The following is a 42,656-nucleotide window of genomic DNA, read 5'->3' on the forward strand; positions in this document are numbered from 1 at the left end:
TAACGCGGCTGGGCATCGGCCTGGCGGCCCTGGCCTTCGCCAGCCTGCTCCTGCTGCCCTGGCTACCAGGCGTGACCGGTCTGGTGCTGCTGGCGCTGGCGACGGTGGTCTTCGACCTGGGCGTCCAGGCCACCCTGATCGCCCACCAGGCCCAGGTCTACGGCCTGGAACCCGAGGCGCGCAGCCGACTCAACGCGGTGCTCTTCACCGGCATGTTCATCGGCATGGCCAGCGGTGCGGCCCTGGGCAGTCTGCTGCTGGCCCGGCTGGGCTGGAATGGCGTCGCCGGCCTGGCGCTGGCCACCGCCCTGCTGGCCCTGGCGGTACGGCTCTGGCCTGGCCGTCCGCGCCCGGTTCGGTGATCGCGGACCAGGATCTGACGCCACCCAGCCCGAGACATCGTCAACCAGGATAGGACGACCATTCTCCTCCCAGCCCGTTAATCAAACCGCAGCGCCACAGTAGGATGACTTCCATGGCGTCGGTACAGACCGCGCCCCCTTCAGACAAGGAGCCTCATCATGCTGGCCATTCGTAAAGCTTCCGATCGCGGCGCCGCCAACCACGGCTGGCTCAAGTCCTTCCACACCTTTTCCTTCGCCAGCTACCGCAATCCGGCGGAACAGGGCTTTTCCGACCTGCTGGTGATCAACGACGACACCGTGACCGGGGGCCAGGGCTTCGGCGAGCACCCGCATCGCGACATGGAGATCTTCTCCTATGTGCTCGAAGGCGCCCTGGAGCACCAGGACAGCCTGGGCACCGGCTCGGTGATCCGCCCCGGTGACGTCCAGCTGATGAGCGCCGGCAGCGGCGTCAGCCACAGCGAGTACAACCACTCCGCAAGCGAGCGGGTGCACTTTCTGCAGATCTGGATCGTGCCCAACGTGCGCCGCGCCGAACCGCGCTACCAGCAGCAGCACTTCAGCGCCGAGGCCAAGCGTGGTCGCCTGGCCCTGATCATCTCGCCGGACGGCGCCGAGGGTTCGCTGGAAGTGCGCCAGGACGCCCGCGTCTACGCCGGGCTGTTCGACGGCAGCGAGAGCGCCCGCCTGCAACTGGCCCCCGAGCGCCATGCCTATGTGCACGTCGCCCGCGGCAGCCTGGAGCTGAACGGCGTCCTGCTGCAGGCCGGTGACGGCGCAAGGCTGCGCGGCGAGCGCGAGCTGCAACTGGCCCACGGCACCGACGCCGAGGTGCTGGTGTTCGATCTGCGGCCCAACGAACTGCCGCAAATGCCCTGACCCTGTCTGCGCCTAGGTAGTAGCAGGCGCCAAGCCCGGAGGCCGCTCAGTCGGCCTCCCCTTGCCGAGAACGCGCCATGAGCACCCAAGCCCTGACCTCCCTGGTGGCCGGTAACGCCACCCTCTGGCTGACGCTGAACGTCTTTGGCGAACAGCTGGGCCTGCCGGTACCGGCCTATCCCTCGCTGGTGGTGATGGGCGCGGCGGCCGATGAGGCCGAGTTGCTCCTGGCGTTGCTGGCTACCGTGGCGGTCACCGGGGTGGCCGATCTGCTCTGGTACTGGGCCGGTCGGCGGCATGGTGCCTGGCTGCTGCGCCATCTGCCGGGGCATGTCCCGGCCGCCACCCGCCTGCCCGGCCTGCTGCTGGTGGCCAAGTTCATTCCCGGCGCCGCGGCCCTCGCCACCCTCAGCGCCGGGGCCAGTGCCATGCCCCTGCGGCGCTTCCTGGCCTACGACCTGGGCGGCGCCACCCTGTGGATCGGCTCCGGTCTGGCCCTGGGTCGGCTGTTCGAGGCGCACATCCTGGCCCTGCTCGACGGACTCCAGGCCTATGGCCCGGCGCCCCTGCTGCTCGCCGGACTGCTCGGTCTCGCCCTGCTGGGCTGGCACCTGCTGGCCCGCCGGCACGCTCGGCCAAGTCCGTCGCGACAGTATTGCGCCTAGACGGTTGCCGTCTTAACGCTAATTAACGATAGCCAACTCGCACGTCAGACAACTGCACGGAATCATTCTCATCCAGGCGGTCGCGCCACGCGGCTGGTTTGATAGGGAGAGCGCCATGTCCATGACCGTCGATAGCACCCTGGCTCTATCCAGTACCCGACTGGTCGGTTTGGCAGCCTGGCAGGAACGGCTGGCCAAGGAAGTCCTGCTGCAGCATCTGGAGCGCGGCATCAGCGTCAGCCAGGTCGCCTCCGTCTGCGGCCTGTCGCGCAGTCACTTCACCCGCCAGTTCAAGCTCAGCGCCGGACTCGCCCCCCTGGAATGGTTGCGTCAGCAACGCATCGACCGTGCCCGGCACCTGCTCGCCGAGCACCGACTACCCCTGGCGGCGATCGCCCTGGAGTGCGCCTTCTTCGATCAGGCGCATCTGAGCCGGGTGTTCACCCGCGCCGTCGGGGTCCCGCCGCTGGCCTGGCAACAGCAGGCCCTGGAGCGGCGGTTGCTGACGGAACTGGCGCAGGTGCAGCCGCAGCATGGCCAGCAGGCGGTAGCCTAGGGCCGCCCCGCTGCCTTCGACCAGGATCAGCGACTTGTCCACCAGTTGCCCCAGCAGGGGGATGAACAAGGCCTCCTCCAGCCCGCGCTGCGCCGCCAGGCGCAGGGCCTGCTGACGACTGAAGCGCTCGCCGGCCTCGGCCAGGGTCGCCAGCACGGCGAATTCCGACTCGCTCAGGCTGTGCAGACTCCAGTCGAGCATGGCGCCAAGGCTGCGCTGGCGTTGCGCCGCCGTGCGCCGTCCGGCCACGCTCAGGTAATAGCCGCCGTCGAGTTGCGCCAGTACCCCCGCCAGGCCCAGCGCCGCCACCTGCTCGGCCAGGATCTCCAGCGCCAGGGGCACGCCTTCGCTGCGGCGGCAGATCTCGCCCACCAGCTGCACGTCGGCCGGCCGCAGCTGCAGCCCCGGCAGGCGCGCCCGGGCACGTCGGACGAACAGGCGAAAGGCCGGCTCGCGCATGGCGTCGCGCAGTTGCCGCGCGGGTGGTTGCGCGACCGGCAGCGGCGCCAGGCGCAACACGGCCTCGCCTTCCACCCGCAGGGCTTCGCGACTGGTGACCAGCACCCTGAGTTGCGGACAGCCCTGCAGCAGGTTTTCCACCAGCCAGGCCGCGGGTTCGACCAGGCGCTCGGCGTTGTCCAGCACCAGCAGCAGGCGCCGCGTGGCCAGCGCCTCCTGCAGCGCCGGCAGGCCACTACCGCTGGCCAGGCCCAGGTCACTGGCGAGACGGTCCACCAGCGCCATCATGTGGCCCAGCGCCGCAAGATCGAGACTCTGGATCCCGTCAGCGAAGTCTTCCAGCGTGGGCAGCAGGTGCTGGACCAGCAGCGACTTGCCGACACCGCCGGTGCCCACCACCGACACCAGGCGACGTTGCGCGAGCAGACGGCGCAATTCGACCAGGCTGGTGTCGCGCCCCTCCAGGGGCGTCAGGGGCAGCGGCGTCTCGGCCAGCGGCGTGAGGTCCGCTTCGTTCAGGCGCTCCACCGCCAGGGCGAAGCCGTAGCCGCGCTGCCGGGCGCTGAGAATGGGATCCCGATCGCTGTAGGGCCGCAGCACCCGGCGCAGGGCCGAGATGTGCACCCGCAGATTGATGTCCTCGACGACGGCGCCGGGCCAGACCCGGGCCATCAGGGTCTGCTTGCCGACCAGCTCGCCGGGGTGCTCCAGCAGCACCCGCAGGATATCCAGTGCGCGCCCACTCAGGGGCAGCGGCCGCTCGCCATCCAGCAGCAGGCGCCGGCGCGCATCCAGGACCAGGCCGCAGAAGCGGAAGGCACTGGCGTCTTCCAGGGACTTGGGCTCTTGCATGACCATGTCGCGCTCCCTCGCTGCGGGTCCTGCGGGCACCTGGCTCCGCAGCCCCTCGCCGGTAGGCGCCTCTCCTTGCTGATAGGTATGACCATTCTGGCCGCTGCCCAGGCAAGGCGTATGACGATCTACGGCCAGAAGCTGCCATCGATGGGCGTGATACCGCCATCCGCAGCTGCGTTCAGCTGAACTGGTAGCGGTACTGCGCCGGGGTCAGCCCCAGATGGCTCTGGAAGGCGGCGCGCATGCAGCGATCGCTGGCGAAGCCGCTGCGAAAGGCCACGGTCTTCAGCGGCAGCTCGGAGGTCTCCAGCAATTCGCGCGCATGATCGATGCGCGCCCTGAGCACGAACTCCAGGGGCGTCATGCCGGTGTCGCGCTTGAACACCCGGGCGAAGTTGCGGGTGCCCATGGTGGCGAGTTCGGCGAGCCGGCTGATCGAATAGGCCTGGTCGATGTTCGCTACGACATGCTGCTGCACCCGGGTGATGGCGGTGGTCGCCTCCGGCTCGTCGAACAGCGGACTGAACTGGGCCTGCTTGCCCTGCCGCTGGGTCACCACCACCAGCACCTTGGCCACCTCCCGGGCGATGGCCTTGCCGTGGTCTTCGGCCACCAGCGCCAGCGCCAGGTCGATGCCGGCGGTGACTCCGGCCGAGGTGAGCAGCGGGCCGTCGCTCAGGTAGATCTCATCGGCGGTCACCTGGGCGCGGGGAAAACGGCGCGCCAGGCGTTCGCGATAATTCCAGTGGGTGGTCACCCGCCGGCCATCGAGCAGACCGGCGCTGCCGAGCAGAAAGGTGCCGGTGCAGACCGCCCCGTAGCGCGGGCACTGCGCGGGCACCTGCCGTAGCCAGGCCGCGACGTCGGGATGGGGCTCCAGATAGGCACCCGGCCCGCCGGGCACCAGCAGCAGGTCGTAGGCTCCCGGCGGCTGCTGGGTGGTGAGCTCCGTGCGTATCGTCATGCCATTCGAACAACGCAGGGTCCGCCGCCGCCCCGCGGCGATGGTCACGATGCGATAGTGGTCGGCCGCCGGCAGATAGCGATTGGCGATGGAGAACACCTCCACCGGCCCGGCGAAATCCAGCATCAGCACCTCGGGGACCAGCAAGAAAGCCACTGTCCTCGTCATGGCGATACATCCTTATCCGTGTTGCAGTTTGTCCTTGGACGCTGGCGCGTCCTGGTGAAGTTGAGGTGAGGATAAGAACTTACGCCATGAGGGCAAGGGACTTTTTCCGTGTAGATCACGGATTCACGCTAGAAACTTTGGGGTATTCGGCCCTGCTGAACAGTGGTGGCCAGGGGATCATCCAGGCACCGTCGGGTTGGATGATCCCTTGGCCAAACCTGCCGAATCGCTCTAGCTTGGGCGTGTGGGCCTGAGCATCAGCAGCGTGACCAGCCCGATCAGCGCGGTCACCAGACTCGCGCCTTGCAGCAGGGTAGCGAAGCTATGCAGGTAAGCACCTTGGAGCACGGCGGACGTGGCCAGAGGTAGATTCTCGAGATCGCCCAGCGCCACTTGCTGAGCCAACGCCAGCCTCGCCGGGGCGGACCAGTCGGCCAGCCCCTGGGCGAGCTGCCCTTCTATCAAGGTGCTCAAGATCGCCAAGGCCATCGCCAGGGCGACCCCCTCCCCCGCGACCCGAGTGGTATTGAAGATACCGGCGGCCATGCCGGCCCGCTCCTTGGGGACGACACTGAGCGCCAGGCCATCCATCAGCCCCCAGGGCAACCCTGTCCCCAGGCCGATCAAGGTCAGGCACAGCAGCAGCGCCGGCAGTTCGCCACCCACGGGGAGGCGGCTGAGCGCCAGCAGACCCATCGCCGCGAGTAGGAAGCCGAAGCCACAGAGGTAACCGGCAGGCAGCCAACGCGTCAGCCAGGCCGCCAGTAGCGGGACCACCAGCAACGGCAGGGTCAGGGCCAGCAGAATCAGACCCGCCTGGGTCGCCCCCAGGCCTTCTACCCCGATCAGACGCAGGGGCAACAGGACGATGAAGACGATGTAGCAGACGCAGGTCCCGATGGGCAGCAGCTGCACCCCGAGAAAGCGCGGCAGGCGGAACAGCCGCAACTCCAGCATCGGGCGTCGACTCCTCAGCTGCCCGCGCACGAACAGCAGCAAGCCAAGCGCGGTGAGCAAGAGCAGCGACGTCACCTCGAGCGACGTCCATCCCTGGTGCGGCCCCAGAATGATGGCTGAGGTGAAGGCGATCAGCGTACCGGAGAAGTACAGTACCCCCGGAACATCGAGCCGACTCGCCTGCGGATCGCGACTCTCCCGCAGCCACTTCCAGGCGACCAGCGCGGCACTGCCGGCCAGCAAGGCGATACCCAGGAAAATGGCCCGCCAGCCCCACTCGTCCAGCAAGATCCCGGAGAGCAACGGACCAAAGGCCAACCCCAGTCCGAAGGTCGTGCCGAGCAGGCTGAAGACCCGCGTGCGCGCCGCCCCCTCGAATTCCTGTGCCAGGGCCGCGCTGCCTCCCGCCAGGGCCGCGGCGGCTGCCACGCCCTGAGCGGCTCGCAAGCCATCGAACCAGAGGATCGAAGGGGCCACCGCAAGCAGCAGGGAGACCAGGGTGAAGCTCGCCACACCGGCGAGAAAGAGTCGCTTGCGGCCATAGCGATCGGCCAGGGTTCCCGCAGCCATGAGCAGGCTGCCGAAGCTGAGCATGAAGGCATTGGTGATCCAGGCCATAGCCACGGCATCGGCGTGCAACGCCGCGCCTATGGCAGGCGTTGCCACCGCACCGCCCGTGAAACTCAGCGGCAATACCAGGGCGGCCAGGCAGATGGCGAAGACGATCGGATAACGAGCGGGCGCCATGGGCATGGCCACAGCTGGAGACCTGTACATGAAGAGAGTCCTGCGAATTCGGCAGTGGGCCAGACTGCCGGGGTGAGCGCGCGACGGGCTTTGATCCACCATAACCAGGAAGCAATCGGGGATAAACAGGGCTAACATCCACTGATAACGGAGCAAAAGGACTCAATCGGAATGGACAGCCTGACCAGCTTGGTCGCCTTCGTGAAGACCGCGGATGCCTTGAGCTTCGTCAATGCCGGCCAGGCCATGGGCATCTCGGCGTCCGCCGTCGGCAAGAACGTGGCCAAGCTCGAAGCCTCGCTGCAGGTGCGACTGTTTCATCGCAGCACGCGCAAGGTCAGTCTCACCCCGGAAGGTGCCCTGTTCTACGAGCGCTGCAAGCGGGTTCTGGATGAGCTGGAGGAGGCCCGGGCGCTGCTCTCCCAGACGGCGCGAACGCCCCAAGGCCGACTCAAGGTCAGCCTGCCAACCATCGGCTATCGTTTTCTGCTTCCTCACCTCGCTCCCTTTCGAGAGCACTATCCGCAGATCGAACTGGAGCTGGACTTCAACGATGAGCTGGTGGATGTGATCGACGCAGGTTTCGATGTGGTCATCCGCAGCGGTGGCCTGGCGGATAACAAATTGATGGCCCGGCGCCTAGGCCCCTTCCGCTTCCTGCTGTGCGCCGCACCCGGCTATCTACAAAGGCGTGGTCATCCCACTTTCCCGGCAGACCTGGAGCGGCATGACTGTCTGCGCTACCGCTTCGTGACTACCGGCAAGATCATGGATTGGAGCCTGTCAGCCGACCCGTTGCTTACCCGTTTGCACCTGCCGGCCACCCTGGTCCTCAACAACATGGAAGCCATCCTCATGGCGGCGCAGAACGGCCATGGCATTGCCTTCATGCCGGACTTCCTGGTGCGAGAAGCCCTCGCGGCGGGCCGGCTGGAGACGCTGCTGGATGCCTATACCCAGGACGAAGGCCAGTTCTGGGCGCTCTGGCCTTCCAGCCGCCATCTTTCCCCCAAGGTCCGGGTGTTCGTCGACTTCATCGAACAGCGGCTGTTCAAGGCCGCTGTCAGAGCCAACCCTACCCCCGCCGCAACCTGATCAGGGTGATCTCGCTCGGCGCGCCGAAACGCAGCGGCGGGCCCCAGTAGCCAGTGCCGCGGCTGATGTAGACGGTCAGTCGACCCAGGCGGTGGATGCCGGCCACCCAGGGTTGCTGCAGGCGCACGAAGTGCATCCAGGGCCAGAACTGGCCGCCGTGGGTGTGGCCGGAGAGCTGCAGGTCGGCGCCGGCGGCTTCGGCCTTGGGCGCCGAGCGCGGCTGATGGGCCAGCAGCAGGCGGAACAGGCCTTCCGGGGTGCCGGCGAAGGCGGCGGCGGCGTCGCTGCGGTGGCTGGGCACATAGAGCGGCGCCGAGTAGTCGGTGATGCCGGCCAGCACGAAGGGCGTGCCCTGGTGCTGCAGCACCCGATGCTCGTCGAGCAGCACGGTCAGGCCCTGGTCGCGCCAGGTGCGCACCCAGGCTTCGGCGCCGGAATAGTATTCGTGGTTGCCGGTGATGGCGTAGGTGCCCAAGCGCGCCTTGAGCCCTTGCAGCGGCAGGAATTCGTGCTGCAGTTCAGCCACGCTGCCGTCCACCAGGTCACCGGTGATGGCCACCAGATCGGCGTCCAGGCCGTTGACCCGGTTGACGATGCGTTGCAGATAGCCGGCCTTGATGGTCGGGCCGATGTGCAGGTCGCTCAGTTGCACGATGCGCAGTCCGTCCAGGCCGGAGGGCAGGCTGGGCAAGGCCACTTCCACTTCCTTGACCTTGGCCGTGCGGCGGGCGTTGTAGACGCTGCGCAGGGCCACCAGCAGCACCAGTCCCAGCACCGCCCAGGCACTGCCGACGCGCCAGGCGGCGTCCAGCGGCTGACCGATGAGGCTGGCCAGGGCCACCACCAGACCGCGCAGCAGGCTGAACACCGCCAGGCTGGAGAACACGCCCATGGCGATCAGCGCCGCCCAGGCCAGCAGGCGCGACTGCATGTCCCGCGAACGAAAGCCCAGGGGGACCAGGACGAAAGACAGCAGCAGCAGGGCCCAGAAGGGTAGCTGGGCGGCCGGCGTCAGCCCGAGGTCACCGATGACGCTGAGGCCGATGAACAGGTGCAGGGCGAAGAGAACCAGATACATCATGGCGCGGGAGCGGAACATGGAGGGCCCTGAGGCGAGGAAGAGGTCTTACCTTAGCACCCCGCCGGTCGCCCCTCGGAGCCCCGGTGTGTTTCCGGCTACAACGATTCAGCCGGCATTCAGCGCTACTCCGCCTCGCCGGCCTGGGCCGCCTGATCCGCCCGCCGCCCCAGGTAGAAGCCGAGCCAGGCCCAGAGCGCCGCGCAGCCGGCACCCACCAGCGCCGGCAGCCAGGCGCCGTGGCCGAGCAGATCCAGCAGACTCTTGGCCCAGCCGCTGGCAGCGTCACCGGCGCGATAGACCACGGTGTCGATGAAGTTCTTGGCCTTGTACTGGGTCTCGGCGTCCAACGGCGCGAAGAGCATCTCGCGGCCCGGGCGGATGAAGGCGTATTCGCCGATCCGCCTGACGATCATCAGCCCCGCCAGCATGGCGAAGGTGGGCAGCAGCGCGAGGCCCAGGAAGCCGATGCACATCAGCAGCGGCACCCCGGCCAGCAGCACCCGCACCCCGAGGCGCTGGGCCAGGCGACCGGTGATCAGCACCTGGCTGGCCAGGGCACCGGCCTGGACCACGAAGTCCAGCAGGCCGAACACCTGCACCTGGCGAGCGCGATCGGGAAACAGCTCGGCCACCAGTCGCGCCTGCTCGAAGTAGAGAAAGGTGCTGACCGTGGCCAGCAGGATGACGAAGGCGCTCACCGCCAGCAGATAGGGCGAGGCCAGCACCCGGGTCAGGCCGCTGAAGGGATTGCCGGCCACCGGGCGACGTGGGCTTTCGGTCGGCGGCGCACCCGGGCGTCCGGCACCGCGGGTCTCGCGCCAGCCCATCAGATAGGCCTTGAGCCTGAGCGCCAGGAGCAGCAGCGCGGCGGCCAGCAGCGCGAGGCCCGCTTCACCGATCAGGGGCGCCAGGGCGGCGGCCAGCACCGGCCCGAGCAGCCCGCCGACACTGGCCCCGGCGGCGATGAAGGCGAATAGCCGCCGCGCCTGGGCGCCGTCGAAGACATCGGCCATCAGACTCCAGGCCACCGAGACCACGAAGAGGTTGTAGACCGAGATCCAGACATAGAAGGTGCGTGCCAGCCAGACGCTGTCGCCCAGGCTGGCGAAGCAGGCGGCGAAGGCTAGGAGGTTGAGGGCGAAGAAGCCGTAGACCCAGTCGACGAAGCAAATCCGCGCCACCCGCGAATTGAGCCAGGCGAACAGCGGCACGGCGAGCAGCATCACCACAAAGGTGGCGGTGAACAGCCACTGCAGATTCTCCACGCCGCCGGCGATGCCCATGGCCTCGCGGATCGGCCGCAGCATGAAGTAGCCGGCGAACAGGCAGAGAAACAGCGCAAAGCCCGCCAGGGCTGCGGACGATTCACCGGCGCGGGCGTCGAGGACGCGACCGAGCCAGTCCTTCATCTAGGCGAACAGCCCGGCGATGGCCTCGCGCTGGCGCGCATCGGGCAGCCGCCCGCGTCCGGCCTGGAGGTTGTCGACCATGTAGCGCGGATTGCTGGTGGCGGGGATCACCGCGGTCACCGCCGGGTCGGCGAGGATGAACTTGAGCAGCAGCTGCGCCCAGTTGGTCGCGCCCAGTTCGGCCGCCAGCGGCGGCAGTGGCTTGCCACGGGTGCCGGCGAGCAGGTTGCCGCGCTGGAAGGGTCTATTGATCAGCACGGCGATGCCCTGGTCGCGGCAATAGGGCAGCAGGCGTTTTTCGGCTTCGCGCTCGCCCACGGAATAGTTGAACTGCACGAAGTCGACCTTTTCCTTTTTCAAGGTAGCGAGCAGATCGTCCAGTGCCGCTTCGCGATAGTGGGTGACGCCGACATAGCGCACCTTGCCGGCCTGCTGCTGTTCGCGCAGCAGGGCCAGTTGGTTGGCGGTGTCCTGCAGGTTGTGCACCTGGACCAGATCCAGGCGCTCGGTCTGCAGGGCCCTGAAGCTGGCGGCCAGTTGCGCCGCGCCGCGTTCGCGGCCGGTAGAGGAAATCTTGGTGGCGAGAAAGACCTCGTCGCGGGCCTGGGCCCGCCTGACCAGCTCCCCGGCCACCCGTTCGGAATTGCCATAGCTGGGCGCGGTGTCGATCAGGGTGCCGCCGCCGTCGAGCAACTCCTTGAGCACCTCCTGCAGCGGCGCCAGGGTGGCGTCGTTCAGGTCGACGTCGAGATTGCCCGAGGTGCCGAGGCCGATGACGGGCAGCGCCTCGCCGGAGCGCGGAATCTTGCGGGTCAGCAACGGCTCGGCGGCCTGGGCGCTCTGCCACAACCAGGGCGCGGCGGTCACGGCCGCAGCCAGGGCGGTGGTGGTCTGCAGGAAATGGCGACGGGTCGGCATGGCGGGCCTCGCGACGATCGGATTCGGAAAGGTGACCCTTGAGTTAAGCGGTTCTTCCGGCCGATCGCCCGCCCGGCTCATTGCGGCATGTTGCGGCGCTCTTGCAGGTTGGGCTGAGCGCAGCGAAGCCCAACACCGCCCAAGGTTGGACATCCCTGTTGGACTTCGACGATGAAGCCGTCCCAGACCAACCTACGTGGCTAGCTCCCGTAGCGTGGACAACGGCGTAGCCTTGTCCACTAATGGCATTAGCGCACACCTGTGGAAAACGCTGCGCGGTTTTCCACGCTACGGGTTGGCGGCATCCTGGCCCGCAAGGATGTCGTGATCCGCTGGTGGCAGGCTGCCGTCGCCGCCCAGGTAGCGGTCGTAGAAATCCCGCACCGTGACGTTCTTGTGCTTGGCTTCGAACATGATGTCGAAGCGGTCAAGGAACTGGCAGGCGTAGCGATTGCACCAGTCGTTCCACATCATGTCGCTGTGGGCATAGAGCAGCCGCTTGCTGATCTGCTGCAGCAGGAACTTGATGTCGATGCGCTCGCTGGGCGAGACGCCCATTTCCATCAGCGCCTCCGGCGGCTGGGAGTAGTGCATGGCCGGACGCACCCCGCGCCAGCTGTCGATGATGCGCGCCACCCGCGGCTCCCAGGGATCGATGTAGGCCTCCTCGTGGATCCAGCAGTGGTGGATGTCCAGCACCACCGGGGCGAGGTCGGCCAGTTGCAGGCAGTCGTCGACGCCATAGGTCTTTTCATCGTTCTCGAAGGTGATGCAGTTGCGCGCCTCGCTGGAAAGACGCGGCCAGACCGCGCGGATGCCCGGCACGCCCAGGCGACCGGCGATGTGCACGTTGCACTTGAAGTCCTGGAATGTCTGGCCGTAGCCCATCAGGCGGATCATGTCGGCGTGGTATTCGAATTCCTTCAGGCTGTTTTCCACCACCTCCGGGCGATCCGAGCCCAGCACGCAGAATTGCCCGGGGTGCAGCGACAGCCGCACATCGCGGCGGCGCGCCAGCTCGCCCAGTCGGCCGAAGCGATCCTCCAGCAACGCCTGCAATTCCTGGGAGCGATAGAAGTAGGCGAATTCGGCGTGGCTGTAGAAGGGCAGCAGGTCGCTGCTCAGGCGCAGCATGCGCAGATTGTCCGGCAGGTCGGCGACGTGCTCGACGAATCTCAGCTGGGCATCGAGGTTGTGGGTGACCACGTCCAGCAACTTGGTCTCGGCGGCGGCGCGCTCGACGCTGCCCAGCCAGCGCAGGGTGGTGGTGCGGGTGTTGAAGGCCCGCTCGACCTGCTCCAGTTCCTTGAGCGACAGGCTGCGCTCGGGGTGACGGTACATGCAGGCAAAGCCGATTCGATACATGGGACGCTCGGGTCAGGGACTCTAGGGATTAGTCCGCGCGGCGCCGCTTGGGTGCGGGTGGGGTGATGGGTGGAGGGGGCCTTGGCGTTTGGCGCTCGGGCTTGCCCTCACCCCGACCCTCTCCCGGAGGGAGAGGGGGTGGTATGGCAAGGGGGGTGACGTTCTCGATGTATCAGCTTGAGCGGCGGCAGCCAGTGGAAAACGCTGCGCGGTTTTCCACGCTACGGGAATCGATACTATCGCGGCCATGGCGGTCCGCCGATGCGGCCGCTCTTAGAGGGGATGAGGCTCTTGTAGGAGCGGCCCATGGCCGCGATGAAGATGCGCCCAAGCCTCCTAGCCCGGACCCAACCACACCGTTAGAGCAGGCAGCGGTAGGGTGGAAAACGGCGCAGCCTTTTCCACGCGTGCTCGGGCTGCCCTACCCCGGCCCGAACCACTGCGTCAGCGCATGCAGCACCAGCCCCACCAGGCCGCCCACCAGGGTGCCGTTGATGCGGATGAATTGCAGGTCCTTGCCGACGCTCTGCTCCAGTTGCTGGACCAGTTCGTCGGTGTCCCAGGCGGCTACCCGCTCGGCGATGTAATCGCCGATGCGCTGGCGGTTGCGGTCGATGAAGGGCGGCGCCACCGCCATCAGCTGTTCGTTGATCCAGCGTCTCATGGCCTCGTCGCGACTCAGGGTCTCGCCCAGTTCGGCCAGCAGCCGGCCCAGGCGCCGGCGGATGCGCGAATCCGGCGCGGCGAGATCCGCCTGCAGCCAGTTCACCAATTCGTCCCACAGCTCCTGCAGATAACCCGCCAGCGCCGGGTGCTCCAGCAGCCGGTCGCGCAACTGCTCACCGCGCAGGCGAAAGGCCGGGTCCTCCTTGAGGCGCTCGATGAAGCCGACCAGATAGCCATCGAAATGCCGCCGCAACTCGTGCTCGCGGTCATGGCTGATCTCGCCGATCAGCCGCGACACCGCCTGCACCACCTTGATCGCCGACCAGCGCCCGACCCGCTCGTCCAGCCCCAGGTATTTGAGGGTGCGCAGTTCGCCGCCAATGGTGCGGGCGATCAGCGCCTGGGTGTCTTCGTCCTGCAGCAGGCGATCAATCTCCTGCAGCACCTCGTCGAGCACCGCCTGGTGGCGGCCGTCGGCGGTCAGCATGTCGAGCAGTTCGCCGGACAGCGCCGCCACGTCCAGGCGCTGCAGCCGCTCCACCGCCACCCGCCGGATGAAGGCCTGCACCCGCACCTCGCGCAGGGCCTCCAGGGAATAGCGGGCCACGCCGGTGGCCTGGCTGGCCACCGCGGCGGCGTTGTCCGGCTGACGCAACCAGCCGGCCAGGCGCCCGGCGGCGTCCAGTTCCTCCAGTTTGGCCAGCACCTGGGGCGTGGCGAGGAAGTGCAGGCAGATGAAGTCCGACAGCTTGCGCCCGACCCCGGCCTTGTTGCGCGGGATGATGGCGGTGTGGGGAATCGGCAGGCCCAGCGGATGGCGGAACAGCGCGGTCACCGCGAACCAGTCGGCGATGGCGCCGACCATGGCCGCCTCGGCGAAGGCGGCGGCGTAGCCCCAGGCCGGATGGCGGGCTTCGAGGGCGGTGGCCAAGCAGTACAGCGCCGCCGCCAGGAACAGCAGCAGCAGCGCGATGAGCTTCATGCGCCGGACCGGGGTGAGGCCGTCGCCGGAGAGTGTGGTCATGGAAAGGGGACAATCCTCGCGCGGGATGATCCCGGCATCCTACCCCAGACTAGAGTCTGACCCAGCGCTCCTCCTGCGCCGATTGCCGCGCGGCCTGGGCCAGGCGCTCCACCTCCCAGGCCTCCTGGAAGTCGACGCCGGTGTGATCGGGGTTGCCGCCCAGGGCCTCCAGCAGCGAGCGGACCTCCAGGGTCTTGAGTTCGTTGTAGCCAAGCTGGTGGCCGGGGGCTGGACAGAAGGCGGCGTAGTCCGGCAGGTGCGGACCGGCCAGCAGGGTACGGAAACCAGCCAGGCCCGGACGGTCGCCGACCTGGTAGAGGCGCAGTTCGTTGAGGCGCTCCTGGTCGAAGCTGAGGGTGCCGCGGGTGCCGCAGACCTCGAAGGCCAGGCGATTCTTGCGCCCGTGCTTGAGCCAGCTGGTGGTCAGGGTGCCGCGGGCGCCATTGGCGAAGCGCAGCAGCAGATGGGCCTGGTCGTCGATCTCCACCGTGCGGGTGCCGCCCTGGTGGGGCCGCTGGCCATGGGCGGTGTGCAGATCGGCGCACAGCGCCGCCACCGGGCCGAGCAGAAAGCGCGCCAGCGACAGGATATGGCTGCCCAGGTCGGCCAGGGCGCCGCCTGCCTGGCGGGTCTCGCAACGCCAGGTGAAGGGTCCCTGGGGATCGCCCATGAAGTCTTCGCTGAATTCGCCGCTGAAGCTGACGATCTCGCCCAGCTCGCCGCTCTGGATCAATTCGCGCGCCTGCTTGAGCATGGGATTCTGCAGGTAGTTGTAGCCGACCCGGTTGACCACCCCGGCCTGGCGCGCGGCGTCGCGCATCCGCGTGGCCTCCTCCAGGCTCACCGCCAGGGGCTTTTCGCAATAGACCGCCTTGCCGGCCGCCAGGGCCGCCAGGGCCATGGGCGCGTGCAGCAGGTTGGGGGTGGTGATGGCCACCAGCTCGACCTGGGGATCGGCGATCAGGCGCTCCCAGTCGCAGCTGCGGACGAAACCCCAGGCGTCGGCGCAGCGGGCGGCGCGTTCCGGATCGGCGTCGGCCAGGGCCACCAGCCGCGGACGGACCGGCAAACTGAAGCTGCTCGCCGCATGATGGAAGGCCTGGGCGTGGGCATGACCCATGAAGCCGGTGCCGATCAGACCGATGCCGATGTCGCGCATGTCGTTCTCCGTCAGAGGTATGGAAAGACCCGGCCGGCCAAGCCAGTAGCCGGCCGGGTAAAAGGAAGGGTGGGTGCAGGCTCGCCCTCACCCCGGCCCTCTCCCGGAGGGAGAGGGGGAAAAGCGGTCGGGTGCAGGCGCGGTCCTCTCCCAGGGAGAGGGGGAAGAGCGGTCGGGTGCAGGCGCGGTCCTCTCCCAGGGAAAGGGGAAAGCGCCAGCCCTAGCGCTTGGCCTTGCGCTTGTTGCGGTACTGGTCGATAACCACGGCGACCACGATGATCAGCCCCTTGATGATGTCCTGGACGTAGGCGTCCACCCCGAGAAAGGTGAAGCCGCTGGCCATGGTGCCGAGGATCAGGGCGCCGATCACGGTGCCGGTGATGCGCCCTACCCCACCCGCCAGGCTGGTGCCGCCGATCACCGCCGCGGCGATGGCGTCCAGTTCGTAGGACATGCCCATGCCGGCCTGGCCGGTGGCGGCGCGGGCCGAAGCCACGACCCCGGCCAGGCCCGCCAGCAGGCCGGCGATGCTGTAGACGATGATCAGGTGCTTCTTGACGTTGATGCCGGAGATGCGCGCGGCCTGCATGTTGCCGCCGATGGCATAGGTGTACTTGCCGTACTTGGTGTAGCGCAGGGCGATGTGGAAGATCACCGCCACCACCAGGAAGATGATCACCGGCATGGCCCCGGCGCCGATGGCGGTGTAGTTGTCGGACAGCATGCTGATCGGCTGGCCTTCGGTGTAGTAGCGCGCCAGGCCGCGGGCCGAGACCATCATGCCGAGGGTGGCGATGAAGGGCGGGATGCCGGTGACGGCGATGATGCTGCCGTTGATGGCACCGGCCAGCAGCCCGACCCCTAGGCCGGCCATGACCGGCACCCAGACCGGCAGGTCGGTCAGCGAGGGAAACACCGCGCGGCCGAAGTCCGAGGTTTGGGCCAGACTCGCCGCCACCATGGCCGACAGCGCTAGCACCGAGCCGGAGGAAAGGTCGATGCCGGTGGTGATGATCACCTGGGTCACGGCGATGGCCAGCAGGCCGATGATCGAGACCTGCAGGATCATCAGCACCAGGCGCTGGGAATTCATCAGGAAACTCTGGTCGCGCAGCACCCAGCCGAAGGCCTCGAAGGCCAGGCCGATGCCCAGTAGCACCAGCAGGATGCCCAGTTCGGTGGGGATGCGGCGCCGTGGGCGCGCGGTGGGTAGCTCGGCGGTTTTCTTGTCCAGGAGGGCACTCATCTTGTTCTACCTCGTTATAGGCCGGAGGCGGCGGGCAGGCACCCGCCGCGCGTGACGCGCGCTAGTGCAGTACGGGATTGCCCGAGGCCAGGTGCATGACCCGCTCCTGGGTGGCTTCGCCGCGATCGAGAAAGCCGGTGACGGTGCCTTCGTGCATCACCATCACCCGGTCGCTCATGCCCAGGACCTCGGGCAGTTCGGAAGAAATCATGATTACCGCCAGGCCCTCGGCGGCCAGCTTGGCGATCAACCGGTAGATCTCGGCCTTGGCACCGACGTCGATGCCGCGGGTGGGCTCGTCGAGGATGAGGATGCGCGGGCGGGTCATCAGCCAGCGGGCGATCAGCGCCTTCTGCTGGTTGCCGCCGGAGAGGTTGGCGATGCACTGGTCCAGCGAGGGGGTCTTCACCCGCAGCTGCTGGCGCATCTCCTCGCAGAGCTGATCGAGGCGCTGCTGCTGCACGAAGCCGCCGCTGGCGAAGCCGTTCAGCACTGCCACCTCCATGTTTTCCCCCACCGACAGGCAGGGAAAGATGCCGGTGTCCTTGCGGTCCTCGGTAAGCAGCGCCAGGCCTTTCTGGATGGCGAGGCAGGGATCGTTCATGCGCACCGGCTGGCCATCGATGCGGATCTCGCCGGCGGTGGCCGGGGTCACCCCGAACAGCGTCTCGGCGACGTTGGTGCGCCCCGAGCCCATCAGCCCGGCGATGCCCAGCACCTCGCCGGCGCGCAGGTCGAAGGAGACGCCGGAAAACACCCCGTCCAGCCCCAGGTCGCGCACCGACAGCAGCACCTCGTCACGCGGCGCGGTGCGTTCCGGGAACAGCTGGGTCAGTTCGCGCCCCACCATCATGGCGATCAGGCCGTCGCCGTTCATGCTGTCGGCGCGCTGCAGGCCGATGTACTGGCCATCGCGGAACACCGCGACCTCGTCGGCGATCTGGAACACCTCGTCCATCTTGTGGGTGATGTAGACGATGCCCTTACCCTGGGCCTTGAGGTCGGCAATGATGGAAAACAGGTGCGCCACCTCGGTCTCGGTGATGGCCGAGGTGGGTTCGTCCATGATCAGCACGTCGCTGTCGTAGGACACCGCCTTGGCGATTTCCACCATCTGCCGCCCGGCGATGGACAGGCTGCCCACGCTGTCTTCCGGATCCAGGGCGATGCGCAGCCGGTCCAGCAGAGCCTGGGTCTGGCGACGCATCTTGCCGTGGTCCACCAGGTGCAGGGCATTGAGCGGTTCGCGACCCAGCCAGATGTTCTCGGCGATGGTCATGAAGGGCATCAGGTTGAGTTCCTGGTGGATCATGGCGATCCCCGACTGCAGCGCCTGCAGCGGCGTCTCGAAGCGCACCGGCACGCCGCGCAGCCGCACCTCGCCGGCATCGGGCTGGTAGATGCCGGCGATGATCTTCATCAGCGTCGACTTGCCCGCACCGTTCTCGCCCATCAGCGCCAGCACGGTGCCGGGACGCACCCGCAGCTGCACGTGGGACAACGCCTTGACGCCGGGAAACTCCTTGGTGACGTCGACGATTTCCAGCAGGTATTCGCTGGGTGCGGCCGTGGCCGCAGGGGCGGGAGCTGTGGCAGGGGTGGCGGAACTGAGCATGATCACGATCTCCTCGCGGGCGCCGACCGGGCGGCGCGGGCCGCTGGTCAGTGAGGGGTGCGGGGCGCAGGGCTGGCCGTGACGGCATTCGTCAGGTGCTGACAGGTGCCCGGCGGACAGGAGATCGGAGACCCATGCAGGGACAGGAAGCGGGATGGCATGACGGCACCTTTTATTCTTGTTGAAGGGCGCGCTCGCCGAGGCAAGCGTGCCGCTGTACGTCTTGGCTTGCTCTCGACTCTATTGGAAAATAAATTCCAGTCAATATATTTTTGGAATTTTTAGGTGATAACGATCACCGGTTTCCTGCCCAACTGGCGCCGGGTGGAAAGGCCCCGAATAGACGAAACGGGCAGTCCGCTGCCGGACTGCCCGTTTGGTGTGGAAAACCGTGCTGTCGCGGCGCCGTGCCCTCATTCCAGGGCAGCCGCGGCGCCTCAGGTCATTTGGTCATGGCCTGGAATTCGGCGACGTTTTCTGGGGTGATCAGGCGGAAGGGAATCAACACATTCTGCTCGCCCGGGGTCTTGTTGATCATCTTGAGCGCCGCATCGAGGGCCCCTTCGGCCTGGCCCTTGGCGTCCTGGAACACCGAGACCGTCACCAGGCCCCGCTTGATGGCGGCCAAGCCATCCGGCGTACCGTCGACCCCGGTGACCAGCACGTCCTTCTTGCCGGCCTGACGCAGGGCCATGGCCGCGCCGATGGCCATCTCGTCGTTGTTGGCGAAGATGGCGTTGAGCTCCTTGCCGGCCAGCAGCCAGTTGCTGGTCAGGTCCATGGACTTGTCGCGCTGCCAGGCCGCGGTCTGCTCCTCGACGATCTTGATGTCCGGGTACTTGGCCAGGACTTCCTTCACCCCGGCGGTGCGGTTGTGGGTGGAGTTGTTGGCCAGGTCGCCCAGCAGGATGGCCACCTGGCCCTTGCCGCCGAGCTTGTCCGCCACGTACTGAGCCTGCAGGCGGCCGGCTTCCTTGTCGTCGGAGGTCACCGCCACCACGCCCGCCGGCAACTTGGGATCGTCGGGGCGGCGGTTGATGTAGACGATGGGCACGCCGGCCTTGGTGGCGGCCTCGGTCAGGGTCCGGGTGGCGGCGGTGTCCACCGGATTGACGATGACCGCATCGACCTTCTGGCTGATGAAGCTCTGCACCTGGCTGAGCTGCTTGACCACGTCGTTGCGGGCGTCCTCGAATTGCAGCTGCACGCCGTCGGTCTTGGCCTTCTTGGTCATGTATTCGCGCACATAGGTGAGGTAGTTGTCGTCGAACGACGACATGGTCACCCCGACCTTGAGGTCCGCCAGGGCCGCGCTGCTGCCCAGCAGCAGCGACAGCGCCAGGGTGGCAAAGCGAGTTTTTTTCTGCATGGTTCAGGCTCCATTCGTGGGGTGACGATCAGCAAGGGGATCAGGCAGACGCAACGGCCAGGCGCACCTCGGGCGCCACGCGGTCTTGAACCGGGCGGAGCCTGGGCGGACGCCGGACAGCGTGGGGATCAGTGGGGGCGGTAGAACACCGCGGCGCCGGGCGAGGCGCAGAGCACGGCGCCGCTGCGCTCGTGGCAGAACAGCCGGCCCAGCAAGGCGAGCAGCCGGGAGGGACGCTGCACCTTGAGGCGGTGCACGGTGGCGAGGACGAGACGGAAGGAATGCGTGGAGTGGTTCATGTGACGGCACCTATTATTGTTGTCGGGGCGCACGGCCCTGGTGACTCGTGTGTGCAACTGCTCTCGACTCTATTGGAAATTTAATTCCACAACAAGAGCAAAATAGAAATTTCATTCGACATTCGCGGACGACCGCCGTGCGCGTCCCTGGGCACCTGTCAGCGACCGCTCCGCCGTCTCTGCGCGGCCCTCTACCGCCAGGCTTTCGCCCGTTCGGGCACTCTGCCGCGCCGCCTCCAGGATCGCCAGGCAGGCCAGGGTTTCCCGCGGCGTGACCGGCAAGGGCGCGCCCTGGGTCAGGGCGGCCAGCCAGCCTTCGTAGAACAGGTCCCAGCGGCCCCGTTCGCTCGGCACCCGCGAGCGCTCCTCGCCCACGCTCAACCAGCCCCAGCGCTGATGTTCCTCGGCGCCCCAGCTGCCCTTTTCGCTGCGCGGGGTACGCCCCTGGCGCAGGGCCGCGGCCTGGCCGTCCAGGCCATCGACGCTATAGACGCCTCGCTCGCCGACCACCCGCAACCGCTGCGGACAGCGCTGCAGGCCGCTGCCCGAAAGGTGCGAGACCACCCCCGAGCGATGACGCAGGGACAGAAAGAATTCCCGCTCCCGCGCGGGATCGCCACGGGGGAACTGCGCCTCGGCATAGACCCGTTCGACCGGCCCGAACAGCAGCAGCGCCTGGTCCACCAGATGGCTGCCCAGTTCGAGGAGCAGGCCCGCCTCGGTGCCCAGGCCCGCCGCGGTCAGGTCCGTCAGTTGCAGGCGCGACTCGAAGAGGCGTACCCGTCCCAGGCGCTTCTCGCGCAGCAGGCGGGCCAGGGTAAGCAGATCCGAATCCCAGCGGCGCGGTTGATGGATGCAGAGCGGGACGCCACGCCGTTCGGCCAGCGCCAGCAGCTCCTCGGCTTCTGCCAGGGTCCTCGCCAGCGGCGACGCGCAGACCACCGGCAGGCCCCGCAGCAACGCCTCCCGCACCTGCGCCTCCCGTTCGCCGAGGGGCGTGGCGATCACCAGGCTGTCCACCCCGGCAGCGATCAGACCGGCCATGTCGGCATGGCAGGTGACGCCGGGATACGCCCTGCTCAGCTCGGCGCCTGGCGCCGGCGAGCCGGTCACCAGCCCCACCAGCTGGGCACCCGGGGTACTGGCGATCAGCGGCGCCTGCAGCAGGCGCCCGGGGCCGTCGTAGCCGACCAGTCCGATTCTCACGTGCGGAGCCTCCCCTGCAGGCAGCTCATCCCTGCGGGTGACCTAATCGTAGAAGGCCGGCCGGCTGGGCAGGGTCACCGGCTCGATGGCGCCGCTGTCCTGCGCCTTGATGCAGGCGTCGGCGGTGACCGCGGCGATATAGCCGTCCCAGGACGATGGCCCAGTCAGCTGGCCAGCGGCGAGGTCGTCGATGAAGGCCTGCAGCTCCACGTCGTAGGCGGCGATGAATCTGTCCTTCCAGTCCATCAGGATCTCGTTGGACAGCCGCGCCTCGCTGCGCAACTGCACCGAGGTCGGCTCCGGCAGGCGGGCGATGCCGCGCTCGCCGACGATCTCGCACTGGATGTCGTAGCCGTACTGGCAATTGACGAACACCTCGACGTCGATGCGCACGCCCTTGGCCGTTTCCAGCAGCACCACCTGGGGATCGCGCAGGTGCTCGCGCGCCGCCGGCGCCTTGCGCGGAAAGACCACCTGGGCGGAGACGTAGTGATCGTCCAGCAGCCAGGCCAGCACATTGATCTCGTGGATCAGGGTGTCGGTGATGGCCATGTCGGTGCTGTAGTGCTCGCTCACCGTGGGATTGCGGTGAGCGGCGTGGATCATCAGCGGCGCGCCGATGCGATCGGCGTCGACCACTGCCTTGAGCTGGCGATAACCGGCGTCGTAGGGCCGCATGAAACCCACCTGCACCAGCCGCTTGCCGTGGGCCTGCTCGGCCTCGACGATGCGCCGGCAGCCCTCGGCGGTGGTCGCCAGGGGCTTTTCGCAGAACACCGGCTTGCCGGCGGCGATGGCGGCCAGCACGTATTCCTCGTGGGTCGGGCCCCAGGAAGCTACCAGCACCGCCTGGACGTCCGCCGCGGCGATCAGCGCATGGCCGTCCGGGTAGACCTCGGCGGCGATGCCCAGCTCCTGGACCACCCGGGCGGCCTGTTCGGCGTTGATGTCGGTCACCGCCACCACGCGACTGCCCAGCAGGGTGTGGCTCAGGCGGCGGATGTGTTCGCGGCCGATGGCGCCGGTCCCGATGACACCGATGTTCAAGGTCATGACTTCATTCTCCGATTTGGACTTGTTGTGGAGTGAGCGGCGCTCAGTACTGGCGGGCCTGGGCGGCTTTTTCCCTGAGCACACGGGCGACGGCGGCGATCTTTTCGCTGGTGGCGACCTCGGCGCCGCCTACTCGCCACCAGGACAGGTAGCCGTGCAGCATGGTCTTGGGCAGCACCTTGATGTCGATCAGGGTGGAAACCGTCTGCCGCCGGGCATCGGCCAGGGCCGCTTCCAGCTCCTCCAGGGTGCGCACGCTGTAGGTCTTGCAGCCGTAGGCGGCGGCGCTCATGGCGAAGTCCACCGGCACGAAGTCGCCGTCGAGCCGGCCGGTCTCCGGATTGCGGTAGCGGAATTCGGTGCCGAAGCTGCCCATGCCATGGCCGACCTGCAGGTTGTTGATGCAACCGAAGGTCATGTTGTCGAGCAGCACCACGTTGATCTTGCGCCGCTCCTGGATGGAGGTGGCCAGCTCCGAGTGCAGCATCTGGTAGGAACCATCACCCACCAGCGCATAGACCTCGCGCTCGGGCTCGGCCAGCTTCACCCCCAGGGCGGCGTTGATCTCGTAGCCCATGCAGGAATAGCCGTATTCCAGGTGATAGGTGTTGACGCCCTTGCTCTGCCAGGCGCGCTGCAGGTCACCCGGCAGGCTGCCGGCGGCGGCGACGATGATGGCGTCGTCGTCCAGCCGCTCGTTGAGCCGGCCGAGCACCTGGCTCTGGGTCAGGGAGGAGCCGGTCAGGCGAACGAATTCTTCCAGCACCGCCCGTGGCAGGTCGTCGTCGATCTCCGGGACGAAGTCGGCGCCGGTGTAGCCCACTGCATAGACCCGCTCCACCTCCTGGCGATAGCGCTCACGCGCCTCGCCCACCTGGGCGCCCCAGCCGGCACGATAGTCGGTGGCGCCCAGCGCCTCGGTCAGCGCCAGGAGCGCTTCGCGGGCATCGGCCACCACGGCCAGGCCGTCGAGCTTGCCGGCGTCGAAGGCGGCCACGTTGAGGTTGAGAAATTCCACCTCGGGATGCTGGTAGAGCCATTTCGAGGAGGTGGTGAAATCGGTGTAGCGGGTGCCCACGCCGATGATGAGGTCGGCCTCCTTGGCCAGCAGGTTGGCGGCCAGGCAGCCGGTCTCGCCGATGCCGCCGACATTGAGTTCGTGGCTGGAGACGACCGCGCTCTTGCCGGCCTGGGTCTCGGCGAAGGGAATCTCGAAGCGCTCGGCGAAGCGCTGCAGGGCCTCGGCGGCGGCGGAATACTTCACCCCGCCGCCGCAGATCAGCAGCGGCTTGCGCTTGCGCTTGAGCAGCTGCACCGCGTCTTCGATGGCGGCGGCCACCGGCGGCCGGCGATCCAGGCGGTGCACCCGCTTGGCGAAGAAGTAGTCGGGATAGTCGTAGGCCTCGCCCTGGACATCCTGGGGCAGCGCCAGGGTCACGGCGCCGGTCTCGGCCGGATCGGTCAGCACGCGCATGGCGTTGATCGCCGCGCTCATCAGCTGCTCGGGGCGGTTGATGCGATCCCAGTATTTGCTCACCGCGCGAAAGGCATCGTTGGTGCTGATCGACAGGTCGTGGAATTGCTCGATCTGCTGCAGCACCGGATCGGGCTGGCGACTGGCATAGACGTCGCCGGGCAACAGCAGCAGCGGAATGCGGTTGGCGGTGGCGGTGGCCGCGGCGGTCAGCATGTTGGCCGCGCCCGGGCCCACCGAGGAGGTGCAGGCATAGATCTGCCGGCGCAGCTTCTGCTTGGCGAAACCGGTGGCGGCATGGGCCATGCCCTGCTCGTTGCGGCCTTGGTGCACCACCAGGTCACCGGCCTCCTGCTCCAGCGCCTGGCCCAGACCGAGCACGTTGCCGTGGCCGAAGATGGTGAAGACGCCGGCGACGAACTTGGTCTCGACGCCATCGACACTGAGGTACTGGTTGTCGAGAAATTTCACCAGGGCCTGGGCCATGGTCAGACGTTGGGTGCTCATGGCTTCTCCCCGGTCACTTGGCGGTGGGCATGCTGAATTCGGCGCCCTTGGCGATGCTGTCGGGCCAGCGCTGCATCACGCTCTTGTAGCGGGTGTAGAAGCGCAGGCCTTCTTCGCCATAGGCGTGGTGATCGCCGAACAGCGACCTCTTCCAGCCACCGAAGGAATGCCAGGCCATGGGCACCGGGATGGGCACGTTGATGCCGACCATGCCCACCTTGATGGTGCGGGCGAAGGCGCGGGCGATGCCGCCGTCTCTGGTGAAGCAGGAGACGCCGTTGCCGAATTCGTGGGCGTTGATCAGCGCCACCGCACTGGCGAAATCCGGAACCCGCACGATGCCCAGCACCGGGCCGAAGATCTCTTCCTTGTAGATGGTCATCTCCGGGGTCACGCCGTCGAACAGGGTGGCGCCAACGAAGAAGCCATTCTCGGCGCCGGGCACCTTGAAGTTACGGCCATCGACCAGCAGCCTGGCGCCCTCCTCCACCCCCTTGGTGATGTAGCCCTCGACCTTGGCCTTGTGCTGACCGGTCACCAGCGGGCCCATGTCGGCATCGGCTTCCACGCCGTTGCGTACCCGCAGGGCGTCGATGCGCGGCAGCAGTTTTTCGATCAGGGCATCGCCCACCTCGCCCACCGCCACGGCGATGGAGATGGCCATGCAGCGCTCGCCGGCCGAACCGAAACCGGCACCGATCAGGGCGTCGGCGGCCTGGTCCAGGTCGGCGTCTGGCATCACGATCATGTGGTTCTTGGCGCCGCCGAGGGCCTGGACGCGCTTGCCACGACGGGTACCTTCCTGGTGGATGTATTCGGCGATGGGCGTGGAGCCGACGAAGGAGATGGCCTCCACGTCCGGGTGCTGCAGGAGGGCGTCCACCGCCACCTTGTCACCCTGGACCACGTTGAACACGCCATCCGGCAGCCCCGCCTGCTTGAGCAGCTCGGCGAGCAACAGGCTGGCGGAAGGATCGCGTTCGGAAGGCTTGAGGATGAAGGTGTTGCCGGTGGCCAGCGCCATGGGAATCATCCACAGCGGCACCATCACCGGGAAATTGAAGGGGGTAATGCCGGCGCACACGCCCAGCGGCTGGCGCAGGTTCCAGTTGTCGATGCCGCCGCCGATGTTGTCGCTGTAGCTGGTCTTGGCCAGGTGCGGCGCGGCGCAGGCGAATTCCACCACCTCGATGCCGCGGGTCACCTCGCCCATGGCGTCGGACAGCACCTTGCCGTGCTCGCGGGTGATCAGTGCCGCCAGTTCCCTGTGGTGCTGGTCGAGCAGCTCCTTGAAGCGGAACAGGATGCGCGCCCGCCGCAGCGCCGATTGCTCGGACCACTCGGGAAAGGCCGCCTTGGCGGCGGCGACGGCCTGGTCCACGGTCTGCACCGTGGCCTGGGCGACCCGCGCCTTGACCACGCCCTCGGCCGGGTTGAAGACGTCGCTGAAACGCTCGGCCTGGGTCGAGACCGCGCCGTTGATGTAGTGCCCGATGACGGGGGTGTCGCTCATGTTCTGGCTCCTGGTGGCCTGGGGGTCGCCGCTGCGGCGCGTGCGAAAGGGATTAGCGCGTCAGCAGCCACTCGTGCTGCGGATCGTTGTGGAATTTCCAGACCCGCTTGGGGCCGGCCATCACGTTGAGGTAATAGGACTCGTAGCCATAGGGCACGCTGACCGGGTGATAGCCGCGCGGCACCAGCACCACGTCGTGGTCCTCCACCGCCATGGCCTGGTCCAGATCGCGCTCGTCGGTGTAGACGCGCTGGAAGACGAAGCCCTGTCCCGGATCGATGCGGTGGTAGTAGGACTCCTCCAGCAGACTCTCCGCCGGCAGGTTGTCGCGGTCATGGCGATGGGGCGGATAGCTGGAGGAATGCCCGGACGGGGTGCGCACCTCCACCACCAGCAGCGAATGGGCCGCCGCCGTGTCCGGCAGGATGTCGCAGACATAACGGGTATTGGCGCCCTTGCCGCGGGTGGATCGCTGCATGCTCGCCGGCTCGATCAGCCGCGGCGGCAGCCGGTCTGCCACCACCGGATTGCCCGGCGAGGTGCAGACGGCGATTTCGGCGATGCTGTCGGCGGTCACCCGCGCCTCGCTACCGGGCGGCAGGTAGGCAGCATAGGGCGAGACGTCCTCGAAGACGCTCTGGCGCCCGGCCAGCCCGCGCCAGGCGAAGTCGCCCAGTTGCGGATGCCCGCCTTCGATACTGGCGCCGCCGCTGAGCAGCACGATGCAGACCTCCAGGTCACCCGCCAGCACCGGCAGGGACTCGCCCGCTTGCAGGCGATGGGCGGCGAAGCCGACATAATCCAGGGCACCGGCCGGGACACTGACGATGTCGCGGGCGCTCCGGTCGGCTTTGACGAGCAGATTCATCACAGGTCTCCTCAGGCAGTGGCCTGCGCCACCAGCTGGCGCAGATGGTCGTAGCCCTTCTTGGCGTATTCGTAGGCCGGCGCCACGGCCGGGTCCTGCTCGGCTTCCACCACCAGCCAGCCCTGGTAGCCGGCGGCCACTAGCACCTTGAGCAGCGCCGAGAAGTCGATGTCGCCATCCCCCGGCACGGTGAAGGTGCCGTTGAGGATGCAATCCGGAAAGCTCCACTGGTTGTTGCGCGCCAGCTGCACCACGGCCTTGCGCACGTCCTTGAAGTGCACATGGCAGACCCGGTCGATATGTTGCTGCAGCACGCTCAGGGGATCGCCACCGCCCATGTAGCAGTGACCGGCATCGAACAGCAGGCCGACGTCCGGGGAGGTCAACGCCATCAGCCGGGCGATGTCCTCGGGCGCTTCCACATAGGCGCCCATGTGGTGGTGATAGGCCAGGCGCAAGCCCTGGCTCAGGGTGAAGGCGGCCAGCCGATCGAGCTTCTCGGCATAGGCCTGCCACGCGGCGTCGCTGTGGAAGCGCGGCCGCTCGATCAGGGGAATCCGCTGGCCCTGGATGGAGCCGGCCACCTCGCCATAGACGAGCACCCTGGCGCCGTTCTCGGCCAGCAGCCGGCAATGGGGACGGATCGCCTCGATCTCGGCCTCGACGTCACGGTGTGCCAGACCGCTGGAATACCAGCCGGATACCAGCTCCAGGTCATGCTCGCCGAGCACCTCGCCCAGCGCCTTCGGCTCGCTGGGAAACTTGCCGCCCAGCTCGAAGCCCTGGAAGCCGATTTCCTTGCCCTCGCACAGGATGGTTTCCAGCGGGGTGTCGCCGCCCAGGGCCGGCAGGTCGTCGTTGGCCCAGGAGATGGGGTTGATGCCGATCTTGAGTTGTTGTTGTGCGGTCATGTCAGCCTTGCTCGTCAGGAGGCGATCAGGCGCGGGCGTCGCGCCAGGCCTGGATCAGGAATTCGAAGTTGCTGCGGATCTGCGCGATCAGCGCGCGGTCGTCGATCTCGCCGGCCAGCCAGGCCCGACTCGGCTGGGCGAAGATGGTCCGGCCCACGGCGAAACCCTGGCAGCGCTGGCTGGCACTGGCCTGCCGAAAGCCTTCGGCCAGCTCCTCGGCCGGGGCGTTGAGGCCCAGCAGCACCACGCCCTGGCAATGGGGATCGCGCTCGGCGATCAACTGGTCGAGTTGCCTCCAGACGGCGGCCGGCTGCGCCTCGATCTTCCACCACTCGGGATAGATGCCCAGGTTGTACAGCCGCTTGATGGCGCGATAGAGAACGTCCGGCCGGCTGGACGCATGGTTCTTCGGCGGGATGACCTCCAGCAGGAGCTCATGACCGCTGGCCTGGGCCGCCTGGTACAGCCCCTTCAGCTGGGCCTCCTGCTCCAGGCGCAGCAGCGGCTCGTCATCGGGGTGGAATTGCACCAGGCACTTGATGATCTGCTCGTTCGGCCAGCTCAGCAGGGTGCTGCCCACCGAGCGACCATGCTCGAAGGCCAGGGGTCGCGAATTCTGCAGCTCCACCGGCCGGGCGATCCACCAGCCACGGCCGCTGGCGGCATTCAGGGCGTCCTGGCCGAAGCGCTCGTCGGCCAGCAGCCCGACGTCCGCCGCCACGCCTTGATCCGCCAGCGCCTGCTCGACCTCGGCGATGGCCTGGACGAACAGTTGCTTGAGCGCCGGAATCCGCGCCGGATCGGCGCCGACCTGCTGGGCGCTTTCCACCAGCTGGTAGCGGTGATCGAAGGCGAAGATGAACAGCTGTTGCCAGGCGCGGCGACGGACGCTGACCCGGTGCAGGCGGGTGAGCACGGGATCGAGGTCGGGCCGGGTGATGGGCACCGGGCTGTGGTGGAGGTAGTCCAGTTCGGCCAGGGTCGGCATGGCCGGGGCGCAGCCATGGCGCGACACCACCAGCCCGCCGCAGGCATTGGCCAGCCGGCAGCATTCGGCATCGTCGCCACCGGTCAGCCAGCCGCGCAGGAAGCCGGACATGAAGGCATCGCCCGCGCCCAGCACATTGAGTACCTCGACGCGGATGCCGCGATGGATCTCGCCTTCCTCGAGACGCGCCGGAATGGCACCGTGGAGCACCGTGCAGCCCTGGGCGCCGAGCTTGACCACCAGAGTCGCCGCGGTCACCTCGCGCACCCGGCGCAGGGCGGTGAGCAGGTCTTCGCTGCCCCCGGCGATCTGGAATTCCTCCTCGGTGCCCACCACCAGGTCGAAGCGCGGCAGGATGCGCTGCACATGGGCGCTGACCTCGGCACTGGCGATGAAACGGGTCTCGCCATCGGCCTTGCCGGTCAGCCCCCAGAGCACCGGGCGGTAATCGATGTCCAGCACCCGCTTCACGCCATTGCGCTCGGCATAGTCCAGGGCCCGGCTGCTGGCCTGGAACACCCCCTCGGTGGAGAAGTGGGTACCGGTGATCAACAGCGCCTTGGCGCTGGCGATGAAGGCCTCGTCGATGTCGTCCGCGCCCAGCGCCATGTCGGCGCAATTCTCGCGATAGAACACCAGGGGAAAGGTCTCGCGGTCCTTGATGCCCAACAGCACCAGGGCGGTGAGGCGCTCGCGATCCACCTGGATGCCGCGGATGTCGCAGCCTTCCTGCGCCAGCGTCCGGGTCAGGAAGCGGCCCATATGGTCGTCGCCGACCCGGGTCAGCATCGCCGACTTCAACCCCAGGCGCGCGGTGCCGAAGGCGATGTTGGCGGAGGATCCCCCCAGGTACTTGGCGAAGCTGCTGACGTCTTCCAGCGGCGCCCCGATCTGCTGCGCATAGAGGTCGACGCCCAGTCGCCCCAGGCAGATGACATCCAACTGGCGCCCGCTGGCGAAGAAATGATCACCCATGGGTGGCTCCTGCTTATTGTTATCGGCCAACCGCGCGGACCCGAGGGGCCGAACGTGTGAGTGAGCTCAGGCTAGAACGACGCCGCGGACAAATCAACAAATTTTCCACATGGGATTTTATGGAATTTAATTTCCATAACTGGCGTACACTGCTCCTGCCGCCCCACTTCGACGCCGCCCGGCGAATGGGTTAAGTTGCCGGCACAAGAATCCCTACCGTGAGATAGCCCATGTCCTCCGACTCCCCGGCCGACGACCCCCTCAGCAGCGTGCCGCTGGCCGATCCGCCCGGCAACGTCGAGCAGTTGCTGGCCTGCATCGCCCGTGACTACGAGGCCCTGCCGCGCCAGCTGAAACGGGTGGCCGCCTATGTCAGCCAGCAGAGCGACAGGGTCATGGTGGATCGCATCAGCGACATCGCCGGGCAGTGCGAGGTGCACCCCTCGGCCATCGTGCGCTTCTCCCAGCGCTTCGGCTTCAAGGGCTTCAGCGAGATGCAGGCGCTGTTTCGCGAGGCCTACACCCACAAGACCACGCCGGTACAGAACTACCAGCAGCGCATCCGCAGCATGATCGCGAACAAGAGCCAGCGCGCCAGCAGCGGCGATCTGGCCCGCGAATGCATCAACGCCACCCGCTCGGGTCTGGATCGACTGGCCGAGGAACTGGACGACGCCGCCTTCGACAAGGCCGTCGACCTGCTGGTGAACGCCGAGAACATCTATGTGGTGGGGGTGCGCCGCTCCTTCGCCGTGGCCGACTACCTGGTCTACAACCTGCAGCACACCAACAAGCGCATCCACCTCATCACCGGCCTGGGCGGCGGCTATCGCGAGCAGATGCGCAGCATCGCCCAGGGCGACCTGCTGATCGCCATCAGCTTCAGCCCCTATGGCAAGGAAAGTCAGCAGTGCGTGCGCATCGCCCAGCACCACAAGGCCAAGACGCTGATGATCACCGACAGCAACCTCTCGCCCCTGGCCAAGCGCGCCGATTCGCTGCTGCTGGTCAACGAGGGCAGCGCCTTCGCCTTCCGCTCCCTGAGCGCCACCCTCTGCCTGTGCCAGGCGCTGTTCCTGGCCCTGGGCTATCGCCTGGAGCTGAAGATGGACGAGATCCAGCTGCCGCTGGACGAGGACGACTAGCCGGGAGCGGCCGCACGCAGCAGCCGGCCAGGCCCCGACAGCGCCGCGCAAACGCTTGATCGACAAACAGAAATTTCTTGAGCAGAAGGCTTGACAGCCACCGGCGCCTTGCCAATAATGCGCGCCTCGGATGGCTACGTAGCTCAGCTGGTTAGAGCATAGCATTCATAATGCTGGGGTCCGGGGTTCAAGTCCCTGCGTAGCCACCACCTATTTTCAAGGGTCAGCGTAAGCTGGCCCTTTTTTATTGCCCACGAAAAAGTCCACCGTGGCACCGCTTCTAGTCCCCTCTCCCCTTGGGAGAGGGTCAGGGTGAGGGAACGCCCTGCCTCCACGGATAATTCCCCCAAGCCACATCTGGCACCGCTCTTCGTCCCCTCTCCCCCCGGGAGAGGGCTAGGGTGAGGGCCCCCTTCACGCCAACCTCAGCCCCGCCCATGAAAAAGCCCGGCCTAGGCCGGGCTCGATCACCGCGCAAGCAGCTTACAGCGCGACCTTCTGCTTGCTCTCCACCTCTTCCACAGCCGCTGCGTCCTGGGTGTCGATGGACTGCACCAGCGCCTTGGAGCTGAAGGCCCGCAGGTCGCGCAGGAAGTTGTCGCGCCAGGAGGCCAGGTCGGCCTGGCGGATCACCCGCATCATGTCCTCATAGCGCGACTTGCGCTCTTCCAGCGGCATGCGCAGCGCCCGGTCCAGCGCCTCGGCCATGCCGACATGGTCATAGGGATTCACGATCAGCGCGGAGTTGAGTTCGCGCGCCGCTCCGGCGAAGCGCGACAGCACCAGCACGCCCGGATTTTCCGGGTCCTGGGCCGCCACGTACTCCTTGGCCACCAGGTTCATGCCATCGCGCAGCGGCGTCACCAGACCCACGTCGGAGGAGCGGAACAGCCCCATCACCGTGCGCCGGTCATAGCTCTTGTTCAGGTAGCGGATCGGCGTCCAGTCCAGCTCGGAGAAATGCCCGTTGATATGGCCGGCATGGCTCTCCAGCTGACGGCGGATGTTCTGATAGGAGACCACGTCCGCCCGCGACGAGGGCGCGATCTGCACGAACTGCACCGCCCGGTGATGCTCGGGGAAATGCACCAGCAGCTTCTCGAACGCCTGGAAGCGCTCCACCAGCCCCTTCGAGTAGTCGAGTCGGTCGACGCTGACAATGGTCTTGTAGGGCACGCCCTCGATGCTGCGCGAGATGAACTGGCGCCGCGTGCGATAGGACTCGGCCTGCTTCTGGATGACGTCCGGCATCACGCCGATGGGATAGACGCCCACCCGGAAGTTATGCCCGTAGGCGGTCAGGCTGCCGTCCTTCTCCAGCACGCCGCGTACCTCGCGGGTGATGTAGTCCTGGAAGGCCAGCTGGTCGGTGTCGGTCTGGAAGCCGATCAGGTCATAGAAGCACAGGGTCTTGAGCAATTCGTTGTGCGGCGGGATCGCGGTGAGGATCTCCGGCGCCGGAAAGGGAATGTGCAGGAAAAAGCCGATGCGGTTGCGGATGCCCAGCATGCGGCAGGCTTCGGCGAAGGGAATCAGGTGATAGTCGTGCACCCAGATGATGTCATCGGGCTTGAGCAGGGGCTTCAGGCGTTCGGCCATGGCCATGTTGACGCGCCGATAGCCGTCGTACTCTTCACGGTTGTAGCGCGCCAGATCGATCCGGTAGTGGAAGATCGGCCAGAGGGTGGCGTTGGAGAAACCGCGGTAGTAGTGGTCGTAGTCGCGCTTGGTCAGGCCAAAGGTCACATAGTCGATGTTGTCCTTGGTCTGGGTCTTGGCCGGCCCGTTTTCCTTGACCGTCTCGCCGTTCCAGCCGAACCAGATGCCGCCCGACTTGCGCAGGGCGTCCAGTACGCCCACTGCCAGACCACCCGCGGTCGCCTTGCCTTCTTCGATCGGGGCCACCCGATTCGATACCACCACTAAACGGCTCATCCTAATCTCCTTGCTTATAATGTGGCGCGAGGTCACGGCTCAGCTGCTGCAGCCAGAGGGCTACCGCTTCCACCGAAGGCAGGCGGGTCTTGGCGACCGTCTCCCCCTCTCCTACCTTGACGGTCAGACCGCCTCGCGCATTGACGACAGTGAACCCCTCTTCATCGGTACGATCGTCGCCGAGAAACACCGGCAGGCAGCCGGCAAAGGGTTCCAGTTCGAGAAAACGAGCGATGGCCTCGCCCTTGCTCGCCGCAGCGGGCTTGAGTTCGAAAACGCACTTGCCCGGTTGCAACTTGAATTCGGGATGGTCGGCGGCGATGCCTTCGGCCAGTTCGCGCACCAGGGCTTCCTTGTCCGGCGCCTGGCGATAGTGCAGGGCGAAGGCCACGCTCTTGCGCTCCAGCAGCAGGTCCGGATGGTCGGCCAGGGCCGCTTCCAGGCGGGCGCCGACCTGCGCCAGCACCGCGGCGTCCAGGGTCACCCGATGGATCTCGCCTTGGGGATCGCGCCATTCGGCACCATGTACGCCAGCCGCCGGCAGTTGCAGCGGCCTGGTGAATCCGTCGATCTCCGCCAGCGGTCGCCCGGAGACCACGGCGACGCCATGGTGGCGCGCCAGCTGCTCGAGCGCAGCGAGAGTTTCGGCGGGAATGAAAACCTGTTCCGGACGTGGCTGCAGTTCTGCCAGGGTGCCATCCAGATCGAAGAAGAAGGCCAGCGGCTGGCCCGATGAGGTGAGGCTGTCGAGGTCGATCATGGAAGGTACGACTGCCGGGTCACCGTATGGTTCGTTCACACCTTCCGGCAGTGCCGAGGAATTCCCCTTGCCGGCTCGTAGTCGGATTTAGGGAGATGCTCTAGCAGCCCTGCCTTTGGAGACAACCATGAACAAGCCCGATATCACCAAGACCCCCGAAGAGATCGACGACATCCAGGACCGCATGGGCGACATGCGCGAACTCGACTTCAGCGATCGCAAGGACGAGCGTCAGGGCCGTGCCGGCGACGAGATGGATGAACGCGACTACGAAGGCCAGTTTCCCGAAGAGCGCGTGCGCCAGGCCGGCATGACCGGTGGCGAGACCCTGGATCATCAACCGACCATGGACGACGCCAGTCCGGAGACCTTGCTGGACGAGACGGGTGCCCGCTCGCCAACCGACTACGGCGATGCCTGGCCCAACGACAAGGAGCTGAGCGTGGTCGAGGACAGCGACATCGGCGGCGGCTCCGGCCAGGATGAAGCCGAACTCGGTCGCAGTCATCCCCTGGACGGCCAGGCCTGGGACGGCGAAGCCGACGAACCCAACGAAGCCGAGACCCAGAGAGACGCCCGCTACGCCGATCTGGATGCGAACGAAGAAGACCTCGCCGGGGACACCGGTCTGGACCTGGACGAAAAGCGCGCCGATCACTGAGGCCGCTGAAGGCCTAGTCGAGCAGCGTACAGGCCATCACCAGCGCATCTTCCCGGCCGCCGACCGCGGGATAATAGTCCCGCCGGCGGCCGATCTCGTTGAAGCCATAGCGTTCATACAACCGGTAGGCCGCCTGGTTGCTGGCGCGCACCTCCAGAAAGCACTCGTTGGCCTTGGCCTTGCGTGCTTCCTGCAGCAGGTGTTCCAGCAGCCGCAGACCGAGACCACGCCCCTGGCTTTCCGGCTTGATGGTGATGTTGAGCAGATGGGCCTCATCGAGGATGACGTTGATCACCCCGTGCCCCACCTGCTGCTCGCCGGCCGTCATAACCCAGCAGTCGTAGGATTTCAGCGCATCGCTGAAGATGCCGCGGGTCCAGGGATGGCTGAAGGCCTGATATTCGATCTTCAATACCGTGTTCAGATCGGCTTCGGTCATCCGCCGAAAGCTCACCGCATCGTTCATTGCTGTTCCATCCAGCGGCGCCGCAACGGGCGCATGGCTTGCCAGAGCGCGGCCTTGGCGGCCGGCTCTTCCATCAAGATATCCAGTCCCGGCACCAGCCAGGCCGGTCCCAGGGCGGTGTCCTGCTCCACCCCCGTGAGCTGCGCATCCTCGATGCCACTGCAGCGCCGCGCGGCGCCGCCGATCAGCCAGAGGCCCAGGCCTTCGCCCAGGCGCTCCTGGTGCCCCGAGACGAAGCTCTGCACGAATTCGGCCGCCGCCGCCGGGCCCTGGTCGAGTTGGCCGCTGTTGAGCAGCGGCCAGCGAATGGGTTCTTCACTGACGATCCGCGGCGTATCCGGCAGGCCGGCAGCGCGCAGCAGATCCCGCAGCAGCAGATAGGCGGGATCGCGCGAACCCAGGGTGTCGCCGGTGGGCAACTCCAGCAGCAGCAGGCAACGCCCGGCCTGGAGCAGCTGCAGGGCAAAGCGCGGCGCCGGCTCCCGCGGTGGCAGCGGCGCCCGCTCCGGTTCCGGCTCGGCCATCGGAGTAGCAACGGGCTTCAGCGCCGCGGGTCGCGGGATCTCGATACGCGGCCGATGCGCCGCCGGTGCCTCGACTGCCGCAGCGACCGGCACGGCCTTGGCCACCGGCTCCGGGCGGACCACCCGGGCGGCGACGGGCGCCTCTTCCGGCTCCTCGACCCACAGGGCTTCCGGCCGCGAAGGCGCGGCGAAGGGCAACACCGTGCGCGGCACCCAGACATCCAGCTGCAACGCCTGCAGATAGGCGCGACGACGCGCCTCGGCGGCAAGCGAGGGGCTGATGGAGGGGGCGGGGTCGGACATGGGCGGATCCTTCGGACACGCGGCAGGATTATGCGGGGCGGCATTGTCGCGCGGATCGCCGCGGATCGAAAGGCCGCCCTGCCCATCGGTCCCACCGCGGTCACATCGAAGGCTCTGGCGTCTGGAGTACAATGGCGCTTTTGTCTGGTGCGGTCCCCGCCATGATCGACCCCAAACGCGTCCTGCGTACCCTCGCCGAACACTGGCACCTCATCGACCCGCTGTGCGCCCACTTCGACAGCGGCACCCTGGGCCTGGCCGAGTTGCGTGCCCGCCTGGCCGAACAGCTGCCCGAGCGCACGCCGGCCGACCTCACCGCCCTGCTCGACACCTGGATCCGTCTGGACATCCTGGTGCCGGTGGCCAAGAGCCCCAATCGCTTCGAACTCAATGGCCAGATCCACGATTTCCTCGGCTATCTCAGGCGCGAACACCGGCTGGGCCTGTGCCTGGAGATCGAGGCCTACCTGCGCCACCTGGAGCGCCTCGCCGGCCACATCCGCGAAGCCTTCGACAACCGCGACGGCCCCGACCTCGTTCGCCAGCTGCGCCTGCTGGACATGCGCGTGCGCGACGTCCTCAAGAAGCTGGCCAACGATGGCCACGCCCTGGAAGGCGTCGCCGAGCGCGCCAAGACCAGTGATCGCCAGATCCCCCTACGGCAGCGCTATGCCGAGGTGCTGGCCACCTGGGACGAATACGTCGAGCCGATGATCCAGTTGGTCGCTGCCGACGGCGCCTTCGAGCGCGGCGTGCATCGCGTCGAACAGGTACTGCTGCACCTGCTGGGCGAACAGCAGCGCCTCGGCCAGCTGGTCGACGACGACCTGCTGCTGCGCACCCAGGCGCGCATCCTGGAGATGCACAACGCTGCCCAGCTGGCGCTCAGACGTGCCCGCGAATTGCTGCTGCCGCTGCGCGAGGAAGCGCGTCGGCACAATGCCGTGACCCGCGGCGCCGCCCTGGCCCTGGCCACCATCCGCCGCAAGGGCCTCGACGCCGTGCCCCAGGCCGCCCTGCCCCTGTTCAGCCGGCCGCAGAGCGTCTTTCTCGGCACCACCGCCCAGGTGGAAAGCTATGTCTACGCCCTGGCGCGCTTCGAGCCCAAACCGGCGCGCTTTCCCAGCCAGAGCAGTCGCCCGCGGGACAGCGAACGCCCGGCCGCGCCCCGTACCGCCCGCGAGATGCTCGATCTCTGCCAGGACGCCCTGCCGCTGCCGGATCTCATGGCCTGGCTGCTGGAACAGGAGCCGGCCGGCGACACCGACGAGTTGCTCTACTGGTTCTCGCGCCTGTCCCGCGATGCGCGCTTCCAGCGCCAGCGCCTGGACCGCCGCCACTACGACACCCTCGAACACCGCGTCAGCCTGTGCTCCTACGCCCTGACAGCCCGATCTCTCGCGAGCGACGCCCATGCAACTTGATCTCAACGAAATGACCCAGCTCGCGCCCATCTTTCGCGAGCTGTTCAAGGGCTATCACCTGTCCCGCAGCGAGCCCGAGAGCTACGCCCAGCTCAGCCAGCAGCAGGACCAGTACCGCGCCCTGTTCCGCGCCCTCGGCTTCGAACTGGTCTGCGATCCGCGCGGCTTCTACTACTTCGTGCCCGAGCAGATGGGCGCCCAGGTCAACAAGACCGCCCAGCGCCTGGCGCTGTTCACCTTCATCCTGGTCGAGCACCTGGCCGACCAGGGCCGCGACCCCCTGGCCGTGCTCGACGGCGGCACCCTGGGCCGGCACGAATTGCCGGCGCTGCTGGACAAGTACCGCGACCTCTTCCTGCAGGCCGAGGTCACCACCCAAGAGGAGCTGGAGGAAAAGATCCTGCGCCGCCTGACCCAGCTCGGCTTCGCCCTGGACAGCAACGGTACCTACCGCTTCCTGCCGCCCATGCACCGCTTCCTCGATGTCTGCCTGACCGTGCAGCAGGATCGCGACCTGGCCGCAGGCCTGCATGCCAGCGACCTGCCGCTGCCGGCACCGACCCTCGCCAGCGACGAAGACGGCAGCGAGCAGGAAGACGCCGACGAGGATGACGAAGAGGCCGCCCTGGCCCGCGCCATCGCCGCAGAACGGGAGTTCGACCTATGATCCGCTACGGCATCAGCCGCTTCGCCCTGCTCAACACCGCCGGCTACAGCCTCGGCCTCTTCCCGCTGGAACAGCCGCTGTCGGTCTACGGCGCCAACAACCTGGGCAAGAGCGCCTCGATCAACGCCCTGCAATTCCCCATCCTGGCGCGGCTCTCCGACATGAGCTTTGGCAAGTACAGCAACGAGCAGTCGCGCAAGTTCTACTTCGCCACCGACACCAGCTACATCCTCATCGAACTGCGCCTGGCCCACGGCCCCCACGTCATCGGCGTGGCCGGTCGCGGCCCGGGGGGCGGCTTCGGCCACCAGTTCTTCGCCTATGCCGGCGAACTGGACCTGGCCCACTACCAGCGCGACGGCGCCTGCCTGCGCCAGCGCGAACTCTTCGCCAGTCTGGAGCGCGCCGGCCTCAAGGCCTATGAAGTCAAACCCGAGGAATTGCGTCGCCTGCTGGTTGGCGGCCATACCAGCGTCCCGCTGGACCTGACCCTGATCCCGCTGCGATCCACCAGCGAACAGAGCCTCAAGACCTTCCGCGCCCTGTTCATCAACCTGCTGCACATGCGCGAGATCACCGCGGCCAAGCTCAAGCAGCTGTTTCTCGATGCCTTCGAGCACAGCCTGAGATCCGGCAGCGTCGACTACATCGCCGCCTGCGAGGAAGCCTTCCGCGACGTGCGTCGCATGGAGCAGGACTACCAGTCGCTGGTCGCCGCCGGCCCGCTGGTCGAAGCCCTGGCCAATGGCGTCGAGCAACGCGACCGCCTGAGGGGCAAGCTGCATCGCCTCTCGCCGCTGCTCGACAGTCTGCTCGGCACCTGGCAGCACTACGCCCTGGACCGCCGTGACGAACTCCTGGCCCAGACCGAACACTACCGCCAGGAACAGGACGGTCTGCAGCAGAGCCAGCGCGACGGCACTAGCGAACTGATGCGCCGCGAGCGCGAGATCAGCGGCCTGCAGCGCTGGCTCGCCGAGCTGGCCCAGCTCAAGCACCGCTTTGCCCTGGTGGACTCCACCGCGCCCCTGGAAGCCCAGTTGCTGGCCGCCAAGGACGCCCACGACGAACTGGCCGGCGCCCTGTCCCAGGCCCGCCAGTTCAGCAGCGAAGACCTCGACCAGCGCGTCCGCGAACTGGAGCAGCGCCTCAAGGCTATTCGCCAGCAACTTGACCACGCCGACAACAACAGCTACGCCCGCCTGCGCGAGGAATTTAGCCAGGCCGACGTCGACCGCCTGATGCGGCTGTTCAATGGCCAGCTGTTCAGCCTGCCACTCGGCCCCAAGGGCGTCGAACTGAGCGAAGACGGCAACTGGGTAAAGACCTTCGAAAGCATCCTGGCGCGCTTCCAGGGCGATCGCCTCGAATTGCCGGGCCTGTCCCTCGACCTGTCGGGCATTGAGCCACCCACCCTGCAGGCCCTCGCCGATCGCGCCGCCCTGCGTGACCAGAAGGACCGCCTGGAGCGCGAACTCAAGCAGCTCAAGGCGCAGCAGGGTGTCAGTCTCGACCGCCAGGCCAGCAAGGCCCAGGCCGAAGCCCTCTACCAACAGGTCCTGGATGCCCAGAAGGCCCTGGAAGACTTCCGTCGCTGCCAGACCCTCGGTGCCGAGGAAAACGAGAAGCTCGAACAGCTGGCCCAGCTGGAAGCCGCCCAGGACGAACTGAGACGCGCCGGCGACGCCTTCACCGAGCGCGTCCAGCAACTCTCCGCCAAGCTGCAGCTGATCGGTCGCCAGCTGGCCGACCTGGAAGCCAAGGACCGCACCCTGGCCGACGCCCTGCGCCGCCGCCAGCTGCTGCCCACCGACCTGCCCCAGGGCACGCCCTTCATGGAGGCGGTCGACGATTCTCTGGAAAACCTGCTGCCGCTGCTCAACGACTACCAGGACACCTGGCAGGCCCTGCAGCGCGCCGACACCCAGATCGAGGCGCTCTATGCCCAGGTCCGCCTCAAGGGCGTCGCCAAGTTCGACAACGAGGAAGATCCCGAGCGCCGCCTGCAGCTGCTGGTCAACGCCTACGCCCATCGCCAGGACGAAGCCCTGACCCTGGCCAAGGCCCGCCGCGCCGCCGTCACCGACATCGCCCGGACCCTGAGAAACATCCGTAGCGACTACGACAACCTCGAACACCAGCTGCAGCTGTTCAATCGCGAGATCAATCGCAAGCAGGTCTCCAATCTGGAGAGCTTCCGCATCGTCCTGGCGCCGAACAAGGAGGCGCTCAAGCACATCGACCAGATCATCCACAGCGCCGGTCAGTATGAGGAAGGCGAAACCCTGTCGGTCTTCGATCTCACCCAGGACAGCAGCCAGGACCAGAAGAACGAGGACGCCAAGGAATACCTGGCACGCCTGGTGGCCGCCAACGGCAACCAACTCGGCCTCAAGGACCTCTTCGAGCTGGCCTTCGAGATCACCAAGCAGGGCGGCCAGCCGATCCTGCACACCGACATCGACGGCGCCGCCTCCAACGGCACCACCATGACCATCAAGGCGCTCACCAACATGTACCTGTTGCTGCACCTGATGGACCGGGAGCAGGCCGCCAAGATCCGCCTGCCCTACTACCTAGACGAAGCCGCCGACATCGACGAACGCAACCAGCAGGCGCTGATCGAGACCAGCCAGCAACTGGGCTTCGTGCCCATCCTGGCAAGCGTCAAACCCCAGGTCAGCGCCCAGGTCGCCATCGACCTCGAAGGCGGCAGCGGCCCCGGCGGCATCTACATCGACGAAGCCGACTGGAAATACATCGCCAAACGCGACCTGGCCCTGCCCGAACCTGCGTGAGCCCCTGCCAGAACGCAAAAAGCCCGGCATCTGCCGGGCTTTTTCTTGCTCTTGTAACGCTGCGATAGGTTGGGTTGAGCGCAGCGACGCCCAACATCCAGCTGATCGCGGCCATGGGCCGCTCCTACAGCATGCGGCCGCTCCTACAGCATGCCTCCTTGTAGGAGCGGCCGCATCGGCGGACCGCCATGGCCACAATAGCCGGGCGCAGCCGGGCTGTTGTGGCTCTTGTGCTCTTTGCAGAATGCCAGCAGCGCCCGTCTAGCAGGCCCTACTCCAAACTCTTTACCACTCCGCTCCTGGTCCCCTCTCCCCCCGGGAGAGGGCTAGGGTGAGGGCAACCTCAGCTACGTAGCGTCAGGTGTCCGCTGGCCGATCATCTGCTCCCAGCGCCTAGGCGCCCTGAGGCCCGACCAAACTTTTCCCGCCCCAAAGACAACACCCCCGCCAGTGTGAACTGAGCGGGGGTGCTGGGTGTTAGGCGCTTGACGATGACCTACTCTCACATGGGGAAGCCCCACACTACCATCGGCGATGCATCGTTTCACTTCTGAGTTCGGGAAGGGATCAGGTGGTTCCAATGCTCTATGTTCGTCAAGCAATTCGGTTGGCTGGCCAGGTGATGGAGCTGCCTGGCTGGCCCAATTGGGTCTGTGATCGAAGTAGACGTGTCGTCTTGGGGTCTTGCGAACCCACGCGCCCGTTTTCGGCGTCGTCTTCCTCACGCTCTGACACGCGGTCAGATTGTTTGGGTGTTATATGGTCAAGCCTCACGGGCAATTAGTATCGGTTAGCTCAACGCCTCACAGCGCTTACACACCCGACCTATCAACGTCGTAGTCTTCGACGGCCCTTCAGGAAGCTCAAGGCTCCAGTGAGATCTCATCTTGAGGCAAGTTTCCCGCTTAGATGCTTTCAGCGGTTATCTCTTCCGAACATAGCTACCCGGCAATGCCACTGGCGTGACAACCGGAACACCAGAGGTTCGTCCACTCCGGTCCTCTCGTACTAGGAGCAGCCCCTCTCAAATCTCAAACGTCCACGGCAGATAGGGACCGAACTGTCTCACGACGTTCTAAACCCAGCTCGCGTACCACTTTAAATGGCGAACAGCCATACCCTTGGGACCGGCTTCAGCCCCAGGATGTGATGAGCCGACATCGAGGTGCCAAACACCGCCGTCGATATGAACTCTTGGGCGGTATCAGCCTGTTATCCCCGGAGTACCTTTTATCCGTTGAGCGATGGCCCTTCCATACAGAACCACCGGATCACTAAGACCTACTTTCGTACCTGCTCGACGTGTCTGTCTCGCAGTCAAGCGCGCTTTTGCCTTTATACTCTGCGACCGATTTCCGACCGGTCTGAGCGCACCTTCGTACTCCTCCGTTACTCTTTAGGAGGAGACCGCCCCAGTCAAACTGCCCACCATACACTGTCCTCGATCCGGATAACGGACCAGAGTTAGAACCTCAAGGTTGCCAGGGTGGTATTTCAAGGATGGCTCCACGCAGACTGGCGTCCACGCTTCAAAGCCTCCCACCTATCCTACACAAGCAAGCTCAAAGTCCAGTGCAAAGCTACAGTAAAGGTTCACGGGGTCTTTCCGTCTAGCCGCGGATACACTGCATCTTCACAGCGATTTCAATTTCACTGAGTCTCGGGTGGAGACAGCGCCGCCATCGTTACGCCATTCGTGCAGGTCGGAACTTACCCGACAAGGAATTTCGCTACCTTAGGACCGTTATAGTTACGGCCGCCGTTTACCGGGGCTTCGATCAAGAGCTTCGCTTGCGCTAACCCCATCAATTAACCTTCCGGCACCGGGCAGGCGTCACACCCTATACGTCCACTTTCGTGTTTGCAGAGTGCTGTGTTTTTAATAAACAGTCGCAGCGGCCTGGTATCTTCGACCGGCATGAGCTTACGGGGTAAACCCTTCACCCTCACCGGCGCACCTTCTCCCGAAGTTACGGTGCCATTTTGCCTAGTTCCTTCACCCGAGTTCTCTCAAGCGCCTTGGTATTCTCTACCCGACCACCTGTGTCGGTTTGGGGTACGGTTCCTAGTTACCTGAAGCTTAGAGGCTTTTCCTGGAAGCATGGCATCAACCACTTCTCCTTCTAAAAGAAGGATCGTCATCAGCTCTCGGCCTAGACCGTCCGGATTTACCTAAACGATCAGCCTACCACCTTAAACTTGGACAACCAACGCCAAGCTGGCCTAGCCTTCTCCGTCCCCCCATCGCAGTAACTAGAAGTACGGGAATATTAACCCGTTTCCCATCGACTACGCCTTTCAGCCTCGCCTTAGGGACCGACTCACCCTGCGTCGATTAACGTTGCGCAGGAACCCTTGGTCTTTCGGCGTGCGAGTTTTTCACTCGCATTGTCGTTACTCATGTCAGCATTCGCACTTCTGATACCTCCAGCAAGCTTCTCAACTCACCTTCACAGGCTTACAGAACGCTCCTCTACCGCATCACCAGAGGTGATACCCGTAGCTTCGGTGCCTGGTTTGAGCCCCGTTACATCTTCCGCGCAGGCCGACTCGACTAGTGAGCTATTACGCTTTCTTTAAAGGGTGGCTGCTTCTAAGCCAACCTCCTAGCTGTCTA

33 protein-coding genes, 1 tRNA gene, 2 rRNA genes and 1 pseudogene (2 of these 37 only partly in view) are annotated in these 42,656 nt (G+C 66.5%); 11 read left to right on the forward strand and 26 right to left on the reverse strand.

Annotated features, from left to right (window positions below):
* From ACZ5R1_RS20220 to ACZ5R1_RS20235, 4 genes are all read left to right on the forward strand, one after another.
* Positions 1-362 carry the final stretch of an MFS transporter gene (locus ACZ5R1_RS20220; protein WP_464712650.1) on the forward strand. The gene continues 874 nt to the left of window position 1, outside the view, so only the last 362 of its 1,236 coding nucleotides appear in the window; its start codon lies off the left edge, out of view; its stop codon occupies positions 360-362.
* Positions 363-521: 159 nt separating this feature from the next.
* Positions 522-1,244, forward strand: a complete 723-nt coding sequence (locus ACZ5R1_RS20225) for a pirin family protein (RefSeq protein WP_027602851.1) — start codon at positions 522-524, stop codon at positions 1,242-1,244.
* A gap of 77 nt (positions 1,245-1,321) precedes the next feature.
* Positions 1,322-1,909: a DedA family protein gene (locus ACZ5R1_RS20230; RefSeq protein WP_007161531.1), complete on the forward strand. Its 588-nt coding sequence runs from the start codon at positions 1,322-1,324 to the stop codon at positions 1,907-1,909.
* A 115-nt stretch (positions 1,910-2,024) separates the two neighbouring features.
* The gene (locus ACZ5R1_RS20235) at positions 2,025-2,465 is read left to right on the forward strand and encodes a helix-turn-helix domain-containing protein (protein WP_464712651.1); all 441 of its coding nucleotides are present in this window, start codon (positions 2,025-2,027) and stop codon (positions 2,463-2,465) included.
* Positions 2,466-3,134: 669 nt separating this feature from the next.
* On the opposite strand, the pseudogene ACZ5R1_RS20240 reads toward ACZ5R1_RS20235, so the two are convergent.
* The 3 genes and pseudogenes from ACZ5R1_RS20240 to ACZ5R1_RS20250 all read right to left on the reverse strand — a co-directional run.
* Positions 3,135-3,782, reverse strand: a pseudogene (locus tag ACZ5R1_RS20240) (winged helix-turn-helix domain-containing protein); the annotation flags it as partial.
* Positions 3,783-3,957: 175 nt separating this feature from the next.
* Positions 3,958-4,911 (reverse strand): GlxA family transcriptional regulator, encoded by a 954-nt coding sequence (locus tag ACZ5R1_RS20245; RefSeq protein WP_169853366.1) that lies wholly within the window; start codon positions 4,909-4,911, stop codon positions 3,958-3,960.
* A gap of 231 nt (positions 4,912-5,142) precedes the next feature.
* Positions 5,143-6,645, reverse strand: coding sequence for an MFS transporter (locus ACZ5R1_RS20250; RefSeq protein WP_042136542.1), 1,503 nt, complete (start codon positions 6,643-6,645; stop codon positions 5,143-5,145).
* A gap of 141 nt (positions 6,646-6,786) precedes the next feature.
* Between ACZ5R1_RS20250 and ACZ5R1_RS20255 the strand changes: the two genes are divergently transcribed.
* Positions 6,787-7,710 carry a LysR family transcriptional regulator gene (locus ACZ5R1_RS20255; RefSeq protein ID WP_042136540.1) on the forward strand — a complete coding sequence of 308 codons (924 nt, stop codon included), beginning with the start codon at positions 6,787-6,789 and terminating at the stop codon, positions 7,708-7,710.
* Here the strand turns inward: ACZ5R1_RS20255 and ACZ5R1_RS20260 are convergent.
* From ACZ5R1_RS20260 to ACZ5R1_RS20340, 17 genes are all read right to left on the reverse strand, one after another.
* A complete protein-coding gene (locus ACZ5R1_RS20260; protein WP_115946648.1) occupies positions 7,691-8,809 on the reverse strand; it encodes a metallophosphoesterase in 1,119 nt (372 codons plus the stop codon). The two genes, ACZ5R1_RS20255 and ACZ5R1_RS20260, sit on opposite strands and share 20 nt — an antisense overlap.
* Before the next feature lie 104 nt (positions 8,810-8,913).
* A complete protein-coding gene (locus ACZ5R1_RS20265; protein WP_115946647.1) occupies positions 8,914-10,200 on the reverse strand; it encodes an NTP/NDP exchange transporter in 1,287 nt (428 codons plus the stop codon).
* Positions 10,201-11,118, reverse strand: a complete 918-nt coding sequence (locus tag ACZ5R1_RS20270; RefSeq protein ID WP_115946646.1) for an aldo/keto reductase — start codon at positions 11,116-11,118, stop codon at positions 10,201-10,203.
* A 288-nt stretch (positions 11,119-11,406) separates the two neighbouring features.
* The gene (gene uvsE, locus ACZ5R1_RS20275) at positions 11,407-12,483 is read right to left on the reverse strand and encodes a UV DNA damage repair endonuclease UvsE (protein WP_042136532.1); all 1,077 of its coding nucleotides are present in this window, start codon (positions 12,481-12,483) and stop codon (positions 11,407-11,409) included.
* 421 nt (positions 12,484-12,904) lie between these two features.
* Complete coding sequence (locus ACZ5R1_RS20280) at positions 12,905-14,173, reverse strand: DUF445 domain-containing protein (RefSeq protein ID WP_027599144.1); 1,269 nt, start codon at positions 14,171-14,173, stop codon at positions 12,905-12,907.
* 49 nt (positions 14,174-14,222) lie between these two features.
* Entirely contained in the window at positions 14,223-15,332 is a 1,110-nt protein-coding gene (locus ACZ5R1_RS20285; protein WP_042136530.1) for a Gfo/Idh/MocA family protein, read from the reverse strand.
* A gap of 220 nt (positions 15,333-15,552) precedes the next feature.
* Positions 15,553-16,578 carry an ABC transporter permease gene (locus ACZ5R1_RS20290; protein WP_007161522.1) on the reverse strand — a complete coding sequence of 342 codons (1,026 nt, stop codon included), beginning with the start codon at positions 16,576-16,578 and terminating at the stop codon, positions 15,553-15,555.
* A gap of 61 nt (positions 16,579-16,639) precedes the next feature.
* Positions 16,640-18,193 (reverse strand): sugar ABC transporter ATP-binding protein, encoded by a 1,554-nt coding sequence (locus ACZ5R1_RS20295; protein WP_027602842.1) that lies wholly within the window; start codon positions 18,191-18,193, stop codon positions 16,640-16,642.
* Positions 18,194-18,635: 442 nt separating this feature from the next.
* A complete protein-coding gene (locus ACZ5R1_RS20300; protein ID WP_027599141.1) occupies positions 18,636-19,562 on the reverse strand; it encodes a sugar ABC transporter substrate-binding protein in 927 nt (308 codons plus the stop codon).
* Between the two features lie 128 nt (positions 19,563-19,690).
* Entirely contained in the window at positions 19,691-19,861 is a 171-nt protein-coding gene (locus tag ACZ5R1_RS20305; protein ID WP_156045028.1) for a hypothetical protein, read from the reverse strand.
* A 111-nt stretch (positions 19,862-19,972) separates the two neighbouring features.
* Positions 19,973-21,067, reverse strand: a complete 1,095-nt coding sequence (locus ACZ5R1_RS20310) for a Gfo/Idh/MocA family protein (protein ID WP_042136524.1) — start codon at positions 21,065-21,067, stop codon at positions 19,973-19,975.
* Positions 21,068-21,109: 42 nt separating this feature from the next.
* Entirely contained in the window at positions 21,110-22,120 is a 1,011-nt protein-coding gene (iolG, locus tag ACZ5R1_RS20315) for a bifunctional inositol 2-dehydrogenase/D-chiro-inositol 1-dehydrogenase (protein ID WP_042136522.1), read from the reverse strand.
* A 43-nt stretch (positions 22,121-22,163) separates the two neighbouring features.
* On the reverse strand, positions 22,164-24,101 hold the full coding sequence (iolD, locus tag ACZ5R1_RS20320) for a 3D-(3,5/4)-trihydroxycyclohexane-1,2-dione acylhydrolase (decyclizing) (RefSeq protein WP_115946644.1): 1,938 nt from the start codon (positions 24,099-24,101) through the stop codon (positions 22,164-22,166).
* Between the two features lie 13 nt (positions 24,102-24,114).
* Positions 24,115-25,614: a CoA-acylating methylmalonate-semialdehyde dehydrogenase gene (locus ACZ5R1_RS20325; RefSeq protein WP_288505260.1), complete on the reverse strand. Its 1,500-nt coding sequence runs from the start codon at positions 25,612-25,614 to the stop codon at positions 24,115-24,117.
* A 52-nt stretch (positions 25,615-25,666) separates the two neighbouring features.
* Complete coding sequence (gene iolB, locus ACZ5R1_RS20330; RefSeq protein ID WP_027599137.1) at positions 25,667-26,482, reverse strand: 5-deoxy-glucuronate isomerase; 816 nt, start codon at positions 26,480-26,482, stop codon at positions 25,667-25,669.
* A gap of 11 nt (positions 26,483-26,493) precedes the next feature.
* Positions 26,494-27,393: a myo-inosose-2 dehydratase gene (gene iolE / locus ACZ5R1_RS20335; protein WP_115946642.1), complete on the reverse strand. Its 900-nt coding sequence runs from the start codon at positions 27,391-27,393 to the stop codon at positions 26,494-26,496.
* 25 nt (positions 27,394-27,418) lie between these two features.
* A complete protein-coding gene (locus ACZ5R1_RS20340; RefSeq protein WP_115946641.1) occupies positions 27,419-29,356 on the reverse strand; it encodes a bifunctional 5-dehydro-2-deoxygluconokinase/5-dehydro-2-deoxyphosphogluconate aldolase in 1,938 nt (645 codons plus the stop codon).
* 230 nt (positions 29,357-29,586) lie between these two features.
* Here ACZ5R1_RS20340 and ACZ5R1_RS20345 point away from each other — a divergent pair, with 230 nt between their 5' ends.
* Positions 29,587-30,501 (forward strand): MurR/RpiR family transcriptional regulator, encoded by a 915-nt coding sequence (locus ACZ5R1_RS20345; RefSeq protein WP_115946640.1) that lies wholly within the window; start codon positions 29,587-29,589, stop codon positions 30,499-30,501.
* 132 nt (positions 30,502-30,633) lie between these two features.
* Positions 30,634-30,710 (forward strand) — tRNA-Met (locus ACZ5R1_RS20350).
* 274 nt (positions 30,711-30,984) lie between these two features.
* On the opposite strand, the gene otsA is transcribed toward ACZ5R1_RS20350, so the two are convergent.
* Together otsA and otsB are read right to left on the reverse strand one after the other, a co-directional pair.
* Complete coding sequence (gene otsA / locus ACZ5R1_RS20355; RefSeq protein WP_115946639.1) at positions 30,985-32,436, reverse strand: alpha,alpha-trehalose-phosphate synthase (UDP-forming); 1,452 nt, start codon at positions 32,434-32,436, stop codon at positions 30,985-30,987.
* Position 32,437: 1 nt separating this feature from the next.
* Positions 32,438-33,196, reverse strand: coding sequence for a trehalose-phosphatase (otsB, locus tag ACZ5R1_RS20360; RefSeq protein ID WP_027599132.1), 759 nt, complete (start codon positions 33,194-33,196; stop codon positions 32,438-32,440).
* A 127-nt stretch (positions 33,197-33,323) separates the two neighbouring features.
* On the opposite strand from otsB, the gene ACZ5R1_RS20365 reads away from it, so the two are divergent.
* The gene (locus tag ACZ5R1_RS20365) at positions 33,324-33,857 is read left to right on the forward strand and encodes a hypothetical protein (protein WP_115946638.1); all 534 of its coding nucleotides are present in this window, start codon (positions 33,324-33,326) and stop codon (positions 33,855-33,857) included.
* A gap of 13 nt (positions 33,858-33,870) precedes the next feature.
* On the opposite strand, the gene rimI is transcribed toward ACZ5R1_RS20365, so the two are convergent.
* Both rimI and ACZ5R1_RS20375 read right to left on the reverse strand, forming a co-directional pair.
* Positions 33,871-34,323: a ribosomal protein S18-alanine N-acetyltransferase gene (gene rimI / locus ACZ5R1_RS20370; RefSeq protein WP_007161501.1), complete on the reverse strand. Its 453-nt coding sequence runs from the start codon at positions 34,321-34,323 to the stop codon at positions 33,871-33,873.
* Positions 34,320-35,150, reverse strand: a complete 831-nt coding sequence (locus tag ACZ5R1_RS20375) for an energy transducer TonB (protein ID WP_115946637.1) — start codon at positions 35,148-35,150, stop codon at positions 34,320-34,322. The genes rimI and ACZ5R1_RS20375 overlap by 4 nt, the downstream gene beginning before the upstream one ends.
* A gap of 161 nt (positions 35,151-35,311) precedes the next feature.
* Here ACZ5R1_RS20375 and mksB point away from each other — a divergent pair, with 161 nt between their 5' ends.
* The 3 genes from mksB to mksF are packed head-to-tail and all read left to right on the forward strand — an operon-like array spanning position 35,312 to position 40,039.
* A complete protein-coding gene (mksB, locus tag ACZ5R1_RS20380) occupies positions 35,312-36,574 on the forward strand; it encodes an Mks condensin complex protein MksB (RefSeq protein WP_074584024.1) in 1,263 nt (420 codons plus the stop codon).
* Entirely contained in the window at positions 36,564-37,241 is a 678-nt protein-coding gene (gene mksE / locus ACZ5R1_RS20385) for an Mks condensin complex protein MksE (RefSeq protein WP_044342924.1), read from the forward strand. The genes mksB and mksE overlap by 11 nt, the downstream gene beginning before the upstream one ends.
* Positions 37,238-40,039, forward strand: a complete 2,802-nt coding sequence (gene mksF, locus ACZ5R1_RS20390) for an Mks condensin complex protein MksF (RefSeq protein WP_115946636.1) — start codon at positions 37,238-37,240, stop codon at positions 40,037-40,039. Before mksE ends, mksF begins: the two co-directional genes overlap by 4 nt.
* Before the next feature lie 483 nt (positions 40,040-40,522).
* Here the strand turns inward: mksF and rrf are convergent.
* Both rrf and ACZ5R1_RS20400 read right to left on the reverse strand, forming a co-directional pair.
* A 5S ribosomal RNA gene (rrf, locus tag ACZ5R1_RS20395) occupies positions 40,523-40,638 on the reverse strand.
* Positions 40,639-40,798: 160 nt separating this feature from the next.
* Positions 40,799-42,656 (reverse strand): 23S ribosomal RNA (locus tag ACZ5R1_RS20400); it runs 1,035 nt beyond the window's last position.

This window comes from Pseudomonas sp. Pso3 (assembly GCF_055393275.1).

Bases quoted from the DNA above. Each gene is read 5' to 3' on its own strand.
- ACZ5R1_RS20245 (WP_169853366.1), bottom strand. From the start codon at position 4,911: ATGACGAGGACAGTGGCTTTCTTGCTGGTCCCCGAGGTGCTGATGCTG.
- mksB (WP_074584024.1), top strand. From the start codon at position 35,312: ATGATCGACCCCAAACGCGTCCTGCGTACCCTCGCCGAACACTGGCAC.
- ACZ5R1_RS20340 (WP_115946641.1), bottom strand. From the start codon at position 29,356: ATGGGTGATCATTTCTTCGCCAGCGGGCGCCAGTTGGATGTCATCTGC.
- iolB (WP_027599137.1), bottom strand. From the start codon at position 26,482: ATGAATCTGCTCGTCAAAGCCGACCGGAGCGCCCGCGACATCGTCAGT.
- ACZ5R1_RS20235 (WP_464712651.1), top strand. From the start codon at position 2,025: ATGTCCATGACCGTCGATAGCACCCTGGCTCTATCCAGTACCCGACTG.
- ACZ5R1_RS20265 (WP_115946647.1), bottom strand. From the start codon at position 10,200: ATGAAGGACTGGCTCGGTCGCGTCCTCGACGCCCGCGCCGGTGAATCG.
- ACZ5R1_RS20325 (WP_288505260.1), bottom strand. From the start codon at position 25,614: ATGAGCGACACCCCCGTCATCGGGCACTACATCAACGGCGCGGTCTCG.
- ACZ5R1_RS20250 (WP_042136542.1), bottom strand. From the start codon at position 6,645: ATGTACAGGTCTCCAGCTGTGGCCATGCCCATGGCGCCCGCTCGTTAT.
- ACZ5R1_RS20305 (WP_156045028.1), bottom strand. From the start codon at position 19,861: ATGAACCACTCCACGCATTCCTTCCGTCTCGTCCTCGCCACCGTGCAC.
- otsB (WP_027599132.1), bottom strand. From the start codon at position 33,196: ATGATCGACCTCGACAGCCTCACCTCATCGGGCCAGCCGCTGGCCTTC.
- mksF (WP_115946636.1), top strand. From the start codon at position 37,238: ATGATCCGCTACGGCATCAGCCGCTTCGCCCTGCTCAACACCGCCGGC.
- iolE (WP_115946642.1), bottom strand. From the start codon at position 27,393: ATGACCGCACAACAACAACTCAAGATCGGCATCAACCCCATCTCCTGG.
- ACZ5R1_RS20230 (WP_007161531.1), top strand. From the start codon at position 1,322: ATGAGCACCCAAGCCCTGACCTCCCTGGTGGCCGGTAACGCCACCCTC.
- mksE (WP_044342924.1), top strand. From the start codon at position 36,564: ATGCAACTTGATCTCAACGAAATGACCCAGCTCGCGCCCATCTTTCGC.
- iolG (WP_042136522.1), bottom strand. From the start codon at position 22,120: ATGACCTTGAACATCGGTGTCATCGGGACCGGCGCCATCGGCCGCGAA.
- uvsE (WP_042136532.1), bottom strand. From the start codon at position 12,483: ATGTATCGAATCGGCTTTGCCTGCATGTACCGTCACCCCGAGCGCAGC.
- ACZ5R1_RS20375 (WP_115946637.1), bottom strand. From the start codon at position 35,150: ATGTCCGACCCCGCCCCCTCCATCAGCCCCTCGCTTGCCGCCGAGGCG.
- ACZ5R1_RS20300 (WP_027599141.1), bottom strand. From the start codon at position 19,562: ATGCAGAAAAAAACTCGCTTTGCCACCCTGGCGCTGTCGCTGCTGCTG.
- ACZ5R1_RS20365 (WP_115946638.1), top strand. From the start codon at position 33,324: ATGAACAAGCCCGATATCACCAAGACCCCCGAAGAGATCGACGACATC.
- ACZ5R1_RS20225 (WP_027602851.1), top strand. From the start codon at position 522: ATGCTGGCCATTCGTAAAGCTTCCGATCGCGGCGCCGCCAACCACGGC.
- ACZ5R1_RS20280 (WP_027599144.1), bottom strand. From the start codon at position 14,173: ATGACCACACTCTCCGGCGACGGCCTCACCCCGGTCCGGCGCATGAAG.
- ACZ5R1_RS20270 (WP_115946646.1), bottom strand. From the start codon at position 11,118: ATGCCGACCCGTCGCCATTTCCTGCAGACCACCACCGCCCTGGCTGCG.
- ACZ5R1_RS20255 (WP_042136540.1), top strand. From the start codon at position 6,787: ATGGACAGCCTGACCAGCTTGGTCGCCTTCGTGAAGACCGCGGATGCC.
- ACZ5R1_RS20290 (WP_007161522.1), bottom strand. From the start codon at position 16,578: ATGAGTGCCCTCCTGGACAAGAAAACCGCCGAGCTACCCACCGCGCGC.
- iolD (WP_115946644.1), bottom strand. From the start codon at position 24,101: ATGAGCACCCAACGTCTGACCATGGCCCAGGCCCTGGTGAAATTTCTC.
- ACZ5R1_RS20345 (WP_115946640.1), top strand. From the start codon at position 29,587: ATGTCCTCCGACTCCCCGGCCGACGACCCCCTCAGCAGCGTGCCGCTG.
- ACZ5R1_RS20260 (WP_115946648.1), bottom strand. From the start codon at position 8,809: ATGTTCCGCTCCCGCGCCATGATGTATCTGGTTCTCTTCGCCCTGCAC.
- rimI (WP_007161501.1), bottom strand. From the start codon at position 34,323: ATGAACGATGCGGTGAGCTTTCGGCGGATGACCGAAGCCGATCTGAAC.
- otsA (WP_115946639.1), bottom strand. From the start codon at position 32,436: ATGAGCCGTTTAGTGGTGGTATCGAATCGGGTGGCCCCGATCGAAGAA.
- ACZ5R1_RS20285 (WP_042136530.1), bottom strand. From the start codon at position 15,332: ATGCGCGACATCGGCATCGGTCTGATCGGCACCGGCTTCATGGGTCAT.
- ACZ5R1_RS20295 (WP_027602842.1), bottom strand. From the start codon at position 18,193: ATGCTCAGTTCCGCCACCCCTGCCACAGCTCCCGCCCCTGCGGCCACG.